General features: G+C 57.0%; 50 protein-coding genes, 3 tRNA genes and 1 riboswitch (1 of these 54 running past the window's edge). Of the genes, 14 read left to right on the top strand and 39 right to left on the bottom strand.

Annotated features, from left to right (window positions below):
* The 15 genes from CE153_RS06245 to glmU form a co-directional block, all read right to left on the bottom strand.
* Positions 1–1408 carry the 5' portion of a ComEC/Rec2 family competence protein gene (locus tag CE153_RS06245; protein WP_099595658.1) on the bottom strand. It extends 344 nt beyond the left edge of the window, so only the first 1408 of its 1752 coding nucleotides appear in the window; the start codon lies at positions 1406–1408; its stop codon lies off the left edge, out of view.
* Positions 1405–2181 carry a ComEA family DNA-binding protein gene (locus tag CE153_RS08860; protein WP_180753428.1) on the bottom strand — a complete coding sequence of 259 codons (777 nt, stop codon included), beginning with the start codon at positions 2179–2181 and terminating at the stop codon, positions 1405–1407. The genes CE153_RS06245 and CE153_RS08860 overlap by 4 nt, the downstream gene beginning before the upstream one ends.
* Positions 2182–2346: 165 nt before the next feature.
* Positions 2347–5319, bottom strand: a complete 2973-nt coding sequence (leuS, locus tag CE153_RS06235) for a leucine--tRNA ligase (RefSeq protein WP_099595580.1) — start codon at positions 5317–5319, stop codon at positions 2347–2349.
* A gap of 94 nt (positions 5320–5413) precedes the next feature.
* Positions 5414–6271 carry a transporter substrate-binding domain-containing protein gene (locus CE153_RS06230; protein ID WP_099595579.1) on the bottom strand — a complete coding sequence of 286 codons (858 nt, stop codon included), beginning with the start codon at positions 6269–6271 and terminating at the stop codon, positions 5414–5416.
* A 20-nt stretch (positions 6272–6291) separates the two neighbouring features.
* A complete protein-coding gene (locus tag CE153_RS06225; protein ID WP_099571817.1) occupies positions 6292–7245 on the bottom strand; it encodes a magnesium transporter CorA family protein in 954 nt (317 codons plus the stop codon).
* Positions 7246–7480: 235 nt separating this feature from the next.
* On the bottom strand, positions 7481–8263 hold the full coding sequence (locus tag CE153_RS06220) for a histidine phosphatase family protein (RefSeq protein WP_099595656.1): 783 nt from the start codon (positions 8261–8263) through the stop codon (positions 7481–7483).
* Positions 8196–9152 (bottom strand): class C sortase, encoded by a 957-nt coding sequence (locus CE153_RS06215; RefSeq protein ID WP_236824484.1) that lies wholly within the window; start codon positions 9150–9152, stop codon positions 8196–8198. The genes CE153_RS06220 and CE153_RS06215 overlap by 68 nt, the downstream gene beginning before the upstream one ends.
* Positions 9153–9260: 108 nt before the next feature.
* Positions 9261–10940 (bottom strand): isopeptide-forming domain-containing fimbrial protein, encoded by a 1680-nt coding sequence (locus CE153_RS06210; RefSeq protein ID WP_099595578.1) that lies wholly within the window; start codon positions 10938–10940, stop codon positions 9261–9263.
* A 319-nt stretch (positions 10941–11259) separates the two neighbouring features.
* The gene (locus CE153_RS06205; RefSeq protein WP_099572037.1) at positions 11260–11664 is read right to left on the bottom strand and encodes a pyridoxamine 5'-phosphate oxidase family protein; all 405 of its coding nucleotides are present in this window, start codon (positions 11662–11664) and stop codon (positions 11260–11262) included.
* Between the two features lie 488 nt (positions 11665–12152).
* A complete protein-coding gene (locus CE153_RS06200; RefSeq protein ID WP_099595577.1) occupies positions 12153–13415 on the bottom strand; it encodes a Fic family protein in 1263 nt (420 codons plus the stop codon).
* 358 nt (positions 13416–13773) lie between these two features.
* A tRNA-Ala gene (locus CE153_RS06195) sits at positions 13774–13846 on the bottom strand.
* A 151-nt stretch (positions 13847–13997) separates the two neighbouring features.
* Positions 13998–15128 carry a hypothetical protein gene (locus CE153_RS06190; RefSeq protein ID WP_099595576.1) on the bottom strand — a complete coding sequence of 377 codons (1131 nt, stop codon included), beginning with the start codon at positions 15126–15128 and terminating at the stop codon, positions 13998–14000.
* A gap of 123 nt (positions 15129–15251) precedes the next feature.
* Complete coding sequence (locus CE153_RS06185; RefSeq protein ID WP_099595575.1) at positions 15252–15983, bottom strand: histidine phosphatase family protein; 732 nt, start codon at positions 15981–15983, stop codon at positions 15252–15254.
* A gap of 108 nt (positions 15984–16091) precedes the next feature.
* Positions 16092–16499, bottom strand: coding sequence for a ribosome silencing factor (gene rsfS, locus CE153_RS06180; protein WP_099572039.1), 408 nt, complete (start codon positions 16497–16499; stop codon positions 16092–16094).
* Between the two features lie 2 nt (positions 16500–16501).
* Positions 16502–17884: a bifunctional UDP-N-acetylglucosamine diphosphorylase/glucosamine-1-phosphate N-acetyltransferase GlmU gene (gene glmU / locus CE153_RS06175; protein WP_099572034.1), complete on the bottom strand. Its 1383-nt coding sequence runs from the start codon at positions 17882–17884 to the stop codon at positions 16502–16504.
* Between the two features lie 310 nt (positions 17885–18194).
* On the opposite strand from glmU, the gene CE153_RS09020 reads away from it, so the two are divergent.
* Both CE153_RS09020 and CE153_RS06165 read left to right on the top strand, forming a co-directional pair.
* Positions 18195–18557, top strand: a complete 363-nt coding sequence (locus tag CE153_RS09020) for a hypothetical protein (RefSeq protein ID WP_236824379.1) — start codon at positions 18195–18197, stop codon at positions 18555–18557.
* Complete coding sequence (locus tag CE153_RS06165) at positions 18550–18984, top strand: hypothetical protein (RefSeq protein WP_143433100.1); 435 nt, start codon at positions 18550–18552, stop codon at positions 18982–18984. Before CE153_RS09020 ends, CE153_RS06165 begins: the two co-directional genes overlap by 8 nt.
* A 16-nt stretch (positions 18985–19000) precedes the next feature.
* Here the strand turns inward: CE153_RS06165 and CE153_RS06160 are convergent, their stop codons facing one another.
* Together CE153_RS06160 and CE153_RS06155 are read right to left on the bottom strand one after the other, a co-directional pair.
* Positions 19001–19591 (bottom strand): 3'-5' exonuclease, encoded by a 591-nt coding sequence (locus CE153_RS06160; RefSeq protein WP_099595573.1) that lies wholly within the window; start codon positions 19589–19591, stop codon positions 19001–19003.
* A gap of 149 nt (positions 19592–19740) precedes the next feature.
* Positions 19741–20859, bottom strand: a complete 1119-nt coding sequence (locus tag CE153_RS06155) for a GuaB3 family IMP dehydrogenase-related protein (protein WP_004221934.1) — start codon at positions 20857–20859, stop codon at positions 19741–19743.
* A gap of 146 nt (positions 20860–21005) precedes the next feature.
* Between CE153_RS06155 and CE153_RS06150 the strand changes: the two genes are divergently transcribed.
* Together CE153_RS06150 and CE153_RS06145 are read left to right on the top strand one after the other, a co-directional pair.
* Positions 21006–22226, top strand: a complete 1221-nt coding sequence (locus CE153_RS06150; RefSeq protein ID WP_003834925.1) for an NADP-dependent isocitrate dehydrogenase — start codon at positions 21006–21008, stop codon at positions 22224–22226.
* Between the two features lie 156 nt (positions 22227–22382).
* Complete coding sequence (locus tag CE153_RS06145; protein ID WP_099595572.1) at positions 22383–23915, top strand: substrate-binding domain-containing protein; 1533 nt, start codon at positions 22383–22385, stop codon at positions 23913–23915.
* 141 nt (positions 23916–24056) lie between these two features.
* Here the strand turns inward: CE153_RS06145 and CE153_RS06140 are convergent, their stop codons facing one another.
* Positions 24057–25871, bottom strand: a complete 1815-nt coding sequence (locus CE153_RS06140; protein WP_099595571.1) for an AMP-dependent synthetase/ligase — start codon at positions 25869–25871, stop codon at positions 24057–24059.
* A 115-nt stretch (positions 25872–25986) separates the two neighbouring features.
* The gene (locus tag CE153_RS06135; protein WP_099595570.1) at positions 25987–26598 is read right to left on the bottom strand and encodes a M23 family metallopeptidase; all 612 of its coding nucleotides are present in this window, start codon (positions 26596–26598) and stop codon (positions 25987–25989) included.
* Between the two features lie 175 nt (positions 26599–26773).
* Between CE153_RS06135 and CE153_RS06130 the strand changes: the two genes are divergently transcribed.
* A complete protein-coding gene (locus CE153_RS06130; RefSeq protein WP_180753427.1) occupies positions 26774–27151 on the top strand; it encodes a transcriptional regulator in 378 nt (125 codons plus the stop codon).
* A gap of 33 nt (positions 27152–27184) precedes the next feature.
* Here the strand turns inward: CE153_RS06130 and CE153_RS06125 are convergent.
* The 3 genes from CE153_RS06125 to CE153_RS06115 all read right to left on the bottom strand — a co-directional run bounded on the left by CE153_RS06125 (position 27185) and on the right by CE153_RS06115 (position 28192).
* Positions 27185–27260, bottom strand: a tRNA-Asn gene (locus CE153_RS06125).
* A gap of 59 nt (positions 27261–27319) precedes the next feature.
* Positions 27320–27392 (bottom strand) — tRNA-Asn (locus tag CE153_RS06120).
* A 98-nt stretch (positions 27393–27490) separates the two neighbouring features.
* The gene (locus CE153_RS06115) at positions 27491–28192 is read right to left on the bottom strand and encodes an ABC transporter ATP-binding protein (protein ID WP_099572025.1); all 702 of its coding nucleotides are present in this window, start codon (positions 28190–28192) and stop codon (positions 27491–27493) included.
* Between the two features lie 93 nt (positions 28193–28285).
* Here CE153_RS06115 and CE153_RS06110 point away from each other — a divergent pair, with 93 nt between their 5' ends.
* Positions 28286–30067, top strand: coding sequence for a bifunctional ADP-dependent NAD(P)H-hydrate dehydratase/NAD(P)H-hydrate epimerase (locus CE153_RS06110; RefSeq protein ID WP_099595569.1), 1782 nt, complete (start codon positions 28286–28288; stop codon positions 30065–30067).
* A 92-nt stretch (positions 30068–30159) separates the two neighbouring features.
* Complete coding sequence (locus CE153_RS06105) at positions 30160–30795, top strand: HAD family hydrolase (protein ID WP_099595568.1); 636 nt, start codon at positions 30160–30162, stop codon at positions 30793–30795.
* A 209-nt stretch (positions 30796–31004) separates the two neighbouring features.
* Here the strand turns inward: CE153_RS06105 and CE153_RS06100 are convergent, their stop codons facing one another.
* From CE153_RS06100 to CE153_RS06090, 3 genes are all read right to left on the bottom strand, one after another.
* A complete protein-coding gene (locus tag CE153_RS06100) occupies positions 31005–31781 on the bottom strand; it encodes an SdpI family protein (RefSeq protein ID WP_099595567.1) in 777 nt (258 codons plus the stop codon).
* Positions 31782–31792: 11 nt separating this feature from the next.
* Positions 31793–32095: an autorepressor SdpR family transcription factor gene (locus tag CE153_RS06095; RefSeq protein ID WP_033512869.1), complete on the bottom strand. Its 303-nt coding sequence runs from the start codon at positions 32093–32095 to the stop codon at positions 31793–31795.
* Positions 32096–32387: 292 nt separating this feature from the next.
* Complete coding sequence (locus tag CE153_RS06090; protein WP_236824483.1) at positions 32388–33041, bottom strand: sugar O-acetyltransferase; 654 nt, start codon at positions 33039–33041, stop codon at positions 32388–32390.
* A 284-nt stretch (positions 33042–33325) separates the two neighbouring features.
* Here CE153_RS06090 and CE153_RS06085 point away from each other — a divergent pair, with 284 nt between their 5' ends.
* Together CE153_RS06085 and CE153_RS06080 are read left to right on the top strand one after the other, a co-directional pair.
* Complete coding sequence (locus CE153_RS06085; protein ID WP_099595565.1) at positions 33326–34447, top strand: 5-methyltetrahydropteroyltriglutamate--homocysteine S-methyltransferase; 1122 nt, start codon at positions 33326–33328, stop codon at positions 34445–34447.
* 34 nt (positions 34448–34481) lie between these two features.
* Positions 34482–34967 (top strand): arsenate reductase/protein-tyrosine-phosphatase family protein, encoded by a 486-nt coding sequence (locus tag CE153_RS06080; protein ID WP_336595889.1) that lies wholly within the window; start codon positions 34482–34484, stop codon positions 34965–34967.
* 338 nt (positions 34968–35305) lie between these two features.
* Here CE153_RS06080 and CE153_RS06075 read toward each other — a convergent pair whose 3' ends face one another.
* Positions 35306–35869, bottom strand: a complete 564-nt coding sequence (locus CE153_RS06075; RefSeq protein WP_099595563.1) for a GNAT family N-acetyltransferase — start codon at positions 35867–35869, stop codon at positions 35306–35308.
* 175 nt (positions 35870–36044) lie between these two features.
* Positions 36045–36147: riboswitch (TPP riboswitch) on the top strand.
* A gap of 202 nt (positions 36148–36349) precedes the next feature.
* On the opposite strand from CE153_RS06075, the gene thiC reads away from it, so the two are divergent.
* Both thiC and CE153_RS06065 read left to right on the top strand, forming a co-directional pair.
* Entirely contained in the window at positions 36350–38992 is a 2643-nt protein-coding gene (thiC, locus tag CE153_RS06070) for a phosphomethylpyrimidine synthase ThiC (protein ID WP_099595654.1), read from the top strand.
* Positions 38993–39209: 217 nt separating this feature from the next.
* Positions 39210–40133: a LysR family transcriptional regulator gene (locus tag CE153_RS06065; protein WP_099595562.1), complete on the top strand. Its 924-nt coding sequence runs from the start codon at positions 39210–39212 to the stop codon at positions 40131–40133.
* 131 nt (positions 40134–40264) lie between these two features.
* On the opposite strand, the gene pyrE is transcribed toward CE153_RS06065, so the two are convergent.
* From pyrE to CE153_RS06005, 12 genes are all read right to left on the bottom strand, one after another.
* Positions 40265–40960, bottom strand: coding sequence for an orotate phosphoribosyltransferase (gene pyrE, locus CE153_RS06060; RefSeq protein WP_099572017.1), 696 nt, complete (start codon positions 40958–40960; stop codon positions 40265–40267).
* A 28-nt stretch (positions 40961–40988) separates the two neighbouring features.
* Complete coding sequence (locus CE153_RS06055; protein WP_099572016.1) at positions 40989–41939, bottom strand: dihydroorotate dehydrogenase; 951 nt, start codon at positions 41937–41939, stop codon at positions 40989–40991.
* 1 nt (position 41940) lies between these two features.
* Positions 41941–42759 (bottom strand): dihydroorotate dehydrogenase electron transfer subunit, encoded by an 819-nt coding sequence (locus tag CE153_RS06050; RefSeq protein ID WP_099572015.1) that lies wholly within the window; start codon positions 42757–42759, stop codon positions 41941–41943.
* Positions 42760–42830: 71 nt separating this feature from the next.
* Positions 42831–43793 carry an orotidine-5'-phosphate decarboxylase gene (gene pyrF, locus CE153_RS06045; RefSeq protein ID WP_099572014.1) on the bottom strand — a complete coding sequence of 321 codons (963 nt, stop codon included), beginning with the start codon at positions 43791–43793 and terminating at the stop codon, positions 42831–42833.
* The gene (locus CE153_RS06040) at positions 43793–45211 is read right to left on the bottom strand and encodes a dihydroorotase (RefSeq protein ID WP_099595561.1); all 1419 of its coding nucleotides are present in this window, start codon (positions 45209–45211) and stop codon (positions 43793–43795) included. The genes pyrF and CE153_RS06040 overlap by 1 nt, the downstream gene beginning before the upstream one ends.
* Before the next feature lie 3 nt (positions 45212–45214).
* Complete coding sequence (locus CE153_RS06035; RefSeq protein ID WP_099572012.1) at positions 45215–45640, bottom strand: aspartate carbamoyltransferase regulatory subunit; 426 nt, start codon at positions 45638–45640, stop codon at positions 45215–45217.
* Complete coding sequence (gene pyrB / locus CE153_RS06030; protein ID WP_099572011.1) at positions 45640–46653, bottom strand: aspartate carbamoyltransferase; 1014 nt, start codon at positions 46651–46653, stop codon at positions 45640–45642. Before pyrB ends, CE153_RS06035 begins: the two co-directional genes overlap by 1 nt.
* 208 nt (positions 46654–46861) lie before the next feature.
* Positions 46862–49957, bottom strand: a complete 3096-nt coding sequence (locus CE153_RS06025; RefSeq protein WP_442861971.1) for a bifunctional [glutamine synthetase] adenylyltransferase/[glutamine synthetase]-adenylyl-L-tyrosine phosphorylase — start codon at positions 49955–49957, stop codon at positions 46862–46864.
* A 92-nt stretch (positions 49958–50049) separates the two neighbouring features.
* The gene (locus tag CE153_RS06020) at positions 50050–50307 is read right to left on the bottom strand and encodes a hypothetical protein (RefSeq protein WP_099595559.1); all 258 of its coding nucleotides are present in this window, start codon (positions 50305–50307) and stop codon (positions 50050–50052) included.
* 100 nt (positions 50308–50407) lie between these two features.
* Positions 50408–51625, bottom strand: a complete 1218-nt coding sequence (gene mmsB / locus CE153_RS06015) for a multiple monosaccharide ABC transporter permease (RefSeq protein ID WP_033501165.1) — start codon at positions 51623–51625, stop codon at positions 50408–50410.
* Positions 51622–53178, bottom strand: coding sequence for a sugar ABC transporter ATP-binding protein (locus tag CE153_RS06010; RefSeq protein WP_033501166.1), 1557 nt, complete (start codon positions 53176–53178; stop codon positions 51622–51624). Before CE153_RS06010 ends, mmsB begins: the two co-directional genes overlap by 4 nt.
* Before the next feature lie 81 nt (positions 53179–53259).
* Positions 53260–54441, bottom strand: coding sequence for a substrate-binding domain-containing protein (locus CE153_RS06005; protein WP_099595558.1), 1182 nt, complete (start codon positions 54439–54441; stop codon positions 53260–53262).
* Positions 54442–54684: 243 nt separating this feature from the next.
* Here CE153_RS06005 and CE153_RS06000 point away from each other — a divergent pair, with 243 nt between their 5' ends.
* The 3 genes from CE153_RS06000 to CE153_RS05990 all read left to right on the top strand — a co-directional run bounded on the left by CE153_RS06000 (position 54685) and on the right by CE153_RS05990 (position 57163).
* On the top strand, positions 54685–55854 hold the full coding sequence (locus CE153_RS06000; protein ID WP_099595557.1) for an ROK family transcriptional regulator: 1170 nt from the start codon (positions 54685–54687) through the stop codon (positions 55852–55854).
* A 42-nt stretch (positions 55855–55896) separates the two neighbouring features.
* Positions 55897–56739 (top strand): ATP-binding cassette domain-containing protein, encoded by an 843-nt coding sequence (locus CE153_RS05995; RefSeq protein ID WP_099595556.1) that lies wholly within the window; start codon positions 55897–55899, stop codon positions 56737–56739.
* 85 nt (positions 56740–56824) lie between these two features.
* Positions 56825–57163 (top strand): hypothetical protein, encoded by a 339-nt coding sequence (locus tag CE153_RS05990; RefSeq protein WP_099595555.1) that lies wholly within the window; start codon positions 56825–56827, stop codon positions 57161–57163.
* A 135-nt stretch (positions 57164–57298) separates the two neighbouring features.
* On the opposite strand, the gene CE153_RS05985 is transcribed toward CE153_RS05990, so the two are convergent.
* Positions 57299–57619 (bottom strand): hypothetical protein, encoded by a 321-nt coding sequence (locus CE153_RS05985; protein WP_099595554.1) that lies wholly within the window; start codon positions 57617–57619, stop codon positions 57299–57301.
* Positions 57620–57671: the final 52 nt, after the last annotated feature.

Raw genomic sequence — 57671 nt, 5'->3', positions numbered from 1 at the left:
GTCCAGCAAGTGTGGAAAAGCCCACGAAGGGTGCGACGACCAGATTGGCCGGAATGGAGTAGACGGGCAGTTCCGGTTCGATGAGCACTTGGATCGGCAGGGTGAACAATTGCGCGGCTATGGTCATGGCCATGGTCTGTGCGATGAACGCCGGCATGATCGGCGTGAGCCATGCGCTTAACGGCCCTGCGAACAGTACGATGCCGAGCACGGCCGCGCATGATAGTGCGAATCCGAAACTGCGTGACATGTGCGGATTGACCATGAGCATGCCCAAAGTGGTCCAGTTGAGGGCGGTCAAAGCCTGTGTTCTTCGCCCGAGGAACAGGAAGCCCGCTCCGGCCAAACCCATCAGCAGGGCTCGTGACACCGAATCGGAGGGGAACACGCACATCGACAGCATGATGTATGACATGCCGATGGCGATGGCCGTGACGCGTCTCGGCAATAGGAAAAACGAACAGGTGGTACGTATCAGAGTGGCGATAACCGCGAGATGCCCGCCGCTGACCGCCATCAGATGCAGTATGCCCGAACGTTGGAAGGCGTCTTCAAGCAGATTGGCGTATGTGGAATCAATGCCCGTGCCAGTCTTGCCATTGCCGCTGTCTGGTGGAATGTAATCCTGTCCGAGAATGCCTAATGTCAGTCCGGGAACAAGTACTTTTCCTTGGTCGGAAAGCCGTGACGTCTGTTCGAAAAACGCCTGCTGCATCATGTCGATGACGCGCAATGCGGGATTGGGTGCCCGTATGCGTTCCACGGAGGCGATGTCCGTCAGCCATAGCGGCATGGTACCGTATTGCGATATGGCGAGCGTGCCCCGCATCCGGTATTCGCCGCCTTGTTTGAGTGTGCCGCAGTCCGGCCGGTCCGCATAGACGCGCACCCGCATCATGCTTGGTTGCGTGACCTGGCTTGCCGTGATCGTCGAAAGTGTCGCATCGATCTGGCAATCGTTCGTACGTCTGTTCGAATTCACTGCGGGGGATGTCGTGCGTACCAGTGCAATAACGTCGCTTTCGCCGTTTCTGGCCGCGTACGAGGCCGCATCCCTCCATTGCAATACGTCGTAGGCCAACGCGGAAGACGCGCATGCCATCGCCGCGACCACGCATACGATAATGCTGAAATGCCGTGCCGCGACCGCCCGCCGCACGCCAACCGGCAGGCGCAGGATAGGAGACCGCATGAACGGCAATCCCAACAATCCCAATAATGCCAGCAATGGCACAGACAACACTAAAACGAGCGGAATCATGCCGAGTTTGCCTTCCTGTTCGACGCAGTAGTCGAATCCCGCATGCATGGTCAGACTCGCCGCCCACCCGCACAGGGTGGCTGGCAGCAGACGCCAATCCCTGCTCCCCTGCTCCCTATTCCGCCATTCGAACGTGTTTCCTCTCATCGTGCGCACACTTGGTCTCGGAATTTCGCCAGCGTTTTCTCGCCGATGCCTTTGACTTCCAACAATTGATCGACATTGTCGAAACGGCCGATCTGATTGCGGTAGTCGATGATGCGCTGCGCGGTCACCGGGCCTACGCCTTTCAAGGTTTGTAGTTCGTTGGATCCGGCGGTGTTGATATTCAACAGACCGTCAGCCGGATCGGAAGGTTCCGTTGGTTCGGATGTTTGCTTGTTCTGGCCGTTCTGTTCCATGGAAGGCTGCTGGTTTGGTGTTGTTGCCGCGGATGACGTCCCGTCTTTCGTGGTTCCGTTCGCCTGAGATTGTTTGGATTGCGTGATCTGCGTCTGTTGGAGTGCGCTGTAGTGGATGGCCTGTTGCACAAGCATGGTCAGACTTGCACACAGTGCGCACGACAGGGTGAATATGGCGATGACCGCGTGGATTGGCTGAAAGACGAGTCGTGGACGATCACGTTTGGGCCCGTCCTGTTCCGTCGGCGTGTCGGCAGGTTTGACTCCGGCCAGATCCCGCAATGAGGGTTTCGCAGGCTCCGACGTTTGTTCACGGGATATTTCAGGCGTTGCAGTTGCCGCGATTGCCACAGATGCTTCAGGGATTGCGGGAGGGACATGTTCGCTGCGAATGTTTTGCCCGCGCGCGTTCCTTTCATGCGTTTCGGGCATGCCAAGTCCACGCAGCCGCCGCGTGGCCGGCGATGTGATCTCGGCCTGCCTGTTCCGCCTGTTTGGCGGGGTAATAGTAATGCCCATGCATCCAAATTGGAGGATGCATGGGCATGCTGTCCAGTCGAAACGGCCCCTGTGGTCGGAGGATGCAAGTTATCCACATATTCGGCGTGTCGTTTTCTGCGGGAACGGTTCACATCCTGTTGGAAACCTTGTCAGCGGCCGTTGGTTCCGAAAGTTTTCGAAATATCATTCCGCGGGAACGATGGACACGATCTTCGGAGCCTTGACGATGACCTTGCGCGGTTCCTTGCCGCCCAAACGGTCGGCGACGGCTTCCAACGCCATCTTCTCAAGTTCCTTCGGATCGATGTCGGGCGAAACCTCAAGCTTGGCACGAACCTTGCCCTTGATCTGCACGACCGCGGTGACGGTGTCCTGTCCGACATAGCGTTCATCAGCCTTCGGCCATTCGGCGTGTGCCAGCGACTCGCCGTGTCCGAGCTTGTTCCACAGTTCCTCGCAGATGTGCGGGGCGATCGGGGAAAGCATCAGGATCAGCGGTTCGACGGCTGCGCGCGGCACCTCGTCGAGGCTGGTCAAATGGTTGTTGAGCACGATGAGCTTGGCGATGGCCGTGTTCGGACGCATCGCTTCCATTTCCACGGTCACGTCGGCGATCGTGTTGTTCAACAGCTTCAGCGTCTTCGTGTCGAGTTCGCCATCGGTGACGCGCACTTCGCCGGTGTTCTCGTCGACGACGTTGCGCCACAGGCGCTGCAGGAAACGCATGGATCCGACCACGTTGCGCGTGTTCCACGGGCGGGATTCGGCCAGCGGGCCCATACCCATCTCGTACAGACGGAAAGTGTCGGCACCATAGTTCGCGTACATGTCGTCCGGCGTGATGATGTTCTTCAGGCTCTTGCCCATCTTGCCGAACTCACGGTTGGCGTGTTCGCCGTTCCAAGTGAAGGTTGGCTCGCCGTTGGCATCGGCCGGGCCTTCCACCACTTCGGCGGCCGGGACATACTGGCCGCGGTCATCGGTGTAGGCGTACGCCTGGATCATGCCCTGGTTGAACAGCTTGTGGAACGGTTCCGCGGAATCGACGAAACCGAGGTCGAACAGCACCTTGTGCCAGAAACGGGAGTACAGCAAGTGCAACACGGCATGTTCCACACCACCGATGTACAGGTCCACGCCGCCGGACTTGCCGGCGGTTTCATTGTGGTTCGGTCCCATCCAATAGTCGAACTCGCTCTTCTCGACCATGTGTTCGGTATCGGTCGGGTCGAGGTAGCGCATGTAGTACCAGCAGGAGCCGGCCCAGTTCGGCATGGTGTTGGTGTCGCGATAGTAGGTCTTCTTGCCGTCGCCCAAGTCGAGTTCGACCTTCACCCAATCCTCATTGCGGCTCAGCGGAGCTTCAGGATTGGATTCGGCGTCTTCCGGATCGAAGGTCTTCGGACTGTAGTCCGGCACGTCTGGCAGGTTGATCGGCAGCTGGTCGTCCGGCAGCAGGTGCGGAGTGCCATCCTCGCCGTAGACGATCGGGAACGGTTCGCCCCAATAACGCTGGCGGCTGAACAGCCAGTCGCGCAGACGGTAGCTGACCGTGCCCTTGCCGACACCGGCCTCTTCCAGCCATGCGTTCACCTTGTCGATGGCCTCGTCCACGCGCAGGCCGTTGAGACTCAACGCGTCGCCCTTGGCGTGGGTGGCATCCACGGAGGAGTTGATGACAATGCCGTCGTGGGAGACGAACGGCGCCTTGCCTTCATAGTTGGCCAGATCGTCGCCGGATTCGGCCAGCGGCTGCACGGTGTAGATGACCGGCAGGCCGAACTTGACCGCGAAATCGTAATCGCGCTGGTCGCCGCCAGGCACGGCCATGATGGCGCCGGTGCCGTAGTCCATGAGCACGTAATCCGCGGTGAACAGCGGCAGCTTGGCTCCGGTGATTGGGTTGGTGGCGTACAGGCCGGTGAACAGGCCGGTCTTCTCGCCAGCCTCGTCGACACGGTCCTTGGCGGTCTTGGATTCCGCAGCCAAGCGATAGGCCTTCACTGCCTCGACCGGAGTGGCATAGCCGCCCTTCCAGTCTTCCGGAGTCTCGGCCGGCCACTCGGCGGGAACGTCTTCGAGCAGGTGATGCTCCGGGGAGACCACGGCGAACGTGGTGCCGAACAGGGTGTCGGGACGGGTGGTGTAGATCTCCATGTCTTTGGCACCGTTCGGGGTTTCGACCTCGAAATGCACGGAAGCGCCGTGGGATTCGCCGATCCAATTGCGCTGCATGAGCTTGACCTTCTCCGGCCAGTCGATGCCATCAAGATCTTCGATCAGACGGTGGCCGTATGCGGTGATGCGCATGGACCATTGGCGCAGCTCGCGCTGGAACACCGGGAAGTTGCCGCGTTCGGACTTGCCTTCGGCGGTGACCTCCTCGTTGGCGAGCACCGTGCCCAGGCCCGGGCACCAGTTCACCGGGGACTTGGAGATGTAGGCCAAACGGAAGTCGTTGAGCACGTCGGCCTGCTCGGCTTCGCTCAGGTCTCCCCACTGCTTGCCTGCGAATCCCGGAATCTCACGCTCGCCGGATTCGAACTGCTCCACCAGCGTGCTGATCGGGCGTGCGCAGCCCTTGGAACCAGACGGATTAGTGGCATCCTCGTCGTACCAGGAATCATAGATGCGGGAGAAGATCCACTGGGTCCAACGCACGTAGCCCGGGTCGATGGTGGCAAAGGAACGACGGTTGTCGAAGCTCAGTCCCATACGGTGCAGCTGGCGGCGCATGTTGGCGATGTTCTGCTCGGTGGTGATGCGCGGATGCTGACCGGTCTGGACCGCATACTGCTCGGCCGGCAGGCCGAAGGCGTCATAGCCCATGGCGTGCAGCACGTTCTCGCCCTTCATACGGTGGTAGCGGCTGACCACATCGGTGGCAAGGTAGCCCAACGGGTGACCCACATGCAGGCCCTTGCCCGACGGATACGGGAACATGTCCATCGCGAAATACGACGGGCGCCCTTCGGCGTTGCGACCCTTTCCGTCCTTCAGATCGCCGTTGACGTTAGCAGCCCAGAAAGTGCCTTCGTCATCCCAAATCTTCTGCCATTTTCCCTCAATGCCCTGAGCCAGATCCGCATTGTAACGGAACGACGGCTCGGCTGGTTCGTTCGACTGCGCCTGCGCGCTTTTCTCAATGTCACTCATAATGCATGAAACTAGCCGCGCAACTGGACACTTCGCAAGGCGCCAATCATTATGTAAGAAGCTGTTTGCAAAGCGTCACGCAAGGCGACGGTCGTCAGCCTTCTGACGCCGCTGAGAGCGTCATCGCGGGAGGGTTGATCGACATGTCGGGAACGTAGCCAGTCGACTGTTTCATCTCGTCTACGGCCTGCTTCCACGAGCCGTCGTCCATCATGGACCGCAATGCGGTGTCGACCTGTTTGGCAAGCGTGGATTGGCCGGATCTGACCGCGATCGCATACGAGCGTTCTCCGAACGTTTCGCCCACGACCTTAAGGTACCCGCCTCCCCTGTTGGATGCGAGGCCAGCCGCTATGGCGTCATCGGCCGCAATGGCGTCCGCTTGCCCGATCATCAATGCCGTCTCGCACTGCGGATACGTGTCGCGTTCGCTCACGGTCACATCCTCCGCAAGATTTCGCACGTTATCGGCGGGCATTCCGCCTTTGGCCACGCATACCGTTTTCCCGGCAAGATCATCGGTTCCGGTGATGGTTCCCGCACTGTCGGAACGCACCAGTAATGCCGCATGCACGGTCAGATACGGTCCTGCAAGCTCAACCTCACCATCCTGAACATCATCAGCGGCGAAAGCATCAACCACCATGTCCACAGTGCCGTCTTCAAGCGACGCGACACGCGTCGACGGCAGCACCTGTTTGAACACGATCTGTTTTTGCGCGAATCCCAGCACATTCGCCACATATTGCGCCACGGAAATATCGAGACCCGAATACTCTCCCCCATGCAGAAAACCCAATCCCGGCTGGTCCGCGGCCACACCAATCGCAATGGTCGGCCCTTGCGCAAGACCATTGGTGACGACGGAAATGGAAGTGCCGCACGCACTCGTGCCCAATACGACCGAAGCGGCGCATACCAACGCGAAAATGTTTCGTGACAGACGTTGCATACGCGCGATTCTACGCGCTTCTACTTGAACATGCGTGAACGTGTCAGGAACCAGGTGACGATGGCCGAAACGACCAGCGAGATTCCGATGATCACGGCGAAGCCCCACGGCTTGTCTGTCAACGGCATGCCAAGCATGCCGCCATCCTGGAAGTTCATGCCGTACATCGAGAAAACCAGCGTCGGAATCGACAGCGTGATGGAGATGATCGTGAAGATGCGCATCACGTTGTTCAGATTGTTCGACACGATCGACGCGAACGCGTCGGTCATGTTGGCAAGAACGCCGCTGTAGATGTTGGCCATCTCGATAGCCTGCTTGTTTTCGGTGATGACGTCGTCGAGCAGATCCTCGTCTTCCGGATACTGCTTGATGCGCGGCAGCGTGGTCAGCTTTTCCATCACGATTTCGTTCGACTTGAGCGACGTGGTGAAATAGACCAACGTCTTGCTCAATTCGAGCAGCATGAGGATCTCACGATTCTGCATGGAATGGCGCAGCTTGAGTTCGAGCTTGTCGCTTTCACGGTCGATGATGCGCAGATACCGCAGATACATGGTGGCGTTGCGGTACAGTATCTGCAGGATGAAACGCGTTTTCATATACGTGTTGAAACCGCGGATCGTGCCTTCCATGAACGGGTGCAGCACCGGAGTGTCCTGCATGCAGACTGTGATGATGGCCGACTGCGTGATGATGATCGACAACGGGATGGTCTCGTACCAGTCTCGCCCGCCACGCTCCTCGACGGTTGGAATGTCGACGATGATCATAGTGTAATCGTCTTCCACGTCCACACGGGACCGTTCCTCGTCATCAAGTGGGGCGCGCAGGTCGGCGAGATCGACGCCGGTTTCCATGGAAACGTTGGCGAGCTCCACATCGGTCGGATCCGAAAGGCATAACCAGGATCCGTTTTCGGGTTTTTGGATCTGCTCCACCTGGCCGTTAATCGTTCTGAACATTCTCAACATGTTTCTCACCCGCCTTTCGCGCTTCCCAACGTTCTATCGCTGTACGGCAGCCCGAATCCCATAGCCTACTGCGACCAGCTTTTCGCAGCCGCTCAGGGGCCATTCGGGCAAACAACCTTATTTAGGATAGTCCAACCTTGGGAGCTAACCGACCACAAGCCGGAGATTTCATCGAGAATTCATGTTCGCCGCATGCGCCCACGGTGAGCAATGGCCCACCGTGGGTTACCGCATGTCACTGCATGATGGGCTTCCACAACGGCATGTTCGGGCCGCGCAATTCCTTCGGCCCATTCTCCCAGTCCGTAAGCGCCGCGATGGCCGGGCCTTGGTTGAAGGCGTCGAGCTTCCACTGCCATGTGTCGGGTTCGGCGGGGCCACGTCTGGCATCGACGCTCATCCGCGTCCAGAAGGCGTTGCGCATGGCGCCGAGATTGTTGAGATCGTCCGGATCCATGTCAAGCAATACGGCGACGGTGGCCACGATCCATGATCCGTGGCCGACGGCGAGCAGCGTGGTTGGCATGGAATCGCCGGCATGTTCGGCGATGATGCTTCGGATGGCTTGGGCGCCACGCTGGCCGGTGTGGCGGCGGCTTTCGACGCCATGCTTGGTTTCGCCCCCGGTGTGGGCGCGCCATGAATGGTAGTCGTCGGCGTACTGTTCGAGGATCTCCTCACGGGTCATGCCCTCCCATTCGCCGAAGCTGCGTTCACGCAGGTGCGGGTCGAGGACTACGTCAAGTCCGAGAAGGTCGGCAATGGCGTGGGCGGTCTGTTGGGCGCGGAAAAGGTCTGACGACACGACGACCATGCGTCGACTTGCGGCCGGCGCCTCGTTGATTTCGTCGATATCGGCGAGATACGCGCCCTTGTACGCGGGTTGGGCGAGTTCGTCATTATGGTCGGCGAGGTGCGCGACTTTCGCCCAATAGTACTTTTTGACGAGTTCATAAGCGCTTTGGTCGGCCTGCCACCTGCCGACGATGTCGAGGGGAATGTCGATTTGGCCTTGCAGTCGTCTTGCGAGGTTGTAGGCGGTGCGTCCGTGGCGTAGGAACAATACTTCGTCGATCATGCATTTCATTGTAACTGTGGCGTGCGAGCGCGATGATGATTGCCCATACGGTGGTGAGCACGAACGCTGTGGCGGTGAGTGTTCCGTCGGTGAGGCAGCCTGTTTCGGGCGGGCATTCGTCGTGGTTTGGGATGCGTGTTCCTGTGACGAGGAGTCGGTGTGTGTTGATGCCGTATGGGGTGCAGGTCATGAGCGTGGCCTGATCGGCGGTGTCGTCGTGTTTGTTTATCCAGGTGAAATCGTCGGGGGTGATGGTGCGGATGGTTTGCACTTGGTATGTGAGGGTTTCATCGAGGGTGGTGATGGTGAATTCATCGCTTTCGCGGGCTTGGTCGAGTTTGGTGAACATGAGTTTGTCGGCGAGGCCTCGGTGTGCGGTGATGACGGTGTGGGTTCCCGCTCCCCCGATCGGTAGGGATGTTCCTTTCCAGTGTCCGGCGCCGATGGCGAGCACTTGTTCGCTGGTTCCGTGGCGTATGGGTAGGTTGATGCCGAGTTTTGGGTAGTTGATGGTTGCTATGACGTCGCTGGGTGGGATGATGAGTTGTTGGTTGTATTCGATGGGATTTTGTGTTGGGGTTTTATCCTTTGTTTGGTTGTCGGTTTGGTTGTTGGTTGAGTTGTCTGCTGGATCGTCGGTTTGCGGTTTGGCTCGGTTGATGAGGCGTGCGTTGTAGAGTTTTGCCTGCCTTTTGCTTTCTTGGATTGTCGTGTCTGTGGTGTTGGTGACGGTGGCTGCGTATGCTTTGACGTTGGCTGCTTGTTGGATGTTGTCTTCGGCGCGCATGATCAGGGGGATGCTGATGATGAGTGCTGTTGCGGTGAGCATGGCGGTTCCCACGCACCATCGGATGATGTTGCGTTTTGCCGACGTGTTTTTGTGTCGGGGTTTGTCGTGCGTGGGGACCGTCATGTGTTTCCTATCGTTGGATGCCGGTTAGCGGTCGTCAGCTGATTTGCACATACGCAGCATTACGATGCCTCCTATGAAGAGGAGCGTTGCGATGCTAAAAAGCATGGTCAATCCTGCCGCGCCGGTCAACGGCATTTCGGTGATGGTGCGGATGTTAGTGACGACCACGGTGTGGCTATCATCTTTTTTGATGAGGTTGTTGGGGTCGGATTTGACGTCGATGCTCCATGTCATGGTGGCGTCGTCAACGTTGACGGTGACGACCGCGCTGGGTAGCATGAGCGACGAGTAGTCTTGGGGCGCTTGTGTTTCGGTGATGGTGTATTCGCCTTTGAGTCCTTGGATTTTGGTTTCTCCGGCTTCGAACGTGGTGGTGGTTGTGGTGTCGTCGCTGGTGGCGAGGCGGTAGGTGCCGTTGCCGAGTGACACGAGTTTCAAAGGTGTTGTGTCGCTGGAGCCTTGGGCGATGGTGAATTTCGCGCCGGTGAGCTTTTGGTTTTTGGCGTCGACCTTACGCAATGCGATTTCACCGGTGCAGACTTTGACCTCGTTGCCGGGCTGGTTGTTGTGGTCCTGCCATGCGTTGGGGTTATGGGAGTATTCCAAGTCGATGGAGTTGACGTTGCAGGGGCTTCCGATGACCGCGTTGCCGTTGAGGCGGGCCGTGTAGGTGACGGTGATCGTCGAACCGACCGGCAGGGCTGCCTTTGATGCGTCTGAAGCGAGGATGTCTCCGTTGACGCCGAACAGCCAACTGATGGTTTTGCCGTTGACGTTTTCCTTGTAGAACGTGTCTGCCAATGCTTTGCCTCCGACGGTAATCGAAGTGAGCGAAACGTAGTCGAGGCCTGTGCCAAGCTTGTCATTCAACGCGAGATGGTAGTGATCATAGCCTGTCCAGTTAGGGATTTTCTGCGTCACGCGGTAGGTCAGATCCTTGCCTATCGCTTCGGATGCGCTGTCTTTCCACGTGCTGCCGACGTTGACTTTCTTATCGGGTGCTTCCACGCTGGATACCTTGTAGATCACCTGTCCGAGCGTCAAGGTCGTACCACTGGCCGTGCGCAGTTGGCTGATGCCGTTGACCGCGGTGCCGTTCATCATCATGATGGACGCGGTCGTTTTGACGGCGGTTCCGCTGCTTGGCGTGGTTGTTGCCGGGGTACGGTCCACGATGGCGTAGATTCCCGGCACAAGTACGTTGCCGGTCGACATGGTGGTTTTGTCTTGGCTGGCTGTGGCAACCGCCGTTCCCTCCTGCTTGGCGAAGTTGGTTTGTTTGGCGAGGCTATTGCAGAAGTTGCGTAGCTTTCCGCTCCACAGATCGCTGCGTGAGTCGGTCAGATTCTTCACCACCCACGCCATCGGATCGTTTTTGCCGTTGACGGTGAGGTTCGCGTCGGTGGCTCCGGCTGTTTTGGCCGCCGCGGTGATGTCTGGCGCCAATGCCGTGTTCGTGGTCAGATCGTAGCCGACGATCGTGTTGCCGTCCACGCTTGCCGCAGTGTATGTGGCGAGTTGGATGGCGCGGAGGTCCTTGCCTTCGAGGCTTTCCCCGTTGCTTGCTTTCACGCTCATGGACTGTTTGACGCCCAGATCGGCTAATTGTGGAGCAGCTTGGGCCGTGCTCGGCATGGCGAGGGCCGCCATAGCGCCAATGGCGAGGAATGCTACGCATCGGCGGCGTATGGTGTGTTGTGTCATGGTTCACCTTCTTCGGTTGCTGGTTGTTGCATGAGCGTCTTCGCTTATGCGTGCAGACCAGCATGGCAGAAACCAATATTCGCCCGCCACCTCCTTAAGAAAATCTGTGGATAAGTGGATGAGCGAACACTTATCCACACTTATCCACAACCCATACATGCAGCTGTCGTATAGGGATCCATAGTCGAACCGCCGCGAACGATATGCTGCATATGCGCGATATTCCGTTCCGATAACAGCGGAGAACCGCAGACCGGACATGCTGTCCCGCCTGCGGTTCTCCGCTGTTATCGTTTCGACTAGGTCAGTATGGAACTGATCAGTCCTTGACGATGGTTTTACCTGCCGTAGCGCCCGGGGTGAGATCCTGGATTTCCGTAATCTCCAATACCGGAATGGTTGCCGGCTTTTTCGTACCGCGTTCCTCAGCGACCTTGACCTGCTCGTCATAGATCGCATCGTCGGAATGAAGCACGACGTTGCCACGGAAGCGGTAGCCTTTCTTCTGTTCAAGATTGGCGACCGCGACGACCAGATCGCTGCCGTCAAGCAGGTTACGGTATGTTTGGCCCGCGGTGCGCTCGTGGTAGCCGATATGGTTGCTGTCGATGATGAACATGCTCATTTTCGGTCCGAGATCAACCTGGCCTTCTTTGCTGATGGTGGCCACCCATGCGAGGTTGCTGTTGAGGAATTCCTTCATCTCATCGGTGAGATCTGCCATGATGACGTCCTTTCGTTTGCGTGCCCATGGAATGCGGGCATACTTTCAGACTACGTCAAGAAGCCCCGTAACGCATGTTCACCCAACGTGAATAACATCACATACGTGCCTCATCTGAACACAAATTTAGGAGAGATGCACCTGTTCCGCACTTTGTTGAGGCGTCAGACCACGATCATCTGCTATCCAATCAATCATGGAAAAGAAAGGATTGATTTTGGGTTGGCATCAGTGGTATTTGCTGGACGATATGCACGTCGAGTTGATTCGCAATGGGTTCAAAGACAAAGCCTACGGCATGCCGCTATTCGTACTCGGTTTAGATATTGTGTGTGAATTCCTTTGTTCCATTGATGGTTTTTCTCTCAAAAGAATTTATGCAGATTCAGACATTTCCGATTTAGCCTGGGCTTTTTGCGATGTGACAATTCTTGTTTGCTGGCTTAGGTATGTCAGACAGTATCTGACAGAGAAAGCACAAAGGCATTTCATTCCATCCCCCATTCTCGCTTTGCTTGTATGCGCGTGCGCAGCGCTTCGGAGGCCCTGAATCTGAGAGGGCGTCTTCCTGTGAACTCGATGAGGCTCGCGCCCGACAGCTCGTCCACGTATTTGCGGATCGTCTGTTTCGTCAGCATGAGGTCGCCGCCTGCGTCTTCGAGCGTCATGGACTTGGTGGTGTCGAACAGCTCCTCCTGCATGACTGCGTAGAGAAGCAAGGTTGCGTTCGTGGACAGCGCATGTTCCTTCCGTAGCTCGTCACGTAGGACAGTCGCCTTGTCGAGCTGGTCGATTTTGATGCCGAACTCCTCAATCAGGGATTCCTGCGCCCGTTCGATGAGTCCGAGGATGGTGTATACGAAGAACGTGAGTTCCCCGCTGTTGAGTTTGTCCTCGGCCTCAGTGAACGCCTTGTAGTATTCGTTCTTGTTCTCCGCGATCGTCCTGGAGAGGGACAGCACGGTGGGCAGAGTGAGGTCGTGGCTGAGGTAGAGCGCGAGCAGATACCTGCCTGTCCTGCCGTTGCCGTCGTAGAACGGGTGGATGTATTCGAACAGGAAGTGGCTGGCTATCGCCCGCTGTAGGAACGGTATGGTATCCGACCGGGCGAGGTCCATCATCTGTGCGAGCAGCGCTGATATCCGCGCCTCGCTGCTGACGCCGCTGTGGATGACGGTGCCGTGCGGTCCTTGGACCTCGACATCACCTTTCCTGAACAGCTCCCCGTCGGGCCTGTCCTTGTCGTCGATCTCGTCGAGGGCTATCTTGTCGTAGATGTCCCTGATGTCTTCGAGAGTTTTGGGCAGTTCAACGTCGCGATTGGTGAGGTTGAGATACAGTTTTGCGAACTCGCCGAACCTGGCCTTCTCCATGTCGCCCTCGGCCCTGGCCTGCCGGGCTGCGGCCACGGCGGCTTCCGTCTCCTTCCGCGTCGACCTGACCCCCTCCATCTCGTTGGTGGCGAGCAATTCCTCGGATATGGCGTGGTAGATGTAGTTCCACCGCATGACTCCTGGGATACTCCGCCACATGGCCGATACCCGGCGTTCGGCGAGGAGCACCTTCTGTGTGAGCATGCACACGCAGCGCGGCGTGGCGATGAACAGTTCGCCCAAGGGTGTGCCGATTCCGGTCGCAAATGTGGAGTCCGCTTCGAGGCGTTGTCTGACGAGCCGGTCGTGGTTGGCGTAGGAGTCCGTACTCCTGTCGGCGTGGAACAGCCGCGCCAAAGTCCTGTATTCCATGCTCATGACGGTCACTGCTTTCAAAAAGTCATTTATATTTTATGAGAATTATAAATTAGAAGCACTCAGAAGACAGGACAGAGCATCTATGAATGAAAATCAACAATAAGCCCATGTTGGCTCTACCGTCCGTCACTGACGCCCCTGCCGACGCGGGTCGTTCATGCGTCTGCTTGTTCGGCTTGCATACGATCTTGCCGAAGGTTCTCCGTGTCGTCGTGGAAGGCCCGTTTCTTCACCACCTTCGCACCACCTTATAACCGGTCTCTACCACCTTAAGACGTTTTTGAGGTTCGGCAAGCACTTCCGCGAAACAGCGTCTCAATGAAAAAGCCACCCCTTACGGAGTGGCCCTCGACGATTGTGGAGCTAAGGGGATTCGAACCCCTGACCCTCTCCATGCCATGGAGATGCGCTACCAGCTGCGCCATAGCCCCGAAGTCTGCCCTGCAGACCTCATATAAAATACATCACAGACATGAGCCATGCAACTTCCGGCGTGTCGCCCGCTTTAGGAAAGCGTCATATGCAATCTGCAATACGCAATCACACTATGCGGGCGACATGGAATGTGCAACACCAGTAATGCTAGTTGCTGCTTGCATCTCCTGTAGAACCGGTAGTACTGTTGGTAGATCCCGATGTGCCAGTACCTGTCGATCCGTCAGTGCCACTACTTCCAGTTCCCGATGATGAACCATCACCAGTGGTGCCTGACGTGCCTCCGTTCGAGCTGGTACCGTTGGACGAGTCCGTCCCGGTCTGGCTGGGACCGTTGCTGGAATTATCAGATGACGATCCGCTGTTTCCGGACGTGGAACCATTGGTGGTATTGCTTGACGTGCCATTGGAAGTGGACGAGTCGGTGGAACCGCTGGTGGTCTTGTCGCTGCCTCCCGTGGTGGTTTCATCATTCGAATCCGTGGAATCGGACTTGGGCTTCTGCGCAGGAGCCTGCTCATTACCGGATACGGAACCGCCAGTGTTTTCATTCGAAGGCACAACCTTTTCATGCACCACATTACGCACCACGGTATCCGTTCCCTGACCGCCAGTGAAAGCGAGAATCAATCCCGCGCTCACTCCAACACCAACCAAAGCGCTGACGAATGCGATGATCGCCGGAGCGTGTTTGCTATGCAACCAATTCGAGGAACGCTGTCCCGCATGCTGCACTCGGACATCACGCGCGTTACGAGCAGTGGATTTCCTGCTGGCGATGCTAGCGCTACCAACACCACGTTGCCCGTTCGGGAATACGGAAGTTTCCCCCGCTCCGGCAATATCACCAAGTGCACGGGTAGCATCCTCATCCTCCTGCTCGGAGGAAATGACGCGCGGCGAGAGGAACGGCGCTACCGCAGTCGCATCATCGGACAATACCATCGTGGTATCCAACGCAACAGGAGACGATCCGATAATCCTCGTCTCGTCACCCTTCGTGGAAGAGCCAAGCACCTGCGTTTCATCCGCAACAGACTCACTCGCAGCCGCATCACTACTTGACGGTAACGGCACGGCCTGTTGGATCTTCTCCCCCGACGCCTTCAAAACGTTCTTGTACACCTGCGTGGCAACCGCGGAAACAACCGAGCCCGCAGCCACGCCAATCACCGATCCCGCGATACCGATTTTCGCAGAAAGTAGGAATGACGTGACCGCCGCCAGCGCGCCCGCGCAAATCGACGAAAAAGAGATTCCCTTAAAAAAGTTTTTCACAAGCCATGACGATAGCTAATTTCGCTATGAAAGTACTGGCGATTCTGTGAAAAGCTTGAAAAAACGATGACAGGCAGCGTTCGACACCATGCATCGGCCGGCTATGGACCGATTGCAGACCCGCTACAGGTTGGGATGTTCCCATTCTTCGGTGTCAGCAATGGCGGGACCATGGTTGTAATCCATCAAACGCCAACGCAATGCGGAACCGATCTCCAATGGAATGAGCCGCACCCAGTGAGCATTGCGCATCGACAGAATGTCGGCGAAATCACCGTGCGCGTCAGCCATTCCCAGCAATGTCTGCAACGTTTGAGAAATCCACGCGCCATGCGAGAACACATACAAATCCGTGTCACGCCCGGCACGGAACGCCCAATCGTTCAGTGCTTCGACGCCACGCCGCCCCACTTCCTCTTTGGGTTCAGCGCCATATTTGAGTTCTCCGCCACGAAATTCCGCCCAGGAACGGTAATCCTCAGGGTAACGCTGCGCCAGCTCTTCGACGGAAATGCCCTCCCATTCGCCGAAGCTGCGTTCACGCACGCGGGCATCCGGATGCACCTCCAATCCGAGCGGATCCGCGAACGCATGGGCGGTGGCTGCGGCACGCCCCAGATCCGAACAAACAACCAGCCGTTTCGCAATATCGGAACGACGGTCAACATACAGTTCACGCAACGCCTTGCCTGTTTGTTCAACCTGCCATCGGCCCACTTCGTCGAGTGGAATGTCGATCTGGCCTTGCAGACGATGTTGCGCATTGTAGGCAGTGCGTCCGTGACGCACCAGCGTGATGGCGTGCACATGTTCCGGTACTGCGCTGTTATGCTCAAGTTCGACATTTCGAGGCATACTGCTTCCTTCTCCGTTGCTTTCTCGATTATGAAATTTGCGAATACTATCTCGCCTGATACGAAAACATGCCTTCCGCATCCAGACGTGAAGGCATGTTCGTACGTGTTATTCCGCGGTTTCCGTGGTCTCTTCGTCGGAAGCCTCAGGATGTTCAAGCTGCAGGTCGATGCTCGGGCAATCCTTCCACAAGCGTTCGAGGCGGTAGAAGTCGCGGGATTCCTGATGCATGACGTGAATCACGAAATCACCGTAGTCGAGCAGCACCCACTGGCCTTCGGTCAAGCCTTCACGGGAACGCGGCTGACGCTTGCCGCTCTTGAGATACAGGTCCTTTTCGATTTCTTCGGCGACGGCCAGCACCTGGCGTTCGTTCGAAGCGGTGGCGACGAGCATCGCGTCGGTGATGGCCAATGGTTCGGTGACGTCGAAGGCTACGAGGTCAGTGGCCTTCATACGGTCGGCCGCGGCTGCGGCGATGCGGATGGCGTCGATGGAATCTTGTACTGCCGGCATATTCAGCGCTCCCATTCGGGCTTCCAGCCCTCTACTACATGTTGTGTGTTTTCGGAATAGACCATGGAATCGTCCGGAACGTCGTGGCGAACCACGGAACCGGCACCGGTGGTGACGCCGCTGCCGACTTCGACAGGAGCCACGAACAGGTTGCCGGCACCGACATGCACGTTCGATCCGATGGTGGTGTGGTGCTTGTGCACGCCATCATAGTTGGCAGTGATGGTACCGCCGCCGATGTTGGTATGCTCGCCCAAGTCGGCGTCGCCCACATAGCTCAGATGCGGCACTTTAGTGCCGTTGCCGATGTGTGCCTTCTTCATTTCCACGAAGGCGCCGGCCTTGGATTCTTCACCAAGATCGTTGCCCGGGCGCAGGTACGTCCATGGGCCGATGTTGGCCGCGCGGCCAATGTGGCTCTCCTGCACGCGGGAACGCTCCACATGGGCATCGGCATCGATGACCGCACTGATAAGCGTCGTGTATGGGCCGACCTGCGCGCCCTCTCCGATTACCGTGCTGCCTTCGAGGAAGCAGCCGGGAAGGATCACGGCGTCACGTTCGATACGCACGTCATCTTCGATCCATGTGGTTTCGGGGTCGAGAATGGTCACGCCTTCACGCATCCAATGCTCGCAGACGCGCTTGTTGTGGGCTTTGGCGAGCGCCGCAAGCTGCACGCGGTCGTTGACGCCTTCGACGCTCAACGGGTCGGGGGCTGCGAATGCGCCGACGGCACCGTTGGATTTGGCGGTTTCGAGAGCATCGGTCAGGTAGAACTCGCCTTGAGCATTGTTGGATTTGAGGTTGGCAATCGCTTCAGCCAGCAGTTTGGCGTCGAACACGTAGACGGACGTGTTCACTTCGTGCACAGCCAGTTCGCTGCTGTTAGCGTCCTTCTGTTCCACAATGCGCAGCACGTTGCCTTCGCTGTCGCGGATGATGCGGCCATAGCCGGTAGGATCGTCAAGAATGGTGGTGAGCACGGTGGCACCATTGCCGCTTTGCTCATGGAAGGCAAGCAGCTGGTTCAACGTGTCGGCATCGAGCAGCGGCATATCTGAAGCTGCGATCAGCACCGAGCCGTCAAGCCCGCCTTGCTCCTTCAACTGCGTCATGGCGCACTGCACGGCTCGTCCGGTGCCAGGAATGTCATCCTGGTTGACGATGGTGACACGCTCATTGTAGGAGCGGGCCGCTTCGGCGACTCGTTCCGCCTGGTAGTGCACGACCACGGCCAACGTTTCAGGGTCGAGCGCCGCCACGGAATCCATCACACGGTTCAAAAACGTCTTTCCGGCCAAAGTGTGCAGCACTTTCGGCTTGTTGGAACGCATGCGGGTACCCTCACCCGCTGCAAGAATAATCGCGGCGCTTAATGCCATGTCTAATCTCCAATTCCTCCGGCCCTAACAAATCCAGACAAATTCAGATACGAAGCCAGTTATCCGACGTCCCATATTAAAACGAGCCCTCCCTAAACGCAAAACAACCACGTCTTGGAGCGACTTGCGGAACACTGGAACGTCAGCCTGTATGCCTCGGAATGACTGCCGCCTGATAGACGACTATAGAAAACGGCAATAACCACAAGGCGTTGCGCCGAAGAACGAGCGGATAGATTGATGTCCGACATGAACGTGGGGGTATCTCACGTAACGCATCATCGTTTTTCGAGAAGGGAATAACGACAAAATGTCAAACATCGCATACGATTGGATCGCACTCGTCGTGGCCGCGATCCTGTTCGCCGTCCTATCGTTCCTCAAACGTAAGAAAAATGCAGGGTTCACTACACGCGTGCTGCTTGCAACGGCATTCGGCATCATTTTGGGAATTGCTTTCAAAGGCCACACCGATTATGTCGGCGCGGCAGGTTCCATCTGGTCCAACGCAATTACCGCACTGGTGGTTCTGCTGGCCTTGGGGCTTTTTCACCGTGCGGTATGCGACTCCGTTCATACCTTTCTTGTACGCGTCGCTCGCGTTGATTTGCGTGAGGATAGCCACCGCCCAACATCCGTCCGAAAATGGTTCGATACAGCATGCCTTGCGTAAATGGCTGTCGTGGATACTGTGCCTCGCATTGCTTATCGGCGGATCCGTCAGCTTCCTTTTCCGTGGAAACTACATCTATGAACGTGCTTTGACGCCGCATGCCGCTCAGGCCAGCGAATTCACACAATGCGACAGTTCGTCCGCTGTTGTTGCCGATGGTGAATTCACTTACATTGATTCGTACTACTACTATCACGATTGCGACAATTATCATTTCCTGAAGCAGGATGACGCGTCAAGCGGAGGTGGTTATGCTCCCCTCCATGGCAGCATGGCACAGGTTCGCGACTTGGATGACCTGTCAAGCAAGACCATCTACTATCTCACACGATCAAGCAACGATAAAAAGCCGAAGACGACGGAGTATCGCAACACCGACCATTATTCCGCAGGCGAATACCGAGTCAAAGTATTCGAACGACGTTAGGTCGGACGTCGGACTGTCAGAGCATGCCGAGCAGCTCGGCCTCGTCACGCATGGCGCGATACAGCATCCACTCCTGCCTTGCGTCGGACAATGCGCGGTGCTCCTCCATGTCGGCGATGTGGTAGTCGACGATGAGGGTGGAAACCTTGTGGCTTCGTTTTTCCGGATGCAGCCGGCGGCTGAGGTCCAACGTGTCGACGAAATGATGCGCGAAACGCGCGTCCCGCTCCGCGTAAGCGAGCTGTACAGCATTGTCGAGGAACGACATGTCGAAGGACGCATTGTGCGCCATGACCACGGCCGTGTCCGAACACCAGCGTGCAAACTCATCCATGACTTCACGCACATCCGGTTTGCCGAGCAGCATGCCATCGTCGATTCCCGTCAAACCAGTGATTCTTGACGGGACGTGTTCGAACGGGTTGATGAGCTGGTCGAATTCGTCGATCAGCTCATCGTTGTGAATTTTGACCGCGCCGATTTCAATGAGCCTGGCGCCTTTGCGCACGCTCAATCCGGTTGTTTCCGTGTCTATCACGATGTAATCCGTGAATCGTCCGGACAACGGATCCAAGCGTCGGGGATCGCCACTTCTACGCGCTGCCATTCATCTCACCTCCGCTACTTCATTTGCGATGTATAACTTAATCATTCCAACCTGACTTTCTTAGCCGGGGAAACATAACAAAAAAAGATCCTGCAGCATGACGCTGCAGGATCAATGAACCGTTATTCAGGCTTTACCGCAAAGCTCGTTCAGCGGGTCGGAGCGACCGTGACCGGGCAACGCTGGAAGCTCTTGAGATCGACATAGCCGGTGGTTGCCATGGCACGACGGAGCGCACCAATGTAATTAGTAGTGCCGTCCGCATTGTGGCTGGGACCGAACATGATATCTTCCAGGGTGCCGACGGTGCCGACATTCGTGCGGAAGCCGCGCGGAAGCGTCTGGTGACGGGCCTCGGCACCCCAATGCATGCCCTTGCCCGGAGCTTCCTCGGCACGAGCCAGCGGGGAGCCAAGCATCACGGCATCGGCACCAAGCGCGAACGCCTTGATGAAGCTGCCGGAGTCGCCCATGCCGCCATCGGCGATCACTTGGACGTAACGGCCGCCGGATTCGTCCATGTAGTCACGGCGTGCTTCCGCCACATCTGCGATGGCGGTGGCCATCGGAGCGTGGACACCGATGGTGTTGCGGTTCGCGGATACCGCGCCGCCACCGAAGCCGACAAGCACGCCGGCCGCGCCGGTACGCATCAGATGCAGGGCCGCGGTATAGTTGGCGGCGCCACCGACGATGACGGGCACATCCAAATCGTAGATGAACTTCTTCAGGTTCAACGGCTCGTGATCCTGGGAGACATGCTCGGCGGAAACAACCGTGCCACGGATGACGAACAGGTCGACGCCCGCTTCGAGCACGGTCGAATAATAGTCCTGCGTGCGTTGCGGGGACAGTGCGCCCGCAACGGTGACGCCGGCATCGCGAATCTCATGCAGACGCTCGACAATGAGCTCCGGCTTGATCGGCTCGGCGTAGATCTGCTGAATACGTTCGGTCGCGCTTTCAGCCGGCAGCTCGGCGATTTCGTCAAGCAACGGCTGCGGATCGTCGTAGCGGGTCCACAGACCTTCGAGGTCGAGCACGCCAAGAGCGCCCATCTTGCCCATGGCGATGGCGGTGGCCGGGCTGGTCACCGAATCCATCGGCGCGCCGATGACCGGCACATCGAATTCATAGGCGTCAACCTGCCAAGAAGTGGACACATCCTGCGGATCGCGAGTACGACGGGAGGGAACGATGGAAACGTCGTCCAGAGAGTACGCCAGACGACCCTTCTTGCCCAAACCGATTTCAATTTCCTGAGACATGCTTTCAAGGCTAATGCTCAGCAATGACAGTATGCAAGAGCGTGTCACCCGCCGCCACCCCGTTTTTTGGACATTAACAGGTATCGTTAACACGTTCGTTATAAGACAGGAACTTATCACCTTCAATCCCGACAGGAGAACAACACATGGCCAAAATCAAGGTCGAAGGCAAGGTCGTCGAACTCGACGGCGACGAAATGACCCGCGTCATCTGGAAAGACATCAAGAATCGCTTGATCCTTCCGTACCTCGACGTGGATCTCGAATATTACGATCTCGGCATCGAAAACCGCGATGCTACCGACGATCAGGTGACCGTCGACGCGGCGAAGGCCATCCAGCGTGAGCATGTCGGCGTGAAGTGCGCCACCATCACGCCGGACGAGGCGCGTGTCAAGGAATTCGGCCTGAAGAAGATGTGGAAGTCCCCCAATGGCACCATTCGCAATATTCTCGGCGGAACCATTTTCCGCGAGCCGATCGTGATGAGCAACGTTCCGCGTCTGGTTCCCGGCTGGACCAAACCGATCGTGGTAGCCCGACATGCGTTCGGTGACCAGTATAAGGCCACTGATTTCAAGGTTCCGGGGGCAGGCACGCTCACCGTCACCTTCACTCCGGAAGATGGTTCCGAGCCGATCGAGCATGTCGTGTACAACTATGGCGCCGACGGCGGCGTGGCCCAGGTGCAGTACAACGTGAACGATTCCATCCGTGGTTTCGCCCGCGCCTGCTTTAACTATGGTCTGATGCGCGGCTATCCGGTATATCTTTCCACCAAAAACACGATTCTCAAGGCCTACGACGGCCAGTTCAAGGATACGTTCGCCGAAGTGTTCGAAAACGAATACAAAGACAAGTACGCCGCAGCGGGCCTGACCTATGAGCATCGTCTGATCGACGACATGGTGGCCAGCTCCCTCAAGTGGCATGGCGGCTACATTTGGGCCTGCAAGAACTATGATGGCGACGTGCAGTCCGATTCCGTGGCGCAAGGCTTCGGCTCTCTCGGCCTCATGACCTCCGTGCTCATGACCCCCGACGGCCAGACCGTCGAAGCCGAGGCCGCACACGGCACCGTGACCCGCCACTACCGCCGCTGGCAGAAGGGCGAGAAGACCTCCACCAATCCGATCGCATCGATTTTTGCTTGGACCGGCGGTCTCAAGCACCGCGCCGACTTGGATAACACTCCGGAAGTCAAGTATTTCGCCGAAACATTGGAGAAAGTCATCGTGTCCACCGTTGAAGGCGGCCAGATGACCAAGGATCTCGCCATGCTCGTCGGTCCGGATCAGGCCTGGCTTGACACCGAAGGCTTCATGAACGCTTTGGACGAGAATCTCGCCAAGGCTCTAGCTGAATAATTCTTAGCCGAATAACCTTTGGCTGAACGTCCAGCAGCAGGCTCAAAGGGCTGGATATGTATGGTTCACACGCATATCCAGCCCTTTTTGACGTCCAGATATTACAATCGGAGCTCAGCATAGGAATTATCATTCGATTTTCATGAAGGAAACGGCATGACACTGCACCGCACGACCGTGACGAAACGTCTGTTCGCACTGTTGGCATCGACCTCGCTCATCACGGCCATGGGCGCCTGCTCATCCGACAATGAAACGCAATCGCATGAAGCGGGCTCCACCGGCACCACCACTACCGTCGATGCCGGCAACGTGGTGATCTTCACCCCTTCGGATGGCATCACCATCTCCCAGCAGACGCCTTTGAGCAAATGGGAAAAACTAGTGCCGGAAATAGTCTCATCTTTGAAAGACAACGATGTCAAAGGCTCCAACATCACCGTCAAAACGGCGTCGAGCCTCGACAAGCAAAGCCAAAGCGTGCAGGATTATGTGGTGAACCACGTCAACAGCACCAGCGACGATGCGGATTCCTCAGACAAAACCACTCTGGTAGTGGCGCCGGTGGCCGACACCACCGAATCCGACCGCCAGTATGGAGACTACGCGTCGCACGCCATCACATGGAATGGGAACTCCTCCGACGAAGACGCCCAGGACTATGCCCAATCCGCGGAACGCTTGGTTTCCGCATTGCAGCTCGCTCAAAACGAGGGCATGAAAGTCGTGTTAGTGTCAAACACGCTGCAGGGTTTCACTCCGGATGTGTACGCACCGATGACCACGGCCGAGCAAGTCGGCCAACTGCAGGCCAAGCAGCTGGTCAGCAAGCTTGAACTCGCCAAAACCAGCTCCGACAATCCGAAGCATATCGAAGTGCTACTCCCCTACGATGCCGCCGATGAAAGCGGCAGCACAGCGGACGCGACTTTCGTGCAAGACGTGTTCAAAGGTATTTGGTCGGTGCTTGGACCGTATTTCAAAGACGGGAAGGCCGTTTCCCCGTCCGGCACGCTGACCTCGTCGAGCACGGAATCCGATTGGGTGTCTGTGGCGTTCGATGCGGCGAAAAGCGAGCGGGTCAAATCCACGCTCGCCGAACGTCTTGGCATGGACAAGGACACATCGCGTCATACCCGCATCGACGGTATCATCTCCTGCAATGATTATGTGGCCGGTTATGTTTCCGAAGAACTCAATGATCTTGGATACACCGGTTCGGCGGCCGACATCAACCCATCCATCACCATTTCCGGCATCGTAGACAATATCACCGGCAAGAAAGACTTGAAAAAACAGTCCGTTCCCGATCCTGCGCAGGCGCCTGAATCCGATGACGGCGATTCCGATACGGAGGATACCAGCGATTCCCTTGACGAGCAGAACTCGCAATGGCCGATCATCACCGGTTACGGCGCCTACGTCAGCTCCATACCGAATATCGTGAACGGCAAACAGTGGATGACCGCTTTGGAAAATCGCAAGATCTTGGCATCCGACATCGCACAGACCTGCGTGCAGCTTAACACGTCGGGCAAGCTTGCGAAGCTGACGTTCATCTCATCCGTCGCCATGGAAAACAAGAAAGTGCCGACCATCCAAGAAGAGGCGCTAGCGGTCAGCGCCAGCAATCTGAAGAAAACGCTGATCGAACCGGGATATATCTCGCTTGCCGAAGCAGGGCTGTAATCCAGCTGATACGAGATAATCCGGATCATCAAACATACGAAATCCGAACAAGAAATATAAAAAGCTGGTTTCCGTCGTAACAATTCGACGGAAACCAGCTTTTTATATTGCAGTCAACGCTTTTTTTGCGATAATTGGCGCTTACTTGTTCTTTGGAACGTAGATGACTGTGTCGATCAGCGTGCGGTAATGGTCGACCACCGCCTGACGGCGTGCCTTCATGCTTGGCGTGACCAAGCCGTTTTCTTCGGTGAATTCGTCCGGCACGATTTCGAACTTACGGATCGATTCGGCGCGGGATGCGAGCTCGTTGGCTTTGTTGACGGCACGTTCCACTTCGGCGTGCACAATCGGATTGCGGGAGGCCTCCTCGAGGGATACTACGCATTCCGCGCCCTTCGACGCAAGCCATGCGTTCGTTTCGCCAAGATCCAACGAAATGATGGCCGCGATGAACGGCTTGCGGTCGCCGATCATCACGCATTGGCTCACCACGGGCGACGTCATGATCGACGCTTCCATCTCGCATGGGGAGACGTTCTTGCCGCCGGCGGTGATGATGAGGTCCTTCTTACGTCCGACGATGGAGACGAAGCCTTCATCGTCGATGGAACCAAGATCACCGGTATGTAGCCAGCCGTCGACGATTTGCTGCTTGGTGACGTCGGGATTGTTATGGTAGCCAGCGCATACGGCCGGACTCTTGATGCACAATTCGCCTTCATCGTCGACACCCATGGTCACGCCCTGCAGCGGCAGTCCGATGGTGCCAATCTTGTATCCGGAAGTCGGATTGACGCTTGACGGAGCGCAGGTTTCGGTCATGCCGTAGCCTTCCAGCAGCGGCAATCCGACGCCATTGAAGAAATGAGCGATGGATGAATCAAGCGGAGCGCCTCCAGAAACCGCATATTCCACATGACCGCCGAACACGTCCATGATCGAGGCGTACACCAGCTTGTTGTACAACGCATGCTTGAGATTCAAGACGACCGGAATGCCTTCGCCTGACTGCTGCGCATGCGACCAGTCGCGCGCCGCCTGCGTGGCACCTGCGAAAATACGTCCTTTGAGGCCGGCTCCGGCCTTCTGCGACGCCGCATTGTAGATCTTTTCGAAGATTCGCGGCACGGCAAGGATGAACGTCGGCTTGAACGCCTTGAAATCAGCCAGGATCGTCTTCAGGTTGCCGGACAGGCCAAGCGAAACATTGCCGGCGAAGCAGAAGAACTGCATGTAGCGGGCGAACACATGCGCCAGCGGAAGAAACAGCAGCAGACGACGGTTCGGCTTCATCGCGATATCGGGCATGGAGTTGATGCCCGAATAGGTGATGAACACGAAATTAGAATGGGTGAGCTCAATGCCTTTTGGCGTTCCTGTGGAGCCGGAGGTGTACACGATGGTGGCGAGGTCCGAGCCTTTGACTGCATGTTCGCGCTCTTGGAATTCGGCGTCGGACACGGCATGGCCGTATTCGATCATTGTGTCGATCGCGCCAAGTCTGATGACATAGACGTCACCAAGATCGGAGCATTCGCTCCTGACGGATTCGATCTTGTCGCGCTGCGCGTCATCTTCCGCGAACGCCATTTTGACGTTGGCGTCGTTGAAGATCATTTTGACTTGCGCGGGCGAATTCGTCTCGTACACGGGGACGGTGAGCGCGCCGATCGACATGATCGCCACGTCGAGCGCAGTCCACTGCCAGCAAGTGTGGGCGATGATGGACACCGAGTCGCCGGGCATGATGCCCTGGGCGATCAGGCCTTTGGCGATGGCGATGACCTTGTCTCGGAACTCGATGGCACTGAACGACGTCCACTCGCCATGCTCATTCTTGTATTCGACCAAGGAATCGTTCGGAGTACGGTTCGCTCGTTCCTCAAGCACCGAAAAAATATTTTTGTCTGTGTCAATCTGCTGTTCCAAAGGCCGCGTGTATTCCTTGTACATGGCATTTCTCCCCTGCGTAATCGTCGTACATGCAGCATCATAGCCTGAGAGCTTCACTTTTTTTCGGCGAGGCCACGACGTATGGACAAAACCGATGGTTCTGTCGACTCCTGTTTCATAGAACTTTCAATCCGATTCGCACCGTCCGGGTTTTGCTTTCCGGATCGGTGTATTGCCGTCCTTCCGATTTGATTCCCCAATGCAGGCAATGATCGTTACAATGGTCAGATTCGCCCTCCACATGCGCGAAACGCTCCCCTTTCGCAACATGTGCGCCGACATCGCGTTCCGCCTTGGCTGGTTCGAACGTCGAGGTCAGTCCGGAAAGGCTGCCTCCATGCCGTATGGTGACCACGGCTTTGCCTCCCACGCTGCCACTGAAGGCGATCACGCCGTCCGCTGGCGCGATAATGGCTTCCTGAGGGTCTGCGCGCAGGTCAAGGCCCCGATGTCCTGGAAGCCACTGTTGTTTCGGCGCGTCATACTTGCCAACTATCTGCACGCCGTTCAACGGCCATCGCATCAGGGCTACGCAGGATCCGGACGCGCTACCAGAATTCGTTTTCGCATATGTCGGTTCAGCCGACCATAGGCAGCACAAGAGCAGCATGACGCACGCCAGCGCGCATACGACCATGATTTGGCGCAACTGCTGGCGAATGCGTTTCTTTTCCTCTTGGACGATTCTGTTCCGTTGAATTCGTCGACGATATTCATGTTCGTTCATGACGGCTCCTTCGCATTGCTACGTTGCTGTGTCGCTTTATTGCTTTGTTACGCTGTGCTGCGGTGAATTGCCAGCATGACAGTATGGTGATTGATTGTCCAGCTGAAACGGCCCTGTGGTCGGAGGATGGGTTATCCACAGGCTCCGTGGCGTGTCGCGGCATACGATGGAACGCATGAGCGATAACACGTCACAGCGCAAAGCGTTGCAGCAGCTGGAAAGCGAGTCCGACTACGATCGGATCACCTACTATCAGAAGCCTTTTATGGTGCTGTGGGCGGCCGTGCAGGAGGCATCAAGCGAATTGCAGGACGATTACGCGCTCTCCCCCGAACTGGCGCAGTTGTGGGTTGCCGAGCAGATTCGCAAGGTGTCGGACTCGCTGGTGGATCGTCTTGCGGAAACAGCTTTGGCCCATGGCGAATCGAAATCGAATGTGGCGCGTGCGGCCGGCGCGAGTCCCGCCAATGCCTTGCGACGCTTCCCTCGACTCAAAGCCGATGGATCGCACGAGCGCACGCTAATTGACGACGTGCTTGATTCGTTGGAGTAACAAAAAAGCCCTTGATTTCCAAGGGCTTTCATATGGCTCCTGCGACTGGGCTTGAACCAGTGACCGTCCGATTAACAGTCGGATGCTCTGCCAACTGAGCTACGCAGGAATATTTTTCCCGTTTTAAGTCTTCTCCTGAAAAAAATCAGGAAAACTCCTAAAACTGCGCTCCTGCGACTGGGCTTGAACCAGTGACCGTCCGATTAACAGTCGGATGCTCTGCCAACTGAGCTACGCAGGAATGTGCTTCCCGTACGGAATTGCTTCCGTGCACAAGTCACATATATTACACGCTTCGCACGTCTTCGCAAATCGAGTGTCGCACCGCGTGTCGCGACATCACCACTCGAGTTCCGCTATGTCCATCGGATGCTCGTTGACGTCGACGGCGGTGACCTTGCCATCATGCATGTGGATCACACGATCCGCGATTGGCGCGATTGCTGAATTATGGGTCACGATCACCACGGTTGCGCCTTTCTTACGGCTCATATCCTGCAGGATCTGCAGCACCTGCTTGCCGGTGTTGTAATCCAACGCGCCAGTCGGCTCGTCGCACAGCAGAATCTTCGGATTCTTCGCAACGGCACGGGCGATGGCCACGCGCTGCTGTTCGCCGCCGGAAAGCTGCGCGGGAAAATTGTCGACACGATCGCCAAGACCAACATCTTCCAACACTTTGACGGCATCCTGCGCGTCGGAAACAATCTGCGAAGCGAGTTCGACGTTTTCCTTCGCGGTCAAATTCGCCACGAGATTGTAGAACTGGAACACGAAGCCGATGTCCGTTCTGCGGTAAGCCGTCAACTGTTTCGGAGAGTAGTTGGAAATGTCACGCCCGTCGATGACCACTCTGCCCTCGGAATTTGTGTCCATGCCGCCTAGAATGTTCAGCACCGTCGACTTGCCTGCGCCCGAAGCGCCCAGAATAATGGCCAATTCGCCTTTCTCAATGCCGAAGTTCACATCGTCGTTCGCGGTAATGGTGGTGGAACCCATTTGGTAACGCTTGTAACTGTGCTGCATTTCGATATATGCCATATCAGCCTCCATTCCACGCCGAAAAACCCTTGACTCCCAATATTACGACTACAGTAGGGATTGTTGCTCATAAACAACGAGGAAGGGAACGTTATGGACATCGCCGATGACGCCGACCGTTTGCAGACACTACTGTACAGCGCTTACGACTCCGATACCGTGCGCGAGCTGGAACGTCCGCTGCTTGACGACGGCGTGCCTCTGATGCGCATGGCCGCTTCGGCGGCGGCCCACGTGACCATGACACTGCTCGACGACGAGGATCTCGCCGTCGAGGATGCTCGCGTGACCCTGCTGGTAGGCGCGGGAGACAATGGCGGAGACGGCCTGTATGCCGGCGCGGAATTGGCAAACGAAGGCGCGCACGTCACTGCGATCGCCGTGGGTCGCTCCCTGCACGAGGAGGCTTTCAGCGCGTTTGTGCACGCCGGAGGCCGCGTTCTCGCACTCGACCCAGCCGCGGAAATACCCGGATGCGCCACGGGTTTTTCCGCGGGCGAAGCCGGAGAACGACTGCAGGCCGCCGTCGAATACGCCCAAGGATCCCATGTAATCATCGACGCGATGACCGGCATTGGCGTAAGTGGCGCGTTGCGTGGCATCGCAGGCGCTATCGCATCCTCCTTGGGATTCGATAGCGAACTACCCGACAGGCCCGCCTTACCGAACAATGAACCCTCCTCCGATCTGCCGCTTGTCGTGGCGATCGACACACCGTCCGGCGTTGGCGTGAATGATGGTTCGCTGCCGGGACCGTATATTCCGGCCGACGTTACGGTGACGTTCGGCGCGATGAAGCCGTGCGCGATGGTGCCGCCCGCCTCGTATGCATGCGGACACCTCACTTTGGTCGATTTCGGTTTCGATATCGATGATTGCGTTCCCGCGACCGAAATGACGGATGGCGATTTCGTAACGGATTCGATCCGTCTACCGCAGCTTTCGGACGGCAAATATTCACGCGGAGTGGTCGGCTTAGTGACAGGTTCCGCACGTTACCCAGGTGCGGCCGTGTTGTCTTCCGCTGCCGCCGCACGAACCAACACAGGCATGGTGCGTTATCTTGGCCCACAACGCGCGCAGGATATGGTGCTTTCCTCGTTGCCTGAGGCGGTGATCGGCAAGGGACGCGTCCAATCGTGGGTGGTTGGCTCCGGCGTTCCCGCAGGCGATGACGAAGCGTCCGACTCCGACTTCCAGCGCGAAACCATAGCCGCGCTGCTGAAGCACTATGCGCTGCCACAAGAAACCGGCCTTGGCGACGATGCCGATGCCAGGCATGCGAGCGCACTGGATATGCCACCAATCGTGGTGGACGCCGGAGCCTTGGATTTACTACCAGATAAGGTGCCGCCTCAGGTGGTCGTCACCCCGCACGCCGGAGAGCTGGCCCGCATGCTGACTCGGCTGGGCGAAAACGAAGTAGGCGTCGACGAGGTGCGGGCGCAGCCGCTTGCCTGCTCCCGCAAACTCCGTGAGCTGACCGGTGCGACCGTGTTGCTGAAGGGCGCGGTGACCATGGTGGTGGGCGCTGATGGCGAGAGTAATGAGCGCGTGATTCTTTCCGGTCGCGCACCGGCATGGATGTCGACCGCAGGATCGGGTGACGTGCTCGCCGGCATGTTGGGAGCCCTGCTCGCGCAACAGGACGACATGCTTGCTGAGGATCCGGCATTGGTTCCCGAGGTCGTGGCTGCCGGTGCCTACATGCATGGTCTTGCGGGAGCGATCGCATCGCAATCCGAACAGCGCGGATGGCATCGTCCGCAAATCTACGGTCATTCCAAAAAGCAGCATTTCGGAGAAATCGGCCATCCAATCATCGCCAGCGATATTATCGGCGGTATTCAGCCTGCATTTTTACAATTACTTTAATTGTGCAACAAATTTACTGAATACCAGCCCCAACGTTGGTTACTTTGCGTTACACTGACGTTGCCAATCCGTATTTTGCAGGAAGGATTTTCATGACCTCCCCCAGTGCCAACGTCACCGATGTAGTCTTTGATTTTTGCGGCGTGCTCATAGACTGGCAGACGCGCGCATGCCTTGAAGGCAGGTACCCCCAAGTAGTTGTGGACCGTATTTGCGCAGATAATGATCCCTGCGGTTTCTACGATTATGAGGATCGTATGGACCATGGCGAAGATTTCGAAAACATTTATCCCGACGTGGTACGCGAGCAGGGTGAGGAGATCGCTGAAATTTTCCGCGATTACATCGAACGCTATGGCGATGCGCTCCCCCGCATGATTCCGGATATGGAACAGCTGCTTCGTGATTTGAAGGCTGCAGGCTACGGCGTGTGGGGGTTGACGAATTGGTCGCACGAGACGTTCCATTTCGCTTTCGAAAGGTTCCCTCAGCTGGAGGAGTTGTTGCAAGGCACGGTGGTGTCTGGTGTGGAGAAGATGCACAAGCCGAATGCCGACATCTACGAACTGGCACTGAGCCGTTTCAATCTCAGGCCGGAATCCAGCGTGTTCTTCGACGACACCGCGAAGAACGTCACTGGCGCACAGGCCGTGGGCATGCATGCGTTCCGCTTTACTAACGCCGATCAGGCTCGCCGCGATCTGAAATCTTTGGGCATGGATTTCTGACTTTTTTCAAAACGAACACTTGAATTAGCAAAGAGGGCGGATCACACGCATGTGAACCGCCCTCGACCATTGGACTGAAGAAATTCAGATTCGATTCCTTCACTGTTTGCAATTGGTTCTCCTGAGTCCGTTCATTAAACTTTTCCAGATTGCCAACGTTGCATATCGACTGGTTGTGTCGGAGCGTCAGCGTCCCAGTTGCTTTAACGTCACTGCGAATTCCGGCTGCGGCGGAACAACAGGTAGCTGTACGCATAAGGAACGAGCGCTGCGCCAACCGCTATCGTCACAATAATTGCAGCCATGAGCATGTCACCCACAGGCACGACAGAGCTGACAACGCCCGCTACGACCAATAACACTCCCAACACCATGAAAGAGATGCCACCTACACGCTGCGTACGCTTCCAATTGTTCTCATCAGCCAAAGCCCAAGGCGTTCTGATGCCGAAAGTGTAATTCTGGCGCATGCGCGGAAGGTAATTGCCTAAGCCGACGAACAGCGCTCCCAGCACCACGCTGATGATAAGTCCAACAGGACCACCAGTAGCCGGGATCACACCAAATGCGGTGGCTTCGGTGAACCATGTGGCACCGCACATGATGAGCGTGAACGCGATGACGAATCCACGATACAGTCCGCTGGCCTTCATGTAGTTTTCTCCCTTGGGATCCATCTTCGGGATGACGAGGAAAAGCCCCAAGCACAGCAACGGCAATATATCAAGAATCAATGTTACGGCACGCGGACCGTAGCCATTGACCGAACCATCGGCACCCCAGTGAATCGGCACGTTTTCGGGAAGCCGACTGTAACAAGCAAGATGTGCGATGATGTTGACTACACACAGTGCAACGAGTGTAATGCACAGATTGCGTCCGATCGGGGCGATCTTCTCCCTCGAATCAGTCTTGTTCTTGTCTTCGGCATTGTTGATGTTGTTATCGAAAGCTTTTTTGGAATCGTTCAGGTTGTTCCCGCACATAAGACCCTCCTTTATTTATTGCCTGTTTGATCATTCGCTTGATTGACGTTTCCGTCGCTGTCCATGAATCCCATGAACCATCCGATCAGATCCTGCATCACCGTGGTGTTGAGACTGTAGATGATGTTCTGCCCGTGCCGTTCGTCGGTTACTAGTCCCGCGGTTTTCAACGTGGTCAGATGGTGGCTGATCGACGGTTTGCTCATGTTGAATTGTTCCGCGAGTTCACCAGCCGTCATGTCACGTTCACGCAGTAATTCCAAAATGCGCCGTCGCGTGGGATCGGAGAGCGCCTTGAATCCCTCTCCTGCCATGCATTCCTCCTTCACTTTACAATGTTTAAATGTTTTCTTATTTAGATAATTATCTAAATATCTACTGCGGACATGTATGCGTTACGTTTCGCGCGTTATGGTGGGAAGCATGATTGATTGGAGCAGCTAGGACTGAGTTTTAAAGAAAAAGGCGCGCCTTGCCCGTGTGGTGGAGCAATGGTGCGCCCGGCATCTCGCTTGACAGTCGCAAATTATGGGATTGTGGATCTGTCATAACGACTAGTTCACGATGATTCGACCTGTTTTAACGGTTGGTCGATAGTGATTTGTTTTACTGCTTTTGGTCGTAGGGTGGGTTGATCATGCGGTCACGCCAATAGTAGACGTCATCATGTTCGCCGATTTCGCGATACACCTTGCATGGCTGTCCGAATGCGACCACATTGGCGGGAATGTCTTTGGTAACCAGCGAGCATGCGCCAATCACCGAATTGTCGCCAATGGTGACGCCGGGAAGCACGGTAACGTTGGCGCCCAACCACACATTACGTCCGATGACGACCGGCAGAGAATACTGTGTGACCTTCTCGCGCAGGTCAGGACGAATCGGATGGCCGGTGGTAATGATAGTGCAGTTCGGGCCGATCATGGTATGTTCGCCGATATGCACTTCACCATCATCAACCAGCGTGAGGTTGAAATTGGCGTAAGCATGCGCACTGAAATACGTGTTGCATCCCCAATTGGCATGCAACGGCGGTTCGATATAAGCGTCCTCGCCGAATTCGCCAAGCAGTTGGCGTGCGATTTCGTTGCGTTGCGTCATTTGGCTGGGGCGGGTTGCGTTGAAGTCGTACAGCAGTTCCATCTGTTCCTGCTGCGCTTTGATCATCTCTTCGTCATCGCAGGTGTAGATCAGTCCGGAATTCATGGTGTCAAGCACTCGTTGCGGCACAGTCATGGCAGCCTCCTTGCAGTCGTTCATGTCCATTGCGATTGTATACGAACACAACGCAACTCATGCCGTGATTCCGCATGCCTTTCGCGATTCTCTGCACAATCATTGAATGCGCGTCTGCCAATATCGGAACGCCATGCAGCGTCATTCATTCCCATTTATTCCAGCATTGAAAACTCTGCTGCGGATGGACGGAAGTACGTTGTCAACCAGGCGGATGGAGTGCGTCGCGTTCGTGGGTGGTGGGATAGCATATTGTTAGTTTTGTCGTTTTTGATTGTTAATCGCAAGTCAATAGTCAAAGGAGAATCATGGCATATTCCAAGAATGCACCGTTCCGCGCCGATGTGGTCGGTTCTTATCTGCGTCCGGACGAACTCAAGCAGGCTCGCGCAGATTATGCTGCAGGTATTATTGATGCCGCTGGGTTGAAGGCTGTCGAAGACAGGCTGATCACTGATCTGGTTGCCAAGCAGAAGGCCGCTGGCCTGCATGTCATCACCGATGGTGAATTCCGTCGCGGCTGGTGGCATTTCGATTTCATGTGGGGCTTCAATGGCGTGGACCATGTCGCCGCCGCCCATCGCGTTGCCTTCCATGACGAGGTCACTCCTGCCGACACTGCCACGGTGACCGGCAAGCTCGACGGACACAATCATCCGTTCGTGGAGCATTTCAAGTTCATCAAGCAGTTTGAAGATGACAATACCGTAGCTCGTCAGACCATGCCTTCCCCAGCGCAGACCCGTTTCGTGCTTACCGGCAACAAGAACGCCTACCCGTACGACGAGTTCTACAAGGATGACGGCGAGCTGACCGCGGATATTGTGGCCGCATATCGTCAGGTCATCGCCGACCTGTATGCTGCCGGCTGCCGTAACGTGCAGTTCGACGATTGCACGTGGACCCGCCTGTGCGACAAGAGCGTGCGTGAGCGTCTCGGCTGGAGCGACAAAGATGCGGCTCGCCTGCAGCAGGAGAATCTCGACGTGATTAACGCGGTGATCGCTGACCAGCCTGACGACCTGGTGATCAACACTCATATCTGCCGCGGTAATTTCCATTCCACATGGCTGTCATCCGGCGGTTACGCTCCGGTCGCAGCCAAGCTGTTCGGCGAAGAGAACGTGGATGCCTACTATCTGGAGTTCGACGACGACCGTTCCGGTGACTTTGCGCCACTGGCTGAGGTTGCCGGTGATAAGCAGGTTGTGCTTGGCCTCGTCACCTCCAAGAGGTCGGAACTTGAAGATCCGGAAACGATCAAGGCTCGCATCTACGAAGCGGCCCAGTATGTGCCGTTGGAGCGTCTGTGCCTGTCCACCCAATGCGGTTTTGCCTCCACTGAGGAAGGCAACAAGCTCACTGAGGAGCAGCAGTGGGCTAAGATCGCACTCGTAAGGTCCATCGCCGAAGAAGTCTGGGGCGAATAATCCAAGCCAATGCCCGGTACGACCAGCTTATGCCATGGTCGCACCGGGCATTGTGTTATTCGATGATGTGGACGCGGAGCATTGGGCGAAACGTATAATACGGAACAGCAATCGCGAAATCATAACATCGCAGACAGGGGAAGCTATGAGAAAAGTGGCTTTTATTTGCGTGCATAATTCATGCCGCAGCCAGATTGCCGAAGCGTTGGGAAAGCATTTACGCGGAACCGATTTTGATTTTTATTCCGCAGGTGCGGAAACCAAGCCGCAGATCAATCAGGATGCCGTACGACTCATGAGAGAGCTTTACGGCATCGACATGGAGAAAACGCAATACTCCAAACTGATTTCGGATATTCCAAAACCTGATATCACGATTTCCATGGGCTGCGACGTGGGATGCCCCTATATCGGCAAGGCTTTCGACGATAATTGGAATCTGCCAGATCCAACCGGGCAAAACGATAAGGCTTTCATTGACGTCATCCGTCGCATCGAAAAAAACATCATGAAGCTCTAAAGGGTCTTGACCAGCATCCGTTCGACGCCAACCAAGAACCTGCCAAAGCATTTTAGGTGAGCACCATCGTATTGCGATGAAGGTGTCGGCATAGTCGTGCGGATGGTCGGCGACTTCCATGGCACTGACCATGCCTCCCTGGCTGCATCCCATGAGGAACAGGTGCTTTTGGTCGACAAATGATAGTTCGCGTATGCCTGATACGACCATTTGCAGATCGGCTTGTTCAGTGAGTACCGACGTGTCGAGCATGCCGCCGTATTGAACGCCCTTTCACCACATTGAAACATCACCCAGTTTGCCTAGTTTGTCTGTTGCAGCCTTGGCTTCCGACACGATCAGCGGGCAGCCAAAATTTGCCAACGTGATTTGGTAAGAATATTCACGTGCCCGACACGCACCTCATGCATAAGAGGCACCGGCACCTCATCACACGTGTGATGATAGACAAAACCAACCTTCTCCTGCACCCGCTTCGACTTCAGATTGCCGTCATAATAGCCGCACCAAATCGCACTCATACCAAGATCAACAAAACCATGACGGATAATCTCCTTGGCCGCCTCCGGCATATAACCCCTCCCCCAGAAAGGCTTGCCCAACCAGTAACCCAACTCACACTCATCATCACGATCCGTCATATCCGTATGACCATTAAGCTTTAACTCAATCGAGCCAATGGGGTTATTGCTGCCGCGCTCGCAAATCGCGCAGCATTCCTTGCCATTGAGCACATGACGAATCGTATTGAGACTTTCTTCTTTCGATCGGTGTGCGGGCCAGCCCGCGATAGGTCCGATATCCGGATCTTTCGCATAGACGTACAAGCTTTCCGCATCTGTTTCAGTCCAAGCCCTCAATGTCAGCCGTTCCGTCTCCAACATGTAGTCAACCTCTTTCATACGCAATGCATTGAACTGAGGTATAGCTTAGCCTGCAAGGAGAGTTTTGCCGTGAAATGCGCGGTGGGGCGTGATACGGATGAAGACGATGCATGCGAAAGTGACGACGGGTCTGACTCACCTATGGGCTTCGGCGAAAGGCTACGTCCAGTGCAGGGCGTAGGTTCGTAGCCAACACCTAAAGCAGGGGGGCTCCTCAACGGAGCTGAGATAGGCGAATGCCTGACCCTTTGAACCTGTTGGTTAACACCATCGTAGGGAGCGAAGAATGAGCGTCATCGTGCACACGCATTTCCAGCGTCAATCGGCATCCGTAAAAGTCAACGCAACAGACGCGTCGGCAAAACAACCTGCATCGCGAAATCATCAAGCGTAATTTCGCTTTCTATCCCGTGTATCCAAGAATACGAGGCATGTCAGCGTATCCATTTACTGACGGAATCAAATTTTCCCAACCCAAAACAGCATAATCAAGGGGGAATCATGAACAATTATCCGTATGCGTCGATGCGAGACAGCTTCGACCTGAGCGCCTATTTTGTGGTAGGCCCACAGGATTGCAAAGGTCGACCGATCACCGACGTCATCGATGACGCATTGCGCGGGGGCGCAAGCTTTATCCAACTGCGCGCCAAAGACGCCGACGCGAAGGACCTTACCGACATGGCGCGTGATATCGCGCAAATCATCGAAGACAACAACAAGTCAGATTCCGTGGCATTCGTGATCGACGACCGCGTGGATGTGGTCTGGCAGGCCCGCAGCAAAGGCATCAAGGTTGACGGCGTGCACATCGGACAGACCGATATGGAACCGCGTGAAGCCCGCACGCTGCTCGGCGAAGACGCCATCGTGGGATTGTCGGCGGAGACAGAAAGCCTGGTCAGACTCATCAACGAATTGCCCAATGGCTGCATCGACTATATCGGTGCGGCGCCGCTGCATGTTTCCGTCACCAAGCCGGAAGCGTCCGTAGGCGGCAATGACGGTTCCGGTCGCACGCTTGACAAAGAGCAGATCAACACCATTTGTTCAGCCAGTGGTTTTCCGGTAGTGGTAGGCGGTGGCGTGACCGCAGATGATATGGAAATGCTGGCGCGTTCAAAGGCGGCAGGCTGGTTCGTGGTGTCCGCGATTGCAGGAGCCGATGATCCGGAAGCCACAACCCGCGATATGGTAACGCGTTGGAAAGCCGTACGTGGCGACACGAAGCACGGATACGCACCGCGCATGAAAGCCCAGAACACAGCGGAAATCAGCCCTAGCAACGCAGCCGACGGCGCATCCGGTGAAAAGAAGTTCACCAATGCGAAGGAAGCCAAGGCCGCATCCAAGCTCGCCAAGCAGCAGCGCGTCGACATTGCCGCACGCGATTCCAAACAGCGCGACAAAGCGCATATCCGCAAAACCACGCCGGTACATTTCGAAAACGAATTCGGCTCCTACGATCTGGAAGTGCCATACACCGAAATCAAACTGTCTGACACTCCTGGCGTCGGACCGAACGCGCCATTCAAGGACTACAACACCGAAGGACCGAAATGCGATCCGAAAGAGGGACTCGCTCCCCTGCGTTTGGATTGGATTCTTGACCGCGGTGACGTCGAAGAATACGAGGGACGTCGACGCAATCTGGAAGATGACGGCAAACGCGCCATCAAGCGTGGCAAGGCTTCCAAGGAATGGCGCGGCCGCCAGCATAAGCCGATGAAGGCCAAGGATCATCCGGTGACGCAAATGTGGTACGCGCGCCACAACATCATCACGCCGGAAATGCGCTATGTAGCGGAACGCGAGCATTGCAGCGTGGAACTGGTGCGCAGCGAACTGGCCGCAGGACGTGCCGTCATGCCTTGCAATATCAACCATCCTGAGGCTGAGCCCATGATCATCGGCTCGAAGTTCCTTACCAAGCTCAACGCCAATATGGGCAATTCGGCGGTCACTTCGTCTATTGACGAGGAGGTGGAGAAGCTCACGTGGGCCACCAAGTGGGGTGCTGACACCGTAATGGATCTGTCTACCGGCAACGACATTCACACTACGCGTGAATGGATTCTACGCAACTCCCCCGTGCCGATCGGCACCGTGCCAATGTATCAGGCACTCGAAAAGGTGGAGGATGACGCTTCCAAGCTCAGCTGGGAACTGTTCCGCGACACGGTGATCGAGCAGTGCGAGCAGGGTGTGGACTATATGACGATTCATGCCGGTGTGCTGCTGCGTTTCGTGCCATTGACGGCGAACCGCATGACGGGCATCGTTTCGCGTGGCGGTTCGATTATGGCTGAATGGTGTTTGCAGCATCATCAGGAAAGCTTCCTGTATACGCATTTCGACGAATTGTGTGAAATCTTCGCCAAATACGATGTGGCGTTCTCACTGGGTGATGGACTTCGTCCGGGATCGCTTGCCGATGCGAACGATGCGGCACAGTTCGCCGAACTGATGACTTTGGGCGAGCTTACCCAGCGCGCATGGGAACACGACGTGCAGGTGATGATCGAAGGACCTGGCCATATTCCGTTCGACACCGTGCGCATGAACATCGAAATGGAGAAGGCGATCTGCAAGGATGCGCCGTTCTATACGCTTGGACCGCTCACCACTGACACCGCTCCCGGCTACGACCACATCACGTCGGCGATCGGCGGTGTGGAAATCGCCCGCTATGGCACTGCAATGCTGTGTTATGTGACGCCGAAGGAACATCTTGGATTGCCGAACAAGGACGATGTGAAGCAAGGTGTGATCGCATACAAGATCGCCTGCCATGCGGCTGATATCGCCAAGCATCATCCGCATGCCATCGACCGTGACAATGCCATAAGCAAGGCACGCTTCGAATTCCGTTGGCTTGACCAGTTCAACCTGAGCTACGATCCGGACACCGCCATCGCGTTCCATGATGATACTTTGCCGGCCGAGCCTGCGAAAATGGCGCATTTCTGTTCGATGTGCGGTCCGAAGTTCTGCTCCATGGCCATCAGTCAGAATATTCGCAAAAAGTTCGGCAATGCCGAATCACAAGAGAAGCTTGTGGCCGACGCACAAACCATTGCCGCCGGCATGCAGGAAATGAGCGAGCGTTTCCGCGAACAGGGAGGCCATCTGTATCAGTAGGCTGATCAGCAAGCCGAATCGGTAAGGCCGAACGGTAATCGGTTGCAATAAGCGGGATTGTCAGCTTTTTAAGAAGGCCGGCAATCCCGCTTATTCGATTATTGACATTGACATGCTGCCGGCACTGTTGTTGATTCGCTGCGGTCGGCAGTCCACTATCCAGACAAGAGGGTATAAGCACTCCCCCACGGTCAGCACATGACTCTAACCTGAGTTTATGACTCTTCTTCAGCTGAAATATATTGTGAAAATCGTGGAATGCGGTTCCATGAACGAAGCCTCGCACGAACTGTACGTGTCACAGCCCGCGTTGAGCTCATCTGTGAAGGAACTCGAGAACGAGCTTGGCATCGAGATCTTCACCCGCTCGTCGCAAGGCATCGCCTTGACCGTGGACGGAGCGGAATTCCTCACCTACGCGCGCCAGGTGCTCGACCAGGCGTCGCTGCTCGAAGAACGTTACAAGAACGCGAAGCCACGCAAGCAGCTGTGCTCCGTGTCCACACAGCATTACATGTTCGCCGTCGAAGCGTTCGTGGAAATGATCAACTCCATCAAATCCGATGAATACGAGTTCACCATTCGTGAGACGCGCACCAAAGACATCATCAACCAAGTGGCGAACATGCTTTCCGAAATCGGCATCATCTACCTGTCCGATTTCAATAAAGACGTGATCGGCAAGATGTTGCGCGAAAAGCATTTGGAATTCCATCCACTGTTCCGTGCTCCATTGCATGTGTTCATTTCACGCAACAATCCGCTGGCTGGCAAGAAAAAAGTCACGATGGACGACTTGAAGCCGTTCCCGTTCATCCAGTACGAGCAGGGCGAGGAAGGCAGCTTCTTCTTCGCCGAAGAGGCGGTCTGGCCGGAATACTCCCCCAAGCAGATCAACGTGACCGACCGTGCGACGATTCTGAACTTCATCATCGGTCTGAACGGCTACACCGTGTGCACCGGCATTGACAACGGCGATCTCAACAATGAGAAAATCGTGACCGTGCCGCTTGACACCGATGAGACCATGTTGGTCGGCTGGATCACGAACGAGCGTGCGAAGCTGTCGAAGGCCGCGGAAAACTATTTGGAGAAGCTCAAGTCGGTGGTGACCGACCATGGATACAACCTTATCGACTGAATGCACTGATCGACCGGATGCACTCTGATATGAGATGTGAAAAGTGCCTCGCACCGATGCTTTCGATTGGTGCGAGGCACTTTTTTATGTGCTCGACTATAGGATTCGCCTATACGATTCACCTATAGAATTCAGGCGCCATACTGCTCCAGATAGGCGTCGGCAGCAGCCTTGATCTCGTCGGTCACGTACGCGGTACCGTCAGCGGTTTCGATATGCTGTCCGGCCTCAAAGATCTCACGCACGTTGGCGATGGCGAACACCGGGAAGCCGAACTCTGCTTCGACGGCCTTCACCGCGGACGTGTCGGAATTCTTGGTCTTTTCCATACGATCCACGGAAAGCACCAAGCCGACAACCTCAACATTCGCTTCGGCCTTGAGCTTGGGAATGACCTCGCGTACTGCGGTGCCTGCGGTCATCACATCGTCGACGAGCAGCACCTTCATGCCGTCGGTCAGCTGGGTGCCGACCATCATGCCGCCGTCGCCATGATCCTTCTTCTCCTTGCGGTCGAAGGTGTAGCCGACTTCCATACCGTGGTCGGAAGTCAGAGCGATCGCGGTGGAGACGCCCAGCGGAATGCCCTTGTAGGCAGGACCGAAAATGGTGTCGATGTCGTTCGGCAGATTGCCTGCTTCGATTTCCGCAGCGATCTTCTCCGCGTAGAAGGCGCCGAGCGTGGCGATCTTACGTCCGTCATTGAATGCGCCGGCATTGATGAAATACGGTGACTTGCGGCCGGACTTAAGCGTGAACTCGCCGAATTTCAGCGCCTGTGCGTCCAGCAGGAACTTGGTAAAACGGTGGTCGAGGGATTCAGTCATGTCATGCTCCTTTGATGAATGATCGAGGTCAGCGCCAAGTTTCGCCCTTGGCAAGCTTGTCTGCGAGTTCGGGACGTGCGTCGAGCAGATCGTCGAGTTCACGGGCCACACGCAATGGTGCGGTCGGTTCGAACAGCGCGGCCGCGCCGACTTCCACGGCGTTCGCTCCGGCATACAGGTATTCGAGCGCCTTCTCGCCGGAATCGACGCCGCCGATGCCGATGATCGGAATGTCCGGCAATGCGGAACGGGTCTTCCACACGGCCACGAGACCCATCGGCAGCACGGCCGGTCCGGAAACACCGCCGGTCACATGGTCGATGATCGGCTCGCCGGTACGAATGTTGATGCGCATGCCGAGCAGCGTGTTGATCATGCTCAGCGCGTCGGCGCCGCTTTCCACGGCCGCGCGGGCAGGCACGGTGATGTCGGTGACGTTCGGCGTAAGCTTGACGATCATCTTCTTATCGGTGAGCTTGCGCAGTCGGGTGATCAGACGGCTCAATGCCACCGGATCTGTGCCGACGCTCATGCCTCCGGCTGACACATTCGGGCAGCTCACGTTGATTTCCAGCATATCTGCAGGAGAATCGTTCAGCTTGGATACGACTTCGATGTAGTCGTCATCGCAGTGGCCGGCCACATTGGCGATGACCGTGGCATTGATGGCTTTGAGCTTGGGCAGGTCGTCTTCCAGATAATGATCCACGCCCGGGTTCTGCAGTCCGACCGCGTTGATGTTGCTGGATGGGCCTTCGGCGGTACGAACGCCGGGATTGCCCTCCCACGGCACCGGAGAGACGCCCTTGGTGGTGACCGCGCCCAGTTGGCTCACATCGTAGAACCAGCGAACCGCCGCATACTGGAAGGTGCCGGAAGCCGTGGCGACCGGATTCTTCCACGGCACGCCCGCCACCTGCGTGGGATGCTTCCATTCGTACGGGCCGTACAGGTTCTCATGCTGGGTATTGTCGCTCATCTCATTCACCCCATCCCAAACGTTCGCGAGTAAAGACCGGACCGTCGGAACAGACCTTCAAACGTCCATCCAATGTGTCGACCGTGCACAGCACGCATGTGCCATAGCCACAACCCATGCGCTGTTCCAAGCTCAGCTGGCATGCCATGTCACGCTTTGCAGCCCATGCGGCCACGGCCTTCATCATCGGTAGAGGACCGCAGGTCAGGATCACCGGCTTGAGCTCGCCACCAAGCAGTTCGCCTTCGATGCGATCAAGCAGGGTGATCACATTGCCTTCGCTCTCGTCGATGCTGTACACCTTGTCGGCATACTTGCCCACGTATTCGTCACCGAAATGCACGTTACGGTAGCCGAACACCGCAGTACTGGCCGCGCCTTCGACACCGGCGATATGCTGCGCCGCGCATACGAGCGGAGGCACACCCAAGCCGCCGGCAACCAGCACATAATTGGCGGGCTCCTTGGTTTTGAACGAATTGCCGAGCGGACCCATCACACGAATGGTGTCCCCCGGCTTCAGCTGTGCGAATTCGGCGGTACCTTTGCCCACCACGGCGAACATGAGGCTGACTTCATCGCCGTTGGTTTCGCACACGCCGAACGGACGCGGCATCAGCTTGCTTGGATCATTGGAATATACGTCGACGAACTGCGCCGGTCTGGCATGGCTGGCGATGTATTCGTCACGGAACGTCAAACGGTACACGCCGTCGGTCAGTTCCTGATTGTCAACGACCTCGACTTCATGCCGGCTTGGAAAAAAGCCTGCCGAAGTCGCCTCGGCAACGGTCGGAACGAACGTTGTTGCGGTGGTCATGAACTCCCTCTCTATTACGTTCGATGGTTGATGGTTGTTTTTTGAGATTGAACAGTTGGCCAGTCGGCAGGTTACGGCAGGACTGCACGCAGATTGTCACGCATGTCTTTGGCTGCTTCACGCGCCGATTCGGCGACCAGGTCCAAAGCATCGTCGGCGCTCATGGATTCGGAATACTTACCGGACTTCTTCCATGCTCCGATAATGCCCCGGGACGAGTTGACGAGAGCACCCATACCGTCGCGGTCGAACATGCCGGCCACACCCTGCGCGGTACCGCCCTGTGCACCGTAGCCCGGCACTAGGAAGAACGTGTGCGGCATACGTGCGCGCAATGCCTTGCCTTCCTCCGGGTGGGTGGCTCCGACCACCGCGCCAACGTGTGAATAGCCGTTCTTGCCAATGGTTTCCGCTCCCCAGCTTTCCACCAGATCGGCAACATGCTCGTATACGCGTTCGCCAGAAGCGAGTTCAAGTTCCTGCAGTTCGCTGCTGGACGGGTTGGAGGTGCGCACAAGCACGAAGATGTCTTTGTCGTTGGCGGTGGCAGCGTCGACGAACGGCGTGATGCCATCGGTGCCGAGGTATGGGTTCACGGTCACCGCATCCTCATGCCATGGATCGTAGGCGGTGTCGCCCAATCCTACACCGCTGAGGTGATGAGCATATGCGGCTGCGGTAGAGCCGATGTCTCCGCGCTTGACGTCGCCGAGCACATACAATCCCTGCTGCTTGGCGTATTCGCAGGTCATAGTGTAGGCGTCGATACCTGCCGGACCGAGCGCCTCATACATGGCGATCTGCGGTTTAACCGCAGGCACGATGTCTGCGACGGCGTCGATGATGGCGCGGTTGAATTCGAAGAAGGCCACGGAAAGCTGCATGGCAGGTGCCTCCGCCGGGTCTTCGACCTGTTCGTTGATTTCCTCGGCGAAGCTTGCAACGATTTGCGCTGGCACGAGCGCTTCAGTCGGGTCAAGTCCCACAACGCTCGGATTCTGCTTGTCTTCAATCGCTTCAATCAGACGATCCATCAATCCTCCTTATCGATACGGCTGAAGGCCAGCTTCGAACCGATGATGGTGGCGAGTGGACGGCCGGTGACCTGCCATCCGCCGAATGGGGTGTTTCGAGCCGAGGAATGGAATCGTTCAGGATCCACGGTCCATTCCTCGTTGGTGTTAAGCACTACCAGATCAACATTGTCGTCTGCCGGAACCTTGCCGAGGTCCAGCACACGTTTGGTGTCGTCGTCTCCCGGAACGGCGTCCGCGTATTCGTCCAGCACGGCCGTCAGGTCGGTCTTGTCGTGCCCCATAAGTTCGGCAGGCGCGGTCGACATGAGTTCGATCAAACGTTCGTCGGAAATGAAACCACCGTCCACAAGAATCTTGTGGCAGACGCCGTACGCGCATTCAAGGCCGATGATGCCGTTCGGAGCGTCAAGAAATCCGAGCTCCTTCTCTTCCATGGTGTGTGGCGCATGGTCGGTGGCCAGCAGATCGACGGTGCCGTCAGCTACGGCTGCGATGGTTGCCTTGCGATCCTCTTCGGAGCGCAACGGCGGATTCATCTTGGCAAGCGTGCCGTATTTCAACAACGCCTCATCGCACAGCGCAACATAATGCGGTGCGGTTTCGCACGTAATCGGCAATCCTTCAGCTTTGGCCTTGCGAATCGCGTCGAAGGAAATCGCAGTGCTGACATGCTGGAAGTGCACGTGTACGCCGGTCTTACGTGCCATCTCAATGTCACGTTCGACGATCTTCAGTTCGGTGTCTTCGGGAATGCCGGGAACACCCAGTTCTCGTGATACGGGACCTTCGTTGACCGCTCCGGTGTCGTGGTGTTCGCAATGCTCGATCAGGTACAAACCTGATTCCTTGACGTTGTCGAACACTTGGTCAAGGATTTCCGGTGTTACCGCGGAACCGTCATCGCTGATGGCGGTCACCGGGTGGGCCAGCTGGTAGGCATCCTTGTTGTCGTCATCGTGTTCCGGCAGATAGCCGATCCAGTCGGCCACGTCGGTCGCTTCCTTGCCTGCACGCCCTTTGGAAGCGCATACGCACAGGTTATAACGTACCGGCAAGGTCACATCATGGGCTTGTTCGTAATGCTGCAAATAGTCGATGACCGTGTCGAAACCGGCGTCGAGCACTTCGCTGGCACCCGGTTCCCCCGCCGTCACCTTCACGCCATCCATGGCGGGAACGGTGTTCGGCATGATAAGCACGTTCGTGTATCCGCCAGAGGCGGCGGCCGCGCAGCCGGAAACCATGGATTCCTTGTAGGTCTGGCCCGGATCGCGGAAGTGGACGTGGGGATCTTCGAATCCCGGGGCGATGGTCATGGCCGAAGCGTCCACCGTTTTATCAGCGTCGGATGGGACGATCAGGTCGATGACTTCACCGGTATTCCAAACCTTGATGTCGTGAAGGGTGAGAGTCATGGGTCAGAGCTTCGCTTCCTCGTCGCAGTAGTCGCAGCGGTATTCCTGGCGGTCGGAATGCACCAGATGGAACATCTGTACGGCCGGCTCGGTGGTAGTCACGCAGCGCGGGTTCACGCATTTGATGATATTGACCACATGTTCCGGCAGTGTAGGCTGCTTTTTCTCTACGATTTTACCGCCGCGCACAATGCCTACGGTCGCGGTGCGTGCCACAAGGCCGAGCACGTCAAGGTCGATGGTTTCGGCTTCCTCTTCGCTTTCGATTTTGATGATGTCTTTGGTTCCGAACATGTGGCTGTCGGTGTTCATGATCAGCGCGAGCTTGGTCTTAGCCGGATCAATTTTCAGGTATTCAAGTACCTTGAGTGCGGTGCCGGCAGGCACATGGTCGATGATAATTCCGTTCTGAATGCTGGTGACTTCCATCAGGCCGCAACCTCCTTGGATTCAAGCGGTTCATATCCCGGCAGTTCGTCTCCAACCACCGAGCTTTCCAATGCCATGCGCATGAGCATGCCGTTCTTGACCTGTTCGAAGTAGGCGGCGCGTGGGTCGTCATCCACTTCAACGGCGATTTCGTTGACTCGCGGCAACGGGTGCAGCACAGCCATGTCTTTCTTGGCGTAAGCCATCTTGGCTTCATCGAGAATGTAGGTGTCGCGCAGTCGCAGATAATCGTCTTCGTTGAAGAAGCGTTCCTTCTGCACACGGGTCATGTACAGCACGTCGAGATCGCCAATCACCGAAACCAGATCTTTGACTTCCGTGTAAGAGCAGGAGTCGGTCGCATTGATGCGGTCGAGCACGTACTGGGGGGTCTTGAGCTCGTCCGGGCTGATCAGCACGAAGTTCACATTGCCGAAACGGCACAGGGTTTCGATCAGGGAGTGCACGGTACGGCCGAAGGTAAGATCGCCGCACAGACCGACGGTCAGATTGTTCACGCGACCGAAGCGCGACTGTAGCGTCGCCAAATCAGCCAAGGTCTGCGTGGGGTGCATGTGCCCGCCGTCGCCGGCGTTGATGACCGGCACGGAAGCAGCGCGGGACGCCACGAGCGCAGCACCCTCCTTCGGGTGGCGAATCGCCACCACATCCACGTAGTTGGACACGGTTTTCAGAGTGTCCGAAATGGTTTCACCCTTGGTCACGGAAGCGAGCTGGGCGCCGGCGAAGCCGATCACCTTGCCACCGAGTCGGAGCATGGCGGTTTCGAAGCTCAGACGCGTACGGGTGCTGGGCTCATAAAACAAAGTGGCGAGCACCCTGCCATCGCAGGTGTGCGCCACTTCTTTACGATGAGAATCAATGTACTGCGCCTTGTGGAGTAATTCCTGAATCTGGCGAATGGAAAGATCATCCAATGTGATGACGCTTTTTCCGACCATCGGCGTTTCAACCGCCTGTTCGAGTACTGAAGACAACGGCTCACCTTTCATGCAACTTGTGGTTGAAGGTGGCCACTCGAAGTGACCTAGCCAACTATAGCCTGAAATGCAGACCCTGACGGTTCACCGCGTGTTCACGAATACTCGTGGAGCGGTCTCCGTCCTTCCCTAGGCAGAAGCCTTGATCCAGCACATTCGTCAGAGCCGTATGGCCTCGATCCGACGGTCACAACATGTTCCTCGCCGTTAACTTCCCAGCTCACGAACGGCCGTAGAACAGGCGTTCCGTTACGTCGCGGGCCTTGCGCATTACTGCAAGCAGATCGTTCTCAAAATGCTGACCGCGATTTGCATCGTATCCGAGGCATACGGCGATACCTCCCAGCGAATATGAATCGTCCGGCAGAATATCGGCCTGATTGACGCGTCCGCTCCACAGGTAACTGCCGTTGCGTGCAGCCGTGCACATGCGCCATGCCTTACGCAACACCACAGCGTCGCCAGCGGAAATCAGCTTGCGATGTTCCAGCTCGTCCAACGCCAGCAACGTACCGTTGACGCGCAGGTTGGCGTTGTTTCCCGCATGCTGCAATTGCAACAGTTGAATCGTCCACTCAACATCCGATAGTCCACCCTTGCCGAGTTTCAGATGGCGATCCCTGCGTACGCCGCGCGGCAAACGTTCAGCTTCCATACGTGCCTTGAGTTTGCGGATTTCGGCGATTTGCGTTTCCGTAAGATCGATTTTCGGATATCGCAGCGGATCGGCGATGTTCATCAGGAAGTCCTCGGCGAGCGCCGCGTCGCCTGCTGCGTATCGGGCGCGTAGCAGTGCCTGGTGTTCCCATGTGCTTGCCCAGGATCGGTAGTATTCCTCGCAGGATGCGTAGGATCGTACGAGTGGTCCGTTTTTGCCTTCGGGTCTAAGGTCCATGTCGAGTTCGATTTTTGGTTCGAATGTGGTTGGGCCTTGCAGGATCGCGCGTAGGTCTTCCTGTACTTTGCGTGCGAAGAGGTTGGCTTGGGTGTCGTCGGCGCCTTCGGCTGGCCGGTAGATGATGATCACGTCGGCGTCGGAACTGAAGTTGACTTCCTTGCCGCCGTAACGTCCCATACCGATGATGGCGATTGCGGCGGGCGCTTGTTCGAGTTGCATGTCGTTGATGCGATGTCGGATGGCCCATTGCAGTGACGCTTCGATGGCCGCGTCGTATACGTCGGTCATGCCGGCGAGCGATGCTTCATCGTCGATCACGCCGCTCATCCATGCGAGGCCGATGCGTTCGATTTCGTGTCTGCGCATGGCTCGGATGGAGTTGGCGAAGTCGTTGATGTTGCCGGCATTGCGTTCGAGCGTTGCTTTGGTTTGGATATTGAGGCTTTCGCGCGAGCGTGGTTGCAGGGATTCGTCGTTGCCGAGCCAGGTGACGGATTCGACGGATTTGTTGAGTGCGTCGCCGAGGAATCGTGAGTTGGATAGTATGTGGCATAGGCGTTGTGCCGCGGATGGTGAGTCGCGTAGGAATCCGAGGTATTCGCTTTCGGAACCGAAGTTTTCTTCGAGTTTGCGCCAGTTGAGCAGTCCCATGTCTGGATTCTGCCCTTCGCCGAGCCATTGCAGTGCCGCGGGCAGCAGGATGCGGTTGATTTTCGCGGCTCGGGAGATGCCTGCGGTGAGTGCTGTGACGTGGCGCATGGCCGCGTCGGCGTCGGCGAATCCGATGGATTCGAATCGTTCCTGCGTGGCTGTCGTGGAGAGTTCCACCTGTTCGTCGTCGAGTCCCGCGTTGATGGGCAGCATGGGCCTGTAGTAGATGTCCATGTGCAGGTGGCGTACTTCGCGACGTGTCTCATCATATTTGTTGACGAGTTCTTCGGGATGCATGTGGAATGCGCGTGCGAGTCGTCGTAGTTCGAGATTTTGGTTTAGCTCGTCGATGGTGATGTCTCGTTTGCGTTCAAGGCCTCCCGTGCTGGCTTTGCCGAGGTCCGGGAACAGGTGGGTGCGTTTGAGCGCCCACATTTGCTGGCGGTGTTCCAGTACGCGTTCGAATCGGTAGTCCCATGAGAGTTTTTTGGCTTGTTTGCGTGATACGTATCCGCCTTCGGCCAAGGCCTGTAGGGATTCGAGTGTGGAGCTGGTGCGCAATGCTTCGTCGGAGCGTCCGTGCACGAGTTGGAGCATCTGCACGGTGAATTCGACGTCGCGCAGGCCTCCCCTGCCGAGTTTGATTTCGCGGTCTTTGAGCGGGTTGGGAATAAGATCTTCGACACGTTTGCGCATCTGCTGGCAGTCGTAGACGAAGTTGTCTCGTTTGGATGCGGTCCAGACGAACGGTCGGGTCATGCTCATATACGCTTGGCCGAGGTCAGAATCGCCGGCTACCGGGCGTGCTTTGAGCAGGGCTTGGAATTCCCAGTTTTCCGCCCATTGCTCATAATAGGCTTCATGGGATTCGAGCCGGCGTACCAGTGGGCCATCCTTGCCTTCGGGGCGCAGTCCGCCGTCGATCTGCCAAAGCGTCGGTTCGGCGACGCCCATAATGACGGATTGGCATACGCGTTGCAGGGTGGTCGCCATTTTGGTTCCGACTCGGCTGAGCGTCATGCCATTGGTGTCCGCGTCGGCGGGTTCCACCACGTAGATCAGGTCCACGTCGGATACATAGTTGAGCTCCCGTGCGCCCAGTTTACCCATGCCGATGATGGCGAAACGCACGTGTTCACTGCCGTCCACTTCATGGCGTGCGATGGCGAGCGCGCCTTCAAGCGCCGCGTCCGCAAGGTCGGACAGTTCGGTGCTGATGCGCGGTTGGATTTCGATGGGATCGTTCGCCGTGGCATCTTGTGCCATGATTGCGGCGAGTTGTTCGCGATAGGTTTTACGTAGCGCCGTCGCAGCTTCGGCAAGTGGCAGGCTTGCGGTCGGCATGGTATGGTCATTGGGATCGGCTCCTACCGATTTGAGCACATGCACTCTGCGCTGTTCGTGATTGTAAAGATGGCTTTCGCAGGCGTCATTGGCCGCGGCCTCCACGAGTTCGGGACGGAATCGCATGAGCTTGCCGAGGGCGTCAGAGACGCCGAGCACGGTGATGAGCCGTTCGAGCGCCGCCTCGTCGGGCACCATGGCGTCGAAGTCGCGCCCCTGGCTTTGCATCGCGTTGGTGATGTCGACGAAGTTGGAAAGCGCGCAGTCCGGGTCGCACGCCTTGGACAGGGCCTTGAGCATGCCAACCAGCCGTTCGTCGGACACGCCGTCGGCTTTGAGCCGATCAAGGTTCGCGCGTGCGTCGTCGAGGTTCTGCAGCCCGGTGCGGATCAGGTCCATGGCCGATGGATGGAAAGCGTTCATTGCGTTCATATCTAGCTAATGTACACGCCATGCCCCGTTCGGACGCGATTTCGGCCAATCTGCGACCACCTCCGCGTTTCACAACGGACATGTCATCGACGAGGCTCCTTCGTGGTCCCCGCATCGTGGGACGTCGCCGCCTGATCGCCGTCCTTCGTGTTCCAGCCAACGACGGCGCAACGGGCGCACCAGCCGATCACGACGAGCAAACACAGCGAGAAAACGATGGTAGACCAGTCGAGCAACGAGCCGTCGGCCTGTGCCTGCATCAGCGACTGGGCAAGCCAGATCACGCAGGCGAGGCAGGTGAGCGCATAGAGACGGGCGGTGGAATGCGTATTCAGTCGCATGGGGATTCCTTTTCTTTCGACAATGAGCACGGGACGGGCGGATGGGGGTCCGCATCGCCGCGATGCGGACCCCCATCCGCCGGAGGGGATTCGGAACAGATCAGCTCTTCTTGCGCTTGGACATGATATCCACGGCGACGGCCAGCAGGAGCACAAGACCCTTGATGGTCTTCACCACGGCGGTGTCCACACCCATGATCGACAGACCCTGGTTGATGACGCCCATCACGAATGCGCCGACCACTGCCCCCGGAATCGTGCCGATACCGCCGGTGACGGCCGTACCGCCGATGAAGCAGGCAGCGATGGCGTCCATTTCGAACTCCATGCCGGCCTGTGCGGTCGCGGAGGCCAGACGGGACAGCATGCAGACCGCGGCGACAGCGGAGAGGAAGCCCATATGGACGAACAGCAGGAAGTCGACGCGCTTGGTGTTGATACCGGAGAGGATGGCTGCCTTGCGATTGCCGCCGACGGCGTAGACGTGACGACCGAACACGGTCCGGGTCAGGATGAAGTTGTAGGCGAGCACGAGCACGCCGACGATGACGAGCATAATCGGGATGCCGCCCTGTTCCGCGTTGCCCGAAGAGGCCAGCAGATAGGTGACGAACGCAATGACCACGGCCGCGAGGACGATCTTGAGGATAGTCAAGTTCATCGGTTCGGGCACCAATCCGACCTTCTCGACGCGCTTGCGCTTGCGCAGCTGGGAGAAGGCGTAGCCGACGATGCACAGTACGCCGACGACAAGGGTCAGACCATCGAACGGCCCCCAGAACCCCAAGATGTTCGGCAGATAGTCACGGGCGATGCCACGGAAGGCATTGGAGGTGATCGGCACGGATTCGCCGACAATCACGGTGGCGAGCCCTCGGAACATCAGCATACCGGCCAAGGTAGTGATGAAGCCCGGGATACCCACGTAGGCCACCCAGAATCCCTGCCAGACGCCAACGATGAGGCCGACGATGAGGGAGAGGAGGATAGCAAGCATCCAGTTCATGCCTGCGCGCTCCATCAGCAGGGCACAGACGCCGCCGATGAAGGCGACCAACGAACCGACAGACAAGTCGATGTGGGTGGCGATGATGACCATCACCATGCCGATGGCGAGGATAATCACATAGGCGTTCTGCTGGATTAGCGACACGAAGCTGTTCGGCTTAAGCAGCACACCTCCAGTGAGGATCTCGAAGGCGATGACGATCACGAGCAATGCGCCGACGATGCCGTATTGGCGGGCGTTGTTGCCGATAGTGGCCAGCAGGCTGACCTTCTCTTTCTTCTGTGCAGATGTTGCGGTTGCGGCGCTCATCGGGCGTCCACCTTCCTTTCCTTGGTCATTCCCTTCATCAAGTATTCCTGAGTGAATCCATTCTTCTCGACGTTGTCGGTGACGACGCCGTAACTTACGGTGTAGATGCGGTCGCAGATACCGATGAGTTCCGGCAGCTCGGAGGAGATCACAATGACGGCCTTACCGGCGTCGGCCAGCTGGTCGATAATCTCGTAGATCTCGTATTTGGCGCCGACGTCGATGCCTCGGGTCGGTTCGTCGAGGATGAGGATGTCCGGCTGGGAGATCACCCATTTGGCGAGTACGACCTTCTGCTGGTTGCCGCCGGAAAGCGTGCCGACGTTCACATCGATGTCATGACATTTGATGTGGAAGTCCTTGCGGTACTCTTCCACCTCCTTGCGTTCGATGTTATCGTCCATCACACCGTGCCGGCTCATCTTCTTCAGCGAGGCGAGCGAGGCGTTCTCACGGATGTTCTGCAACAGGTTTAGGCCGTATACCTTGCGATCTTCGGTAGCGTAGGCGATTCCGGCGTCGATGGCGGCCTGCACGCTCGGCAGGTTGACCTTCCTGCCTTTGACGTACACGTTGCCTGAGATGTTCGAGCCATAGGACCGTCCGAACACGCTCATAGCCAACTCGGTGCGGCCGGCACCCATCAGCCCCGCGAGCCCGACGATCTCGCCGGCGCGCACGTTGATGTTCGCGTGGTCCACGATCACGCGCTCGACGTCGAGCGGATGATGCACGGTCCAATCCTCGATGCGCAGATATTCCTCGCCCGGCTTGTTAGAGGGATGATCCGGATACAAGTTGTGCAGCGGGCGACCGACCATCTTGCGGATCAGCTCGTCCTGATCGAGTGGTGTCTCCGGCGTCACGTACATCTGTCCGACGGTGGAGCCGTCACGAATAATGGTGACGTTATCGGCGATGGCGGCGACCTCGTTGAGCTTGTGCGTGATAATGATGCTAGTCACGCCCTGCTCGTCGCGCAGCTGGCGCACCAGACCGAGCAGATGGGCGGAGTCCTCGTCGTTCAGGGCCGCGGTGGGCTCGTCGAGGATGAGCAGTTTCACGTCCTTGCTCAGAGCCTTGGCGATTTCGACGAGCTGCTGCTTGCCGACACCGATGTCCATGATCCTGGTGTCCGGATCCTCCGGGAGGCCCACGCGATCCAACAGCTTTCTGGCCTCGGCGCGGGTCCGGTCCCAGTCGACGACGCCGGCCCTGGCCCGCTCGTTGCCCATGAAGATGTTCTCGGCGATGGACAGGAACGGGCTCAGCGCCAGCTCCTGATGGATGATCACGATGCCATCGGCCTCGGAGTCATTGATCGTACGGAATCTGCATTCCTTGCCGTCGAAGACGATCCTTCCACTGTAGCTGCCGTATGGATACACACCGGAAAGCACGTTCATCAACGTCGATTTGCCCGCGCCGTTCTCGCCGCAGATGGCGTGGATCTCGCCACGGCCCACCTCCAGATTCACGTCGGTCAGGGCCTTGACCGGTCCGAACGTCTTGGTGATGTTCTCCATCATCAGAATGGTGTCTGTTTGGGACATTTCATCACTCCTCATATTGTGTTGCGAGGGGATAGGGCACACGCCACGACGGCCGTGTGCCCCATCCGTCGAACCGTCGCGTCACTTGATCTGATCCTCGAGCAGCGTGCCCTTAGTCAGTTCGTTGAAGCGGCTCTGGGTCACGTAGTTCGCCTTCACCAAATCGGAGAGATTGTCGATGGTGATGCCCTGCGGGTCAAGCAGCTTGGACGGCACGTCCAAGTTGCCGTTATTGAACTTGCCGTTGATGCCGGACACCTCCTTGCCCTCGGCGATCTCGATGATCATCTCCTCGACGGCGTTCGCGAGCTTGTTCACGTCCTTGAACACAGTCTCGCCCTGCTTGCCGTTAGCGATGTTGGCGATAGAGATCTCCATCGCGTCCTGGCCGGTGATGTACGGCCAGCTGTCGGTGCCGGGCTTCATATCCGGGCGCTTGGACTCGATGGCGTTGGCCACGCCTTGGGTGATGCCGTCGTAGGGGCTGAGCACCGCGTCGAGTTTCTCGCCGTGCGCATAAGTGGAGTCGAGGATGGATTCCATGTCCTTCTGGGCCTGCTCGGCCTTCCAAGACTGCACGCCGATCTTCTGCCAGATGTCCTCGGCCTTGTCGGAGGCCTTCACGCCGCCGCCGTGGTTGGATGGGTTGACGAGGATTCCCTTCTCGAAGTAGGGCTGGAGCAGATCCCATGCACCCTTGAAGAAGTATTTGGAATTATTGTCGTCCGGGGAGCCCGCGAACAGCTCGATGTTGAACGGGCCGGTGGCGCCGTCCTCCAACCCGAGTTTGTCGATCAGCCAGGTGGCCTCGAGTACACCAGTCTGCTCCAGCTGGAACGTGGCGTAGTAGTCGACCGCGTCGGTGTTCATGATCAGACGGTCGTAGGCGATGACCTTCGCGCCAGCGTCACGGGCCTTCTCGACGGCTGGACCGACCGCGGTGCCGTCCTTGGAGGCGACCACGACGATCTTCGCATCGTTGTTGACCATGTTCTCGATGTCGGCGTTCTGTTGGGCGGGCTTGTCATCCGCGAACGACAGGATGACCTTGTACCCTCGCTTCTCAAGATTGGCCTTGAGGTTGTTGCCATCCTTGTTCCAGCGCTCCTCGGATTTGGTCGGCATCGAAATGCCGATGGTTGCGCCTTTCTCGATCTTGTCGCCGTCGCCGGACTGTCCGGTTCGACTGCCGCCACAGGCCGTGAGACCCGCGCACATCGCCACGCCCGCCACGACGGCGACGATCTTCTTGGTGAACTGCATGTATTCTCCTTCATCTTTGAGGGTGACGGAACGACCATTGTTCCGTTTGTGATCCGGACCGTTCCGGTTCATCTCATAGCATACACTCTTGAGTTAAGTTGTCAAACTTATATTTGTTCTTAAACGTTATTTAAATTCAGTTATCGAACATAAGAGCTGTATTATGCGCCTTTCGACGCGACACGCCGCAGGAAGAGCGCACACGGCCCCGGCGACCACCGCGTCGGACTACACTGGATATCCATGGCAACACGACTTTTCGGCTCACAAACCTCCCTGCGCGAGGCAAACCGTGCCAACCTGCTGTCCAGCATCCACAAATTCGGCGCTATGACGCAGGTCGAACTCGCGGAGGTCACCAGCCTCTCCACCGCAACGGTCTCCACACTCGTCCACCAACTCGTCGACGAGGGACAGCTGGAGACGAAAAGCACCATACGCAACGGCCGCAGGGCTACCTTGGTCAGACTCGCCCACAATCAGGGTCTCGGCATCGGCCTGTGGATCGCGCAACGCGAACTGAAACTGGCCGTCGTCGATTTCGCGAAATCAATCATCGCGGAGCATATGCTGCCGCTTCCCCTCGGTCACAAGGCCGACACCACACTGGAACGCGCGATACAGCTCATCAACGAGACCATGACCAACATCGACGCTAATCCCGGGGAGATCGCCGGCATCGGCGTGGCCTTGGCCGCACCAGTCGCCATCGGCGACCACATGATCGCCATCCCCGGCGTCATGCCCGGGTGGGATGGCTTCGACATCGTCTCTCCGCTAAGCGCCACATTCAACACCCCCGTATATGTCGACAACGACGCAAACTACGCCGCCTACTGCGAATCACGCATGGGCGCAGCAATCGGCAAGCGCGACTTCGTCTATATCTCCACCAATGACAACGTAGGCGCGGGTATCGTTGCCGGCGGGGAGATCATGCACGGGGTGACCGGCCTGGCCGGCGAGATCGGCCATATCCAAGTCGATCCGCTCGGTGCGATCTGCTCCTGCGGCAATCGCGGATGCCTCAACACCATTGTCGCTGAGAACCGGCTGGTGCAACTGCTCAGCGTCACGCACGGCAACATGACGATGGACGACCTCGTGGCACAGGCGAACAACGGCGACCCCGGATGCCGCCGCATCATCGCTGACACGGCGGTGCGCATCGGGCAAGTGGCCGCCGACTTGTGCATCAGCATCGACCCGGAGGTCGTCGTGGTCGGAGGCAAACTCGCCATGGCCGGCGAGGTGTTTACCCAACCGTTCAATGAAGCGCTGCAGCGGCTGCTGTTCCCCGACGCGGTCATGCCAATCACGGTGCTGAGCTCCCCTCACCCGAGCGACAACTGCGCGCTGGGCGGCGCGCTCGCCGCCATCGGACATGCGATTCGCAACAGCATCGCAGCATAGACGAAACACCCATGAGGAAAAGGTCAAGGAAAGAGGGATGACATGAGCAACGCAAGTACACCTCCGTTGCTGCGGCTGGAGGACATCTGCGTCAGATTCGGATTCGTCGAGGCGCTGAAATCGGTGAATCTGACCATCGACCGCAAAGAGGTCATCGCCATCGTGGGCGACAACGGCGCCGGCAAGTCCACACTGATGAAGGTAATCTCCGGTTTTCTGCAACCCGGATTCGGGCATATCTACCTCAACGGCGAACAGGTGACGATCCCCTCGATCCGGGAGGCGGACCGCATGGGCATCGCTTCCGTCTTCCAAGGTCAGGAACTCTGCGACAACCTCGATGTAGCTTCCAATCTTTTCCTCGGCAAGGAGATGCAGTCGGGCTGGGTTCGTGACGACGATATGATGAACACGCGAGCCCGTTCCGTGCTCGGAACGCTGAGCTCCGCGATCCGTGTGGGGTCCCCCATCACCTCGCTGTCGGTGGGGCAGCGTCAGACCGTGGCCATCGCCCGCACGCTACTCAACGACCCGCAGCTCATCCTGCTCGACGAGCCGACCGCCTCGCTGTCGGTGATGCAGGCCGCGGAGGTGCTGTCCTACATCAAACGGATACGTTCCGATGGCCGGTCGGTAGTGATGGTCTGTCATGACCTGCCGAACGTGTTCGCGGTGTCGGATCGCATCGTGGTCATCCGCCAAGGACGTATCCGCGGCGTGTATCGCACCGCCAAGACCTCCTACGAGGAGATCATCGCGCAAATCGCTGGCGTTGACGCCGGACGTAAGAGCGAGGGGATAACGGAGAACCCGAAATACGCCAACATGGTTCATCAGCGCAAGCTCATCGACCGCACGATCAGCGCCGCTATGAATCTCGAATAGAAGGGGCGCATCGGCGCGCGCCGATGCGCTGCGGTAAACTGATACAATCGCATATCTTCATCGCCTGTTCCGGGAGGGAACGTTCATGAGCACTCAGGACATCATCATCTGCGTCGCCGTCGCCATCGTATCCGTGGCGATTGGCCTGTTCTTCGGTTTCGTGCCGATGAAGACGGACAAGACCACCGAATCGCAGAACAAATATTCGCAATTCCTCGGCATCATCGCCGTGGGACTAACCATCCTGCTGATCTTCGCCAAGCAGAATCTCGCCTCGTGGGTGGCGATTTTCGCAATGATTGCGGGTTGGGCCGTCGCCAAGACCCCGCCGCTGCACCGCTGGGTACTTCACCGCTTCCCGTGGTTCGAGCCCGCCAAGCCGAAGACACCGTTGAAGAGTGCGAGGAGTACCAAGAAAAAGTAGAAGTCCCAACCGTGACGTCGGATAGAATGATCTTGCGTAATATCCGATGCAACAGGCCTCCCTCGGCGTCACGTATATGACGTTCCACCATCCCGGCGGAACACAATCGCAGCGCGGAGAACAGGCGGATAATCCTCAGAACAGCGGCTGCACGTTACGCCGGACGTGACGGGTGACGCCGAGCACGGTGATCAGTCGTACGAAAGAGTTCTCATCGGCGATGATGTTGGTGAAATCCTCACCTTGGCTTTGCACCACTTTGATGATGTCCACCAGGTTGCTGAGTGCGACGTCAGGATCGCATGCTTTTTCCAGCGTTGTCAGCAGCAGTCGCATTCTGTCATCGTCAATGCCGTCATTGTGCAGCTCATCGAACAATGTGCGAGCTTTGTCGAGATCTTGTAGCCCTGCTCGAATCAGATCGAGCGCTCCGAACTTGTGTTGCATGGAAGTCATGGTTTCTATAGTAACCGTATAAAACCAGGGGCGGTTGCGAAATACCCGCAAC

Source organism: Bifidobacterium sp. N4G05, assembly GCF_002742445.1.
Taxonomy (GTDB): Bacteria; Actinomycetota; Actinomycetes; order Actinomycetales; family Bifidobacteriaceae; genus Bifidobacterium; species Bifidobacterium hominis.
Note: the sequence above shows the minus strand (reverse complement) of the source record. Positions and strands in the feature narration are given on the sequence as shown.

Coding starts and splice junctions, on each gene's coding strand:
- CE153_RS08860 (WP_180753428.1), bottom strand. CDS start 2,181: ATGGGCATTACTATTACCCCGCCAAACAGGCGGAACAGGCAGGCCGAG.
- leuS (WP_099595580.1), bottom strand. CDS start 5,319: ATGAGTGACATTGAGAAAAGCGCGCAGGCGCAGTCGAACGAACCAGCC.
- CE153_RS06230 (WP_099595579.1), bottom strand. CDS start 6,271: ATGCAACGTCTGTCACGAAACATTTTCGCGTTGGTATGCGCCGCTTCG.
- CE153_RS06225 (WP_099571817.1), bottom strand. CDS start 7,245: ATGTTGAGAATGTTCAGAACGATTAACGGCCAGGTGGAGCAGATCCAA.
- CE153_RS06215 (WP_236824484.1), bottom strand. CDS start 9,152: ATGCTCACCGCAACAGCACTCATCATCAGCATCCCCCTGATCATGCGC.
- CE153_RS06210 (WP_099595578.1), bottom strand. CDS start 10,940: ATGACACAACACACCATACGCCGCCGATGCGTAGCATTCCTCGCCATT.
- CE153_RS06205 (WP_099572037.1), bottom strand. CDS start 11,664: ATGGCAGATCTCACCGATGAGATGAAGGAATTCCTCAACAGCAACCTC.
- CE153_RS06200 (WP_099595577.1), bottom strand. CDS start 13,415: ATGAGCATGGAATACAGGACTTTGGCGCGGCTGTTCCACGCCGACAGG.
- CE153_RS06185 (WP_099595575.1), bottom strand. CDS start 15,983: ATGCCTCGAAATGTCGAACTTGAGCATAACAGCGCAGTACCGGAACAT.
- rsfS (WP_099572039.1), bottom strand. CDS start 16,499: ATGCCGGCAGTACAAGATTCCATCGACGCCATCCGCATCGCCGCAGCC.
- glmU (WP_099572034.1), bottom strand. CDS start 17,884: ATGGCATTAAGCGCCGCGATTATTCTTGCAGCGGGTGAGGGTACCCGC.
- CE153_RS09020 (WP_236824379.1), top strand. CDS start 18,195: ATGTCAAACATCGCATACGATTGGATCGCACTCGTCGTGGCCGCGATC.
- CE153_RS06160 (WP_099595573.1), bottom strand. CDS start 19,591: ATGGCAGCGCGTAGAAGTGGCGATCCCCGACGCTTGGATCCGTTGTCC.
- CE153_RS06155 (WP_004221934.1), bottom strand. CDS start 20,859: ATGTCTCAGGAAATTGAAATCGGTTTGGGCAAGAAGGGTCGTCTGGCG.
- CE153_RS06150 (WP_003834925.1), top strand. CDS start 21,006: ATGGCCAAAATCAAGGTCGAAGGCAAGGTCGTCGAACTCGACGGCGAC.
- CE153_RS06145 (WP_099595572.1), top strand. CDS start 22,383: ATGACACTGCACCGCACGACCGTGACGAAACGTCTGTTCGCACTGTTG.
- CE153_RS06140 (WP_099595571.1), bottom strand. CDS start 25,871: ATGTACAAGGAATACACGCGGCCTTTGGAACAGCAGATTGACACAGAC.
- CE153_RS06135 (WP_099595570.1), bottom strand. CDS start 26,598: ATGAACGAACATGAATATCGTCGACGAATTCAACGGAACAGAATCGTC.
- CE153_RS06130 (WP_180753427.1), top strand. CDS start 26,774: ATGAGCGATAACACGTCACAGCGCAAAGCGTTGCAGCAGCTGGAAAGC.
- CE153_RS06115 (WP_099572025.1), bottom strand. CDS start 28,192: ATGGCATATATCGAAATGCAGCACAGTTACAAGCGTTACCAAATGGGT.
- CE153_RS06110 (WP_099595569.1), top strand. CDS start 28,286: ATGGACATCGCCGATGACGCCGACCGTTTGCAGACACTACTGTACAGC.
- CE153_RS06105 (WP_099595568.1), top strand. CDS start 30,160: ATGACCTCCCCCAGTGCCAACGTCACCGATGTAGTCTTTGATTTTTGC.
- CE153_RS06100 (WP_099595567.1), bottom strand. CDS start 31,781: ATGTGCGGGAACAACCTGAACGATTCCAAAAAAGCTTTCGATAACAAC.
- CE153_RS06095 (WP_033512869.1), bottom strand. CDS start 32,095: ATGGCAGGAGAGGGATTCAAGGCGCTCTCCGATCCCACGCGACGGCGC.
- CE153_RS06090 (WP_236824483.1), bottom strand. CDS start 33,041: ATGAACGACTGCAAGGAGGCTGCCATGACTGTGCCGCAACGAGTGCTT.
- CE153_RS06085 (WP_099595565.1), top strand. CDS start 33,326: ATGGCATATTCCAAGAATGCACCGTTCCGCGCCGATGTGGTCGGTTCT.
- CE153_RS06080 (WP_336595889.1), top strand. CDS start 34,482: ATGGTCGCACCGGGCATTGTGTTATTCGATGATGTGGACGCGGAGCAT.
- CE153_RS06075 (WP_099595563.1), bottom strand. CDS start 35,869: ATGAAAGAGGTTGACTACATGTTGGAGACGGAACGGCTGACATTGAGG.
- CE153_RS06065 (WP_099595562.1), top strand. CDS start 39,210: ATGACTCTTCTTCAGCTGAAATATATTGTGAAAATCGTGGAATGCGGT.
- pyrE (WP_099572017.1), bottom strand. CDS start 40,960: ATGACTGAATCCCTCGACCACCGTTTTACCAAGTTCCTGCTGGACGCA.
- CE153_RS06055 (WP_099572016.1), bottom strand. CDS start 41,939: ATGAGCGACAATACCCAGCATGAGAACCTGTACGGCCCGTACGAATGG.
- CE153_RS06050 (WP_099572015.1), bottom strand. CDS start 42,759: ATGACCACCGCAACAACGTTCGTTCCGACCGTTGCCGAGGCGACTTCG.
- pyrF (WP_099572014.1), bottom strand. CDS start 43,793: ATGGATCGTCTGATTGAAGCGATTGAAGACAAGCAGAATCCGAGCGTT.
- CE153_RS06040 (WP_099595561.1), bottom strand. CDS start 45,211: ATGACTCTCACCCTTCACGACATCAAGGTTTGGAATACCGGTGAAGTC.
- CE153_RS06035 (WP_099572012.1), bottom strand. CDS start 45,640: ATGGAAGTCACCAGCATTCAGAACGGAATTATCATCGACCATGTGCCT.
- pyrB (WP_099572011.1), bottom strand. CDS start 46,653: ATGAAAGGTGAGCCGTTGTCTTCAGTACTCGAACAGGCGGTTGAAACG.
- CE153_RS06025 (WP_442861971.1), bottom strand. CDS start 49,957: ATGAACGCTTTCCATCCATCGGCCATGGACCTGATCCGCACCGGGCTG.
- CE153_RS06020 (WP_099595559.1), bottom strand. CDS start 50,307: ATGCGACTGAATACGCATTCCACCGCCCGTCTCTATGCGCTCACCTGC.
- mmsB (WP_033501165.1), bottom strand. CDS start 51,625: ATGAGCGCCGCAACCGCAACATCTGCACAGAAGAAAGAGAAGGTCAGC.
- CE153_RS06010 (WP_033501166.1), bottom strand. CDS start 53,178: ATGTCCCAAACAGACACCATTCTGATGATGGAGAACATCACCAAGACG.
- CE153_RS06005 (WP_099595558.1), bottom strand. CDS start 54,441: ATGCAGTTCACCAAGAAGATCGTCGCCGTCGTGGCGGGCGTGGCGATG.
- CE153_RS06000 (WP_099595557.1), top strand. CDS start 54,685: ATGGCAACACGACTTTTCGGCTCACAAACCTCCCTGCGCGAGGCAAAC.
- CE153_RS05995 (WP_099595556.1), top strand. CDS start 55,897: ATGAGCAACGCAAGTACACCTCCGTTGCTGCGGCTGGAGGACATCTGC.
- CE153_RS05990 (WP_099595555.1), top strand. CDS start 56,825: ATGAGCACTCAGGACATCATCATCTGCGTCGCCGTCGCCATCGTATCC.
- CE153_RS05985 (WP_099595554.1), bottom strand. CDS start 57,619: ATGACTTCCATGCAACACAAGTTCGGAGCGCTCGATCTGATTCGAGCA.